At 64.2% G+C, this 56,644-nt stretch carries 53 protein-coding genes (1 of these 53 only partly in view); 15 read left to right on the top strand and 38 right to left on the bottom strand.

Annotated features, from left to right (window positions below):
• The 3 genes in view from A7W11_RS18390 to thrH are tightly spaced (at most 52 nt apart) and all read left to right on the top strand, a layout consistent with a single transcriptional unit that may run on beyond the window.
• Positions 1 to 303, top strand: partial view of a 2OG-Fe dioxygenase family protein gene (locus A7W11_RS18390; RefSeq protein ID WP_066416713.1) — the 3' portion only. The gene continues 483 nt to the left of window position 1, outside the view; the window shows 303 of its 786 coding nt (coding positions 484–786); its start codon lies beyond the left edge, outside the window; it ends in the stop codon at positions 301 to 303.
• Between the two features lie 52 nt (positions 304 to 355).
• Positions 356 to 973 (top strand): LysE family translocator, encoded by a 618-nt coding sequence (locus tag A7W11_RS18385; protein WP_066419195.1) that lies wholly within the window; start codon positions 356 to 358, stop codon positions 971 to 973.
• 6 nt (positions 974 to 979) lie between these two features.
• The gene (gene thrH / locus A7W11_RS18380) at positions 980 to 1,594 is read left to right on the top strand and encodes a bifunctional phosphoserine phosphatase/homoserine phosphotransferase ThrH (RefSeq protein ID WP_066416709.1); all 615 of its coding nucleotides are present in this window, start codon (positions 980 to 982) and stop codon (positions 1,592 to 1,594) included.
• Between the two features lie 28 nt (positions 1,595 to 1,622).
• On the opposite strand, the gene mobF is transcribed toward thrH, so the two are convergent.
• From mobF to A7W11_RS18285, 20 genes are all read right to left on the bottom strand, one after another.
• Positions 1,623 to 4,448, bottom strand: coding sequence for a MobF family relaxase (gene mobF, locus A7W11_RS18375; protein WP_066416704.1), 2,826 nt, complete (start codon positions 4,446 to 4,448; stop codon positions 1,623 to 1,625).
• A complete protein-coding gene (locus tag A7W11_RS18370) occupies positions 4,423 to 6,021 on the bottom strand; it encodes a type IV secretion system DNA-binding domain-containing protein (protein ID WP_066416697.1) in 1,599 nt (532 codons plus the stop codon). Before A7W11_RS18370 ends, mobF begins: the two co-directional genes overlap by 26 nt.
• A gap of 18 nt (positions 6,022 to 6,039) precedes the next feature.
• Positions 6,040 to 6,435: a hypothetical protein gene (locus A7W11_RS18365; RefSeq protein ID WP_066416694.1), complete on the bottom strand. Its 396-nt coding sequence runs from the start codon at positions 6,433 to 6,435 to the stop codon at positions 6,040 to 6,042.
• Between the two features lie 10 nt (positions 6,436 to 6,445).
• Entirely contained in the window at positions 6,446 to 7,153 is a 708-nt protein-coding gene (gene stbB, locus A7W11_RS18360; protein ID WP_066416687.1) for a StbB family protein, read from the bottom strand.
• Between the two features lie 3 nt (positions 7,154 to 7,156).
• Positions 7,157 to 7,573, bottom strand: a complete 417-nt coding sequence (locus A7W11_RS18355) for a hypothetical protein (protein ID WP_156523148.1) — start codon at positions 7,571 to 7,573, stop codon at positions 7,157 to 7,159.
• A gap of 417 nt (positions 7,574 to 7,990) precedes the next feature.
• Positions 7,991 to 8,770 (bottom strand): helix-turn-helix domain-containing protein, encoded by a 780-nt coding sequence (locus A7W11_RS28060; protein WP_156523147.1) that lies wholly within the window; start codon positions 8,768 to 8,770, stop codon positions 7,991 to 7,993.
• Positions 8,771 to 8,885: 115 nt separating this feature from the next.
• Positions 8,886 to 9,164: a hypothetical protein gene (locus A7W11_RS18350; protein ID WP_156523146.1), complete on the bottom strand. Its 279-nt coding sequence runs from the start codon at positions 9,162 to 9,164 to the stop codon at positions 8,886 to 8,888.
• A gap of 45 nt (positions 9,165 to 9,209) precedes the next feature.
• On the bottom strand, positions 9,210 to 10,232 hold the full coding sequence (virB11, locus tag A7W11_RS18345; protein ID WP_066416671.1) for a P-type DNA transfer ATPase VirB11: 1,023 nt from the start codon (positions 10,230 to 10,232) through the stop codon (positions 9,210 to 9,212).
• Between the two features lie 28 nt (positions 10,233 to 10,260).
• Positions 10,261 to 11,424 carry a type IV secretion system protein VirB10 gene (gene virB10, locus A7W11_RS27545; RefSeq protein WP_082887350.1) on the bottom strand — a complete coding sequence of 388 codons (1,164 nt, stop codon included), beginning with the start codon at positions 11,422 to 11,424 and terminating at the stop codon, positions 10,261 to 10,263.
• Positions 11,421 to 12,248: a TrbG/VirB9 family P-type conjugative transfer protein gene (locus A7W11_RS18335; protein WP_082887349.1), complete on the bottom strand. Its 828-nt coding sequence runs from the start codon at positions 12,246 to 12,248 to the stop codon at positions 11,421 to 11,423. Before A7W11_RS18335 ends, virB10 begins: the two co-directional genes overlap by 4 nt.
• A gap of 43 nt (positions 12,249 to 12,291) precedes the next feature.
• Positions 12,292 to 12,849, bottom strand: coding sequence for a KfrB domain-containing protein (locus A7W11_RS28055; RefSeq protein ID WP_156523145.1), 558 nt, complete (start codon positions 12,847 to 12,849; stop codon positions 12,292 to 12,294).
• A gap of 4 nt (positions 12,850 to 12,853) precedes the next feature.
• A complete protein-coding gene (locus A7W11_RS18325) occupies positions 12,854 to 13,591 on the bottom strand; it encodes a VirB8 family type IV secretion system protein (RefSeq protein WP_082887348.1) in 738 nt (245 codons plus the stop codon).
• Positions 13,592 to 13,828: 237 nt separating this feature from the next.
• Positions 13,829 to 14,770, bottom strand: coding sequence for a TrbL/VirB6 family protein (locus A7W11_RS18320; protein ID WP_066416655.1), 942 nt, complete (start codon positions 14,768 to 14,770; stop codon positions 13,829 to 13,831).
• Between the two features lie 4 nt (positions 14,771 to 14,774).
• Complete coding sequence (virB5, locus tag A7W11_RS18315; protein WP_066416653.1) at positions 14,775 to 15,497, bottom strand: P-type DNA transfer protein VirB5; 723 nt, start codon at positions 15,495 to 15,497, stop codon at positions 14,775 to 14,777.
• Entirely contained in the window at positions 15,494 to 17,935 is a 2,442-nt protein-coding gene (locus tag A7W11_RS18310) for a VirB4 family type IV secretion/conjugal transfer ATPase (protein ID WP_066416651.1), read from the bottom strand. Before A7W11_RS18310 ends, virB5 begins: the two co-directional genes overlap by 4 nt.
• Positions 17,932 to 18,297: a VirB3 family type IV secretion system protein gene (locus tag A7W11_RS18305; RefSeq protein WP_066416649.1), complete on the bottom strand. Its 366-nt coding sequence runs from the start codon at positions 18,295 to 18,297 to the stop codon at positions 17,932 to 17,934. Before A7W11_RS18305 ends, A7W11_RS18310 begins: the two co-directional genes overlap by 4 nt.
• A gap of 8 nt (positions 18,298 to 18,305) precedes the next feature.
• Positions 18,306 to 18,617: a TrbC/VirB2 family protein gene (locus tag A7W11_RS18300; protein ID WP_066416647.1), complete on the bottom strand. Its 312-nt coding sequence runs from the start codon at positions 18,615 to 18,617 to the stop codon at positions 18,306 to 18,308.
• Between the two features lie 88 nt (positions 18,618 to 18,705).
• Complete coding sequence (locus A7W11_RS18295; protein WP_066416644.1) at positions 18,706 to 19,380, bottom strand: lytic transglycosylase domain-containing protein; 675 nt, start codon at positions 19,378 to 19,380, stop codon at positions 18,706 to 18,708.
• 51 nt (positions 19,381 to 19,431) lie between these two features.
• Positions 19,432 to 20,013 carry a TrbM/KikA/MpfK family conjugal transfer protein gene (locus A7W11_RS18290; RefSeq protein ID WP_066416641.1) on the bottom strand — a complete coding sequence of 194 codons (582 nt, stop codon included), beginning with the start codon at positions 20,011 to 20,013 and terminating at the stop codon, positions 19,432 to 19,434.
• Between the two features lie 868 nt (positions 20,014 to 20,881).
• On the bottom strand, positions 20,882 to 21,127 hold the full coding sequence (locus A7W11_RS18285; RefSeq protein WP_066419184.1) for a hypothetical protein: 246 nt from the start codon (positions 21,125 to 21,127) through the stop codon (positions 20,882 to 20,884).
• Between the two features lie 209 nt (positions 21,128 to 21,336).
• Between A7W11_RS18285 and A7W11_RS18280 the strand changes: the two genes are divergently transcribed.
• The gene (locus tag A7W11_RS18280; protein ID WP_082887344.1) at positions 21,337 to 21,987 is read left to right on the top strand and encodes a DsbA family oxidoreductase; all 651 of its coding nucleotides are present in this window, start codon (positions 21,337 to 21,339) and stop codon (positions 21,985 to 21,987) included.
• Between the two features lie 146 nt (positions 21,988 to 22,133).
• On the opposite strand, the gene A7W11_RS18275 is transcribed toward A7W11_RS18280, so the two are convergent.
• Both A7W11_RS18275 and A7W11_RS18270 read right to left on the bottom strand, forming a co-directional pair.
• Positions 22,134 to 23,540 (bottom strand): GntP family permease, encoded by a 1,407-nt coding sequence (locus A7W11_RS18275; RefSeq protein WP_066416637.1) that lies wholly within the window; start codon positions 23,538 to 23,540, stop codon positions 22,134 to 22,136.
• A gap of 242 nt (positions 23,541 to 23,782) precedes the next feature.
• The gene (locus tag A7W11_RS18270) at positions 23,783 to 25,927 is read right to left on the bottom strand and encodes a gamma-glutamyltransferase (RefSeq protein ID WP_066416634.1); all 2,145 of its coding nucleotides are present in this window, start codon (positions 25,925 to 25,927) and stop codon (positions 23,783 to 23,785) included.
• 436 nt (positions 25,928 to 26,363) lie between these two features.
• On the opposite strand from A7W11_RS18270, the gene A7W11_RS18265 reads away from it, so the two are divergent.
• The 5 genes from A7W11_RS18265 to A7W11_RS18245 all read left to right on the top strand — a co-directional run bounded on the left by A7W11_RS18265 (position 26,364) and on the right by A7W11_RS18245 (position 31,924).
• Positions 26,364 to 27,005: a YitT family protein gene (locus A7W11_RS18265; protein ID WP_066416629.1), complete on the top strand. Its 642-nt coding sequence runs from the start codon at positions 26,364 to 26,366 to the stop codon at positions 27,003 to 27,005.
• Between the two features lie 116 nt (positions 27,006 to 27,121).
• Positions 27,122 to 28,012 carry a LysR family transcriptional regulator gene (locus A7W11_RS18260; protein ID WP_066416625.1) on the top strand — a complete coding sequence of 297 codons (891 nt, stop codon included), beginning with the start codon at positions 27,122 to 27,124 and terminating at the stop codon, positions 28,010 to 28,012.
• Between the two features lie 129 nt (positions 28,013 to 28,141).
• The gene (locus tag A7W11_RS18255; RefSeq protein ID WP_066416622.1) at positions 28,142 to 29,107 is read left to right on the top strand and encodes a Bug family tripartite tricarboxylate transporter substrate binding protein; all 966 of its coding nucleotides are present in this window, start codon (positions 28,142 to 28,144) and stop codon (positions 29,105 to 29,107) included.
• Positions 29,108 to 29,114: 7 nt separating this feature from the next.
• A complete protein-coding gene (locus A7W11_RS18250; RefSeq protein WP_235816914.1) occupies positions 29,115 to 30,419 on the top strand; it encodes a D-amino acid dehydrogenase in 1,305 nt (434 codons plus the stop codon).
• 41 nt (positions 30,420 to 30,460) lie between these two features.
• Positions 30,461 to 31,924 (top strand): N-acyl-D-amino-acid deacylase family protein, encoded by a 1,464-nt coding sequence (locus A7W11_RS18245; RefSeq protein WP_066419177.1) that lies wholly within the window; start codon positions 30,461 to 30,463, stop codon positions 31,922 to 31,924.
• Positions 31,925 to 32,034: 110 nt separating this feature from the next.
• Here A7W11_RS18245 and A7W11_RS18240 read toward each other — a convergent pair whose 3' ends face one another.
• The 5 genes from A7W11_RS18240 to A7W11_RS18220 form a co-directional block, all read right to left on the bottom strand.
• Entirely contained in the window at positions 32,035 to 32,364 is a 330-nt protein-coding gene (locus A7W11_RS18240) for a hypothetical protein (RefSeq protein ID WP_156523144.1), read from the bottom strand.
• A 159-nt stretch (positions 32,365 to 32,523) separates the two neighbouring features.
• Positions 32,524 to 34,524 carry an FUSC family protein gene (locus A7W11_RS18235; RefSeq protein ID WP_066416617.1) on the bottom strand — a complete coding sequence of 667 codons (2,001 nt, stop codon included), beginning with the start codon at positions 34,522 to 34,524 and terminating at the stop codon, positions 32,524 to 32,526.
• A gap of 8 nt (positions 34,525 to 34,532) precedes the next feature.
• The gene (locus A7W11_RS18230) at positions 34,533 to 35,021 is read right to left on the bottom strand and encodes a MarR family winged helix-turn-helix transcriptional regulator (protein WP_066416615.1); all 489 of its coding nucleotides are present in this window, start codon (positions 35,019 to 35,021) and stop codon (positions 34,533 to 34,535) included.
• A 67-nt stretch (positions 35,022 to 35,088) separates the two neighbouring features.
• Complete coding sequence (locus tag A7W11_RS18225; RefSeq protein WP_156523143.1) at positions 35,089 to 36,441, bottom strand: hypothetical protein; 1,353 nt, start codon at positions 36,439 to 36,441, stop codon at positions 35,089 to 35,091.
• Positions 36,442 to 36,626: 185 nt separating this feature from the next.
• Entirely contained in the window at positions 36,627 to 37,898 is a 1,272-nt protein-coding gene (locus A7W11_RS18220) for a substrate-binding domain-containing protein (protein WP_066416610.1), read from the bottom strand.
• A gap of 415 nt (positions 37,899 to 38,313) precedes the next feature.
• Between A7W11_RS18220 and A7W11_RS18215 the strand changes: the two genes are divergently transcribed.
• Complete coding sequence (locus A7W11_RS18215; RefSeq protein ID WP_066416608.1) at positions 38,314 to 39,600, top strand: PstS family phosphate ABC transporter substrate-binding protein; 1,287 nt, start codon at positions 38,314 to 38,316, stop codon at positions 39,598 to 39,600.
• 116 nt (positions 39,601 to 39,716) lie between these two features.
• Here A7W11_RS18215 and gspF read toward each other — a convergent pair whose 3' ends face one another.
• The 10 genes from gspF to A7W11_RS18165 form a co-directional block, all read right to left on the bottom strand.
• Positions 39,717 to 40,922, bottom strand: a complete 1,206-nt coding sequence (gspF, locus tag A7W11_RS18210) for a type II secretion system inner membrane protein GspF (RefSeq protein ID WP_066416606.1) — start codon at positions 40,920 to 40,922, stop codon at positions 39,717 to 39,719.
• 13 nt (positions 40,923 to 40,935) lie between these two features.
• Positions 40,936 to 42,402: a type II secretion system ATPase GspE gene (gene gspE / locus A7W11_RS18205; protein ID WP_066416603.1), complete on the bottom strand. Its 1,467-nt coding sequence runs from the start codon at positions 42,400 to 42,402 to the stop codon at positions 40,936 to 40,938.
• A complete protein-coding gene (gspD, locus tag A7W11_RS18200) occupies positions 42,399 to 45,305 on the bottom strand; it encodes a type II secretion system secretin GspD (protein ID WP_235816913.1) in 2,907 nt (968 codons plus the stop codon). The genes gspE and gspD overlap by 4 nt, the downstream gene beginning before the upstream one ends.
• Positions 45,302 to 46,021, bottom strand: coding sequence for a type II secretion system protein GspM (gspM, locus tag A7W11_RS18195; RefSeq protein WP_082887340.1), 720 nt, complete (start codon positions 46,019 to 46,021; stop codon positions 45,302 to 45,304). The genes gspD and gspM overlap by 4 nt, the downstream gene beginning before the upstream one ends.
• Positions 46,018 to 47,331, bottom strand: a complete 1,314-nt coding sequence (gene gspL / locus A7W11_RS18190; protein ID WP_082887339.1) for a type II secretion system protein GspL — start codon at positions 47,329 to 47,331, stop codon at positions 46,018 to 46,020. Before gspL ends, gspM begins: the two co-directional genes overlap by 4 nt.
• Positions 47,331 to 48,344 (bottom strand): type II secretion system minor pseudopilin GspK, encoded by a 1,014-nt coding sequence (gene gspK, locus A7W11_RS18185; RefSeq protein ID WP_156523142.1) that lies wholly within the window; start codon positions 48,342 to 48,344, stop codon positions 47,331 to 47,333. The genes gspL and gspK overlap by 1 nt, the downstream gene beginning before the upstream one ends.
• Before the next feature lie 23 nt (positions 48,345 to 48,367).
• The gene (gene gspG / locus A7W11_RS18180) at positions 48,368 to 48,829 is read right to left on the bottom strand and encodes a type II secretion system major pseudopilin GspG (RefSeq protein ID WP_066416594.1); all 462 of its coding nucleotides are present in this window, start codon (positions 48,827 to 48,829) and stop codon (positions 48,368 to 48,370) included.
• Between the two features lie 602 nt (positions 48,830 to 49,431).
• On the bottom strand, positions 49,432 to 50,064 hold the full coding sequence (locus tag A7W11_RS18175) for a PulJ/GspJ family protein (RefSeq protein WP_066416592.1): 633 nt from the start codon (positions 50,062 to 50,064) through the stop codon (positions 49,432 to 49,434).
• Between the two features lie 7 nt (positions 50,065 to 50,071).
• Positions 50,072 to 50,497 (bottom strand): type II secretion system minor pseudopilin GspI, encoded by a 426-nt coding sequence (gspI, locus tag A7W11_RS18170; protein ID WP_082887338.1) that lies wholly within the window; start codon positions 50,495 to 50,497, stop codon positions 50,072 to 50,074.
• 11 nt (positions 50,498 to 50,508) lie between these two features.
• Positions 50,509 to 51,012 (bottom strand): prepilin-type N-terminal cleavage/methylation domain-containing protein, encoded by a 504-nt coding sequence (locus tag A7W11_RS18165; RefSeq protein ID WP_066416590.1) that lies wholly within the window; start codon positions 51,010 to 51,012, stop codon positions 50,509 to 50,511.
• Positions 51,013 to 51,145: 133 nt separating this feature from the next.
• Here A7W11_RS18165 and A7W11_RS18160 point away from each other — a divergent pair, with 133 nt between their 5' ends.
• A complete protein-coding gene (locus A7W11_RS18160) occupies positions 51,146 to 51,598 on the top strand; it encodes a type II secretion system protein N (RefSeq protein ID WP_156523141.1) in 453 nt (150 codons plus the stop codon).
• A 10-nt stretch (positions 51,599 to 51,608) separates the two neighbouring features.
• On the opposite strand, the gene A7W11_RS18155 is transcribed toward A7W11_RS18160, so the two are convergent.
• Positions 51,609 to 52,589, bottom strand: a complete 981-nt coding sequence (locus A7W11_RS18155) for a LysR family transcriptional regulator (RefSeq protein WP_082887337.1) — start codon at positions 52,587 to 52,589, stop codon at positions 51,609 to 51,611.
• Between the two features lie 391 nt (positions 52,590 to 52,980).
• Between A7W11_RS18155 and A7W11_RS18150 the strand changes: the two genes are divergently transcribed.
• From A7W11_RS18150 to A7W11_RS18135, 4 genes are all read left to right on the top strand, one after another.
• Positions 52,981 to 53,754, top strand: a complete 774-nt coding sequence (locus A7W11_RS18150) for a transposase (RefSeq protein ID WP_066416572.1) — start codon at positions 52,981 to 52,983, stop codon at positions 53,752 to 53,754.
• A gap of 346 nt (positions 53,755 to 54,100) precedes the next feature.
• A complete protein-coding gene (locus A7W11_RS18145; protein WP_066416569.1) occupies positions 54,101 to 54,748 on the top strand; it encodes a TonB family protein in 648 nt (215 codons plus the stop codon).
• Between the two features lie 2 nt (positions 54,749 to 54,750).
• Positions 54,751 to 55,260 carry an RNA polymerase sigma factor gene (locus A7W11_RS18140; protein ID WP_066416567.1) on the top strand — a complete coding sequence of 170 codons (510 nt, stop codon included), beginning with the start codon at positions 54,751 to 54,753 and terminating at the stop codon, positions 55,258 to 55,260.
• A gap of 165 nt (positions 55,261 to 55,425) precedes the next feature.
• On the top strand, positions 55,426 to 56,424 hold the full coding sequence (locus A7W11_RS18135; protein WP_066416565.1) for a FecR family protein: 999 nt from the start codon (positions 55,426 to 55,428) through the stop codon (positions 56,422 to 56,424).
• The last annotated feature ends 220 nt before the right edge of the window (positions 56,425 to 56,644 follow it).

Raw genomic sequence — 56,644 nt, 5'->3', positions numbered from 1 at the left:
GTGCATCAGTTCCGCATCTATGCCCAACCCTCAGGCGGCTTGCCTACGCCTGAAGGTATTCATCGAGACGGCGTGAGTTTCGTCTTCATGATGTTGGTCAACCGTGTCAACGTGCTCAACGGCGAGACAGGAATCTACGATCGCCAAAAACGCCGTCTGGCCAACTACACCCTATCGACTCCGATGGAGGCAGCGCTGGTCAATGATGAGCGCACGATGCATGGCGTGAGCCCAATACTGGCCCTCGACCCGGACAAAGAAGGCTACCGTGATGTGCTTGTAGTGACTTTCAACAAATGCTGAGGCGACTTCGAATGAGTGTGTTGCTCGATCCCTTTGTGCTGCGGTGTGCAACATGAGTGAGTTGCTTGCCGTCGCGGCGGTCACGATATTGGCAGTCGTAAGCCCGGGTCCGGACTTTGCGATGGTCACCCGCAATAGCTATGCCTACGGTGCCCGTGCGGGCCTCATGACGGCTGTTGGAATTGCCTGCGGCGTTCAGGTTCATGTCCTGTACACACTCTTGGGGCTGGCTTTGCTGATCGTGAGTTCGCCCTCGATATTCTTCGTCATGAAGCTGCTGGGTGCGGGCTATCTTGTCTACCTGGGTCTAAAGTCGCTGCTGAACACGAAGAAGCTGGTGTTCGGTTCGGCCGAGTCGACCAAGCCTTCTTTGGTCGCCGCCTTCGGAATGGGCTTTCTCACGAACGCACTGAACCCGAAGACCATGCTATTTGTTGTCGCCACGTATTCGCAAGTGGTGCAGTCCGACAGCCCAGTCAGTCATAACGTCGCCTATGGTTTTTTCATGTCGATAGCGCATTGGGTTTGGTTCAGCATCGTCGCGTTGTTTTTCTCCAAGACCACTATGCGCCAGCGCATGCTGGCCTACCAAGGCATCGTGGACAAGTCCATTGGCCTTGCGCTGATCGGTCTTGGTGCATCGCTTGTCTTTGTCAACGTCGCACGGTGATCGACCATGAAAATCGCATGCATAGATCTGGAAGGTGTGCTCATCCCCGAGCTGTGGCCAATCATTGGGCAAAGTACGGGCGTACAGGATTTCGCGATGACCACACGCGATGAACCTGACTACCCCACACTGATGCGCCTGCGGATTACTGCCCTGCGCAAGAACGGCTTACGCTTGAAAGACGTCCAGGCGATTCTTCTGGCGGTACAGCCATTTTTGGATGCAAGGCATTTCTTGGAGGAGATTGGGCGTACTCACCAAGTCCAGATTGTCTCGGACTGCTTCCACGAGTTGGCCAGCCCATTGCTGAAGGCCCTGGGCGATCCTCAGGCCTACTGCCATTCGTTATGCACCGATTCCGACGGGTGGGTGGTCGACTGCTGTTACCTGCCGAGAAATGGGAAAGAGGATCACATCGCGCGGTTGCTGGCGCAAGGAATGGAAGTGCTTGCGCTGGGTGACGCATTCAACGATCTCAAGATGCTGCGGCTGGCACAGCAGGGATTTCTTGTGCGGCCTTCCCTGGCTACTCAGGCGGCAGCGCCCGATATTCCCGTCGTTCAGACGCTTCAGGACGTACTGGCCAAGTGTCAGCCCGAACTGGACAGCCAGTTTCGGTAGCGAAGCGGTTTGTATTCGCCAGTCGCCGCTATCCACTTACGCCGGCCTCGAGAGACGTATGTTTTTGCAGGGACGGCTCTGACGGCCGGCGCAACCCGATGTCCAGCGCGGCGGTTTTGTCTTCGCGTCGGTCGGCGGCGGCGGGAAGCTTGGATTTGCTGTCGGTGTATATATCTGCGGAATGGCGTGCCCTTGAGATGCCCACGTAATAGACGTCCGACTTGGTGGTCCTGCTGTAGCTCTCCGCGTTGATGAGTACGCGGTCAGCGGTCAGGCCCTGCGCACTATGCACTGTCGTCGCGTAGGCTCTGTCCAGATGAACCGGATGGTCCGCGGGCAGGGTGACCGTCCGAGCATTGTTTCGGATCGTGATCGTGTCGCGCGAGACGGCTACAACTTCAAAGCGGCCACCGTTGACCAAGTCGCGTGCGGCGTCGTTACGCGTGACTCGCACCCAGGATCCCACCGACAGTTCAGCGCGTACCGGCTGGTACACAGAGAGCTTGGTTGCCCGAAGCGGGTTGAAGGAGATCCTTTCCGCTGTCGACAGATTCTCCACCGTCAAGGTGTTGCGCATCGTGTCCCGAGCCATGATGCGATAGGCTTGGCCGGCTTGCAGCCCTGATGCGTAGCTGCGTTCTGGCTGGATGACATCACCATCCACGTAATAACGGGCGTAGCGGCGCTGTGCCTGCGTCGTATCGCGGCGCGTCAGAAGGTTGTGTTCATGGCCTTTTCCGTCCAGGCCAGATGCTTCGTGGACCGCCTGGTTGATCCGATTTCGCGAATCGTTCGTACCGGTCAGGATGAGCGTGTCGCCGCCAACCTGCACATAGTGGGCGGCAATTCTCCCGTACCGCTTGCCATCGTCAGCAATTTCATGGACGGATTGCAGGACGCCCAGCGAAGCCGACGCCTTGCCTTCTGCTGCCAGTTCGACGGCGCGTCGAAGCGTGGGATCATGCTGACGCACGATATCGGACATACGAGCCGTAGCCATCCCCGCATCTTGGAGTTGGTGAAAAGGCCTACCCGCCTCAACTGCTTTGGTCTGCTCGGTGTCGCCTAGCAGTACCGTGCGCGCGCCAGCCGACTCCACTCGCTGGAGCAGCTTTTCCATCAATCTGCTGGGAACAACCCCTGCCTCGTCGACAACCAGAATGGTGCGTTCGTCCAGCTCAAGCCGCGCAGCGTTGCGGGCTTCGAGCATAGACGCCACCGTGTTCGCCTCTATACCCAGTTCTCGCAGTGCTCGGACCTGTCCGCCATAAGAGGCCAGCGCGTGAAGCTTGTATCCATTGGCCTGGGCAAGCGCCTTGACCTGGGCGAGCATGTAGGATTTACCGGTGCCGGCAAGGCCCTGCACACCCACAATGCGGTGCGCGCTCCCCAATATCATCTCGGAAGCCGCACGTTGCCCTGGTTTCAGAGACAGCCCTGCGAGTTGCGTGGCGAGCCGTGTGGCGTCGATGATCGGCGTAACCTGACCTCGGCCTTCACGTTCAATCTGCAGGATTCTTTTCTCACGCGTGCGTGCAGCCTCCGTTGTGAAGTGCGGCTCCACGGCGACGAGCTGCCCGTGGGCGATAAGGGCACGTACCGATGCCGCCGCTTCCTTCGGTGTCAATCCAGACCGAATCAGCGTTTGGTTCCAGGCGGCCTTGTCGCGTACCGTGCCAAACTCCTGGGAGGCTTCTCGATAAAGCTGGGTGCCTAAGATCAGGCGCCCGACATTTGTCTGCCGCCGTATCTCGGTTTCGATGGTGTGCGCGTCAGTGCGGCCGGCAACATGCTCGAGCGCTGTTGAAAGCAGCGCGCTTGCACTCATGTTCGCTTCGCGTTCCGTGAGGTGGCGAATTGCCCAGTTCACGGCGTGTTCGGCAATACCGTGCCCACTGTTGGCCGGCAATCCCGAGGATGCTTCTTGTTCCAAGTCCCGACCGTGTGCGCGCGGCGGGCGCGTCAGCGCCAAACCGGCTTCCCGCGCTTGCTGTTCCCAGGTCGCCTGTAGTACCGCGCGGGGCAAGTTCGCCGCCTTCGCCTGGCGGGTGGCCAGGGTAATCGCCTGCTTCGTGCCGTGGCTTGCCGTTTCGCGCGTCAGGTGACGATGCTGAAGTTCAGCGTTGATCTGCGCAGTCCGCTTCGAAAAGACTTCGATCTGCTGACGTGAGATGTGCGCCAGTTCTATATGGCGTCCCTCCAACCGTATCGAGTAGCCTGATAGCTGTAGCTGTCGGGCCAGCTCGTTGGTGTAGATGGCGTCGAGCAGTTTGCGGGTGCGAAAGATTTCTTCGTTCGACATCGCCGCCCATTTGCCGTCAGCGCGCTGGGTCAGGTTCATCACGATCGCGTGCGTGTGCAACTGTGGGTCCGGCGGCGAACCCTTCGTCGGACGTGCTGTCTCGTGGCGCCAGGCGGCCACCACGATGTTGCCTGTACTCTCGATATGTACTCGGCCGTCCACGCGCTGTCGGGCATAGGCGTAATGACGTTCCATATGCGCCAACGCGGCTTCGACGGCCCGATCATGCGCGGCCACCACGGCTGGGTCCTTTCCAATCAGCGCCTGGATCGTCACCGACTTAGGGGCCGAGAAAGTCAGGTCCAGTCCTGCGCGTGCCCGAGCATCGGACCGAATGGATTTGGCCAAAGCGACGCCCTCACCGAAGTCGCCGCGTAGCGCGGCGCGGAACTGCTCGAGATCGACGGTGCCGGACAGGCCCAGGGCGGCGGCCCCGCGGCCGAGCCAGCGGGACGCATCGCCATCACGGCTGTAATAGTCGTCCTGCTGCTCCGCGTAGTAGTGCGTGGTTTTGGCGGCCGCGCTCCTATGCAGTACCTTGCGGGAGATCATTGGGTCCCTCTGCGGACGGAAGGGTTGACGAGATCCGATGCGATTCGATGAAAGCGGGCGTGCGCTCGACAAACTGCAACGGTTCAAGCACGAAACGGGAGATCGGCCGCGCACCGGAGAAAGCGAGATAGCCGTTTAGATCGGGCAGCGTCTGCACCTGCGCCGGCGTCACGACACGCTCGGTGCTCCTGACCATACGTTCGCCCGTTGTGCGGCTGCCGATTTGTCGGCTGTCGGTGTATTCCGGCCTGGCGACTTCGTGCTCGCCCAGGCTCTTGGACATTTCCTCGGCCGTTTCGGGATCGGTTTTCGACCCGCCGAGCACGACCAGCGAGCGGAAGGATGCACGAATCGTTTGCGCGACACGCTCGCCATAGATGCTGGCCAACTGCGATACGCTCTGCAGGCCAGCCACGATGCGCAGCCCATGCTTGCGGCCTTTTGTCAGCGCATCTTCCAACGTGGGAAGTTTTTCCAGCGAGGCCAGTTCATCGATCACCAGCCACCACCGACGGTAGTAGTTCTCCGGCATCGACAGGATGGAGGTGCAGAACACATCCACCCAGGCGGAGACCAACGGCTTCATGGCGGGGGCCATGTCCTGGCGCCAGGTGATGAACAGGTTGCCGCCTCGCTCATCCTCCATCCAGTCGCGGATGCTGAAGGTTCCGGGCGGCATGCTCATGTGCTCGCTCAGCTTGTTGGAGAGCACAAACCGGGCAGAGGTCAATGCCTTGCTGGCTTCGTTGGAACCGGCAAACAGCGATTCGGCCAGCGTCCCGGTCAAGAACGCACGCAGGTCCTGCGGGTCGGCGATGGTACACCATCGGAATAGCTGCTCGATGGAGGGGCAGCCAAGCGTGTATAGCTTTCGGGCCGCTTCGCGCAACAGTAGGCGACCGAACTCGTTCCACTCCTCCGCGTTGGCGTCCGCGCCCAACGGGACCACGGATTTAGCGAAGCGTTTCCAATCGTAGTCCGCCCGCACCTCGTTGAAGAAGCTCCATCCTTCGGTGCGGGAGTCGTAGGGATTGAGCACGATGTCACCGGGCCGCCAGAACTTGGAAAGCAAATCGCCATTGGGGTCAACCAGGACCATTCGATCGCCGCGCCGTAACGCCGAAAAGACAAGCCGCCGCAGCAGGATCGTCTTGCCGCTGCCGGTGGCGCCGTTGAGCAACAGATGCAGCGTCTCGATTCTTGTTGGCATTGGCACGCCCGCGACATCGATCTGGCTGCGGAACCACTCGCTGCATGTTTGTCGCAGAGATCGAAAAGGAACAACGCGCGTACCACGTATGAACTTCCGATACCCCGCGCCGTCGTACCCTTCCGTGTGGGACCTGTCGCGCAGCAGGGTGATGATGATGAGCAGCGCGAGGACCAGGCCCGCGCCAATGGCCCACATCAAGATCGGGTAGTGCGGTGTAGCGCGCACGGCTGCGGAGAGAGTTCGATAGTCAAGTTGCCGTATGCTGATCCCGCTGGTGTAGCTGATGCAGGCCAGCCAACTGGCAAGGGGGCAAAGCACTAGGGCCAGCACGGAAAGGCGCCGGCGTATGTCGGGTGCCATGATGATCACTTCCTCATGTCATGGAGCGGCGATCCAAAGACCGCCCAAGGCAATGCCAGCCAGCGCCCCGCCTATGAACCCAGCGACCAGGCCCAGCAATGCGGTTAGCCAGGCGTGCCGGAGCGCTGCCTGCTTGTAGGAGACTGTTGCGGCTTGGAGTGCGCGAGTAGCAAGATCCATGTCGCGAGCGCTGCGCGAGAATCTGCGCGCAGTTTCTTCGTCCGCAGATCTACCCGAGCTTGCTTCGGATCCCTTGATGCCGGCTTGTTCAGGTTGGACATGGCTACGTTGCATGAGCGCGTCAGCGGCCTTTATCGCTGTCTCGACCCGGTCCATCAGAGGTGCGATCTCGCCCAGTACATCGCGGTACAGCACGTCCAGCTTGCTGCGGGGAGGGGGAGCATGCTCGCTCATGGCGGCTGCTTTAGGAGAACAGCGCGGCAAAGACGCTGTCGAGCTGCTGATGAACGGGGCGCGCCAGCGCACGCAACGCAATGAGTTCGGTGCAGCGAGCAATCTCCTTCTCGTCAGTAGGCTTGGCCTCGCGCAGCAATTGCCGATAGTCGGTGGTGTCGGCCAGGACTTCGGAGATCGTGATGCGGCGGTTGGCCAACAGGTCGAACACGTCGTTACGGTAGATGGCGGCCAGCGGATTTGGCTGGAAGGTTTGATTGACGCGGGCGTAGCCGAAGATGGGAGCAAATTCTTCCCGAACGTCTATCTCGACGCGATTGAAGATCACGCGGATTCGAGGCGCCTGGACCCCCAGTGCTACCAGCGCTTCGATGGTTTTCAGCGTTTCTCTTTGCGCTTTGCCCGATGGAATGACGGGAAGCACGAAATAGTCGATCTCGTCATGCGATTGGTCGTATCGGATCATGTGTGCCAGAAAATCTTCGACGTTGGTGGCTCCGACATCAACAATGGCCGCTTCGCAGGTCAGCAGCCGGCGAAACAAGAGTCCGAACTGCTCACCGCGTATCTGTTCAACGGTCAGTCCCAGATCCGCGCCGGTCTCGTTTGTCGATTCGACAGCGATGATGTCAGCGCCGGGGATTCTCGGGGCAAGCACGTGGCTGGCGACGACGGTCTTGCCGACCGAGCCGCTGTAGTTCAAAACAACGATGTTCATGGGCTAACTCCCTTCTTGCTTGGCGATGCGGGCCAGTTCGGCCAAATCGGGCGCAGAGGTGCGCCGTAGCCGCACCAAATCGCCCTTGTTGCTGACGGCGGCGGGCGAGGCCTGCGCGCTGGGGCTCAGCGGCACGTGCGCATCGGGAGGCGACCGCTGCCCTGGCGAGTGGGACGTAACGAGGCTCTGGCGCTTTCGCCAACGACGCAACGCGGACTTCAGCCCAGCCAGGGTGATGGGCAGGTCGCGTGCAACAAGTTGGTCGACGATGTCTTGGCGTGCAACGCCAGCAGCCACCAGTTCGGCGATGGTCGGCATGAGAAGGCGCAAGCGGGCGCGGCGTGAGCCGCTGGCCAGGCTCGCCAATTCACTTTTTAAAGGGTCAATATGCACGCGGATCTCCAGCGCAAGACGATGCATTTGCATCTCTTGCGTGCCGTGGTTGTTGATGGGTGTGTTGAGAGCACGAGCACGCTTCCGGTCGCGTGCTGTTCGGTCGTTGACGTGATGCCGGCCGGCTACTTTTCCAGATCGCTGAAACCGTTGTGCTGACCAGATGCTTCCATGAGATGCAGGCCAGAGCTTGCTGACTTCTCGGCTGCATGGACAACGCCGACTTGCCCAAGAGCGGCGTTGCGCGCGCGACTCTCTCTGTACCTGCTTGAACCTATAACTACCTATATATTTGATGGTTCCGTTTGTGGGCTTATTCAGGGGCCCGAAATCGGTACGATTCACCGTCCCGTATCCGGGATGGTTTGGCAGTCGAATCGGGACCATCCTGTTTTTGGAATGGTTCCTATAACGGCATGGTTTCGCCCAGGTTATCCACAGCCGCTATTCATCTCCCGCCGAGCGGCGTTCCAGTTCGATATGCGCGCGGGCGAGGTAGGCTTCCGTGGACTCACCGGGCGCAGCCTCGATACCGGCAGCGCGCGCTTGTGCCAGAAGCCATGCCTGTCGGCTCTGTGCTGTCTGCAAGGGCCTTGCGCCCCTGGATGATTCGTCGGTGCGATCGGGGGCTTCGCGCAGTACCCACAGCCGCCAGCTTGCGGACCAGTCTGCGCTGTAGCCGGCCGCGCCTGGTTTGGAGCGCCAGTAGGCGTGGAATGTCGCCGCCATTGCTTCAATGCGGCTCGTGCTCCATCTGGGTCGCATGCGCCTGGCCCATTCCCGCCAGTCACTGGGTAGCGTCCATTTATCCGGCAAGCGAGTGCCGGCGTCGTGGGCGGGGTTGCGGTGAGGCTTGTAGGCTGATGCCGCAGGCGCGGGCGCAGGGCGAGAGACAATCCTGGCCGGCGTATGTTCCTGGCTCGAAGAGTTGGTCCCGCAGGTGTGCTGCGGCGCGGGTTGGCCGTTCAGGCGCCATACCGTTATGCGGCGGGTGGCGCCAGCGCGTAGCCCGGAGTCTTCGATAATTCCGATCACGCAGAGGCGTTTCAGGGCATCCAGAATGGTCTTGCGGTCCAGATGCGTTGCAACTGCAAGATCGTCCACACTGGCATAGGCCGTCCAGTCCTCGGCGTTGTATCGCACTCCCCAAGCAAGGACCAGCAGGACCAGCTTGGACGAGGGACGCTCGGCATCGACCTGTAAGGCCCAGTTGACGGCAGCCACACTCATATCAGTCCCCCGTGCAGCGGTAGAAGATTACCGGGTAAGTTCGACGATGCCGGGTCGGCGGACCCAGCAGGTGATGCATTGGCTCAGGTTCGTGACCGATGATGCTGGGTCAGGGTTCTTCGCTTTGCGCAATGCCCTTGACGGCACGAAGACCGGGCAGGCCGTGTCGTTCGTAGAACTGCCGCCGCGCGATGAGCCAGGCTTTGTACGGCCATTTCGAAGGCTGGCGGTTTCCCCAGGGATATGCTGCGGTGATGGCCCGGTGGATGTCTTGCGGCGTGTGGCCAGCGGCCCGGCCGGCCTCGAGCGCCTGCTGCATGATGGCGTAGGCAATGGCGGTTCGAGATCGGTGCGGCGGTTGCGCTGGCTTTGATCTGGAGCGCGGCATGGCTGATCCTTAGAGTTCCCCAAACAGGGTTGGTCATACGAAGGTCTACTGGCCATCGAGTCGTGTCGCGGCCATCGGGTCATAGTGCAGTTCGACTACGCGCCTATCGGCCATGTAGATGACCAAGTCCAGAGTGCGGTGCAGGTATGCAAGAATGGCCGCCAATGCCATTTGCTGCCCGGCCACAGATTGTTTGACGAGCCAGGCAATGCGGTCGTAAGTGCCGCGAGCGTCGTTGGCATGGGTAGTCGTGATGCCACCCGGGTGGCCAGTGTTCAACGCGCTCAAATACTCCCATGCTTCGGCACCGCGAAGCTCGGCGAGAAACACCCTGTCGGGAGAGCTACGCATGCACGCCGCAAGGCAATCAGTCGCCGATACTCTGCCGGCGTCCGGTCCGTAGAGCATGTGGACGCGATTTGGGTGATGGGGCAGAAGCAGCTCGTGAACATCCTCGATGGTGATAAGACGCTCATCGACCGGTACCAATTCCATCAGCGAGCGCGCAAAGGTGGTCTTGCCGGACCCCGTGCGCCCCGCGATGACGATATTGCATCGCAGCTGCACCGCGCGGGTGAGAAAATCAATCACGCGGCCGTCGCGTTTCAGCGATAGCAATTCGGCTTCGCGCGTGGAGAGCAGCGCCGCTTCGGACGATGGCATTGGGCTGACATCGCGCCAATTCTCAAACGCGCCTTCGGCATCCAGGTCAGAGAGTGACTTGACCACCAGGCCATGCTTGCGGATGTTCAGCGATAGCGTACCGTCGATGACCGCCGGTGCTTGGGCGACTTGCCCGCGTTCGCCGTTGGGCAGCGTCAAGGACAGGATGGGTGCGGGCGCCAGCCCGTTGTAGACCGTGATGGCATCCGCCAGTGCGGCAAGATAGTCGTAGGTCAGCATCGCAACGGCATGCTGCCGCCAGCCTGATCGGCCGCGCACGAATAGCACACCGGGCCGCGGAATGGCGATTTCGGTCACGTCCGGTTCATCCAACCAGCTTTGTAGTGGACGAAGCAACTGACGCACCGCCAGCGCCCGCCCATCCTGGTCTGTGCGATCTTGCATGGGTCAGTCTCTCTGGGAACGGGTGCTGTCAGCGGCTCGTTGGCACCAGCTGATAGACGCTGCTGAAGTCCAGGTCGCGCGCAACGAAGATGCCGATCCGTTCGCCCATGTTCTTGTAGAGCGTGGGAGGGATGTTGATGGAGTTCTCCAACACCTTCTCCACAGCGCCGGCGGCGGCATCGCCTGTGCTGTCAAAGCGGATCGAGTCGCCGCCACGATTCTGCTCGGATACCCAGTTGCCGAAATCGTCGATCAAGCTGATCATGACGGCACCTCCAAATCGCTCCCAGAAATGGCTGTCTATCGCGCCATCCAGCCCGGCCTCGCCTAATGGTCCAGTGCCGGGAGAATCCAGCTCGATGGCTACGCCGTTGGGCGTTTCCAAGCGCGACCACACAACGCCGATTCGGCGCTGACCCTGCGACAACGAGCCCCGCTGGTAGCCGACGAATAGCGTGCCGGCATCGATCAGCACGACTCTGCCGTTGGCAGACCGCACTTCGCGGGGGGTGTGGCACGTCACCATGCCCGCCTGGGCGCTGACCAGGCGAGTCTGCATGACGCAATCGATCATGGCACCCTGGGTGAGCAGGTAGTTACGGTCTGGCAGCAGTCTGGCTGACGACCCGGACAATCGAAGTGGTTGCAGCCCGTCGGCCATCGGCCCGGAGTCACCTGTCGGCGGTGGGGTCGAGTTCGACGGCTCGGTGCCGTTTTGTTGCCTTCCTTCTCGTTCTCCAGCCAGCGGACTGCTTAGCCTTCGTTGCTGCACCATGTCGGGCAAGGATGCGGTGACCTCGGGTACTGGCCAGAAAGGGCGTGGAGGCGGATCGGTTGCCCTCGAAGGCTGTGATTCGGCGATAGGCGGCGCGGGTTCAGACGGCGGTGCCGTCGGTGCTGGGGTCGATGGTTGCAACTTCAGCCGGGGAAGGACGTTCTCGACGCGCGATGCGACATCGGCGGACTTCTTCTTGCCTTCGGCCGTGTGCAGCGCCCGCCAGGTCAGCCCCCCCAGCGCGCCGACGATGACCACCATCATCAGCAGCATGAACGCCTTGGCGCCGCGCGGAGGCGTGCGGCGTGGCGTGTCGTTAAAGCCGGGACCGCGGGCGCCAATGTCGTTCGCCGCGCTGCGCTCCAGCTCATCCACAGCATCGATGGTTGTAGACCGACGTAGACGAGGCCATTTCATTGTGATGGCTCCTCACGGATGACGCGCTTTACATCAGGGCTGACCGTACCGGTTGGAAGCGGTTGTGTACGGCCGTGATGTGCTGCCTCGTTGTGTATGGCAAGCACCTGCTGACCCAGCCTCAGCCGCCATAGTGCCGTTACGCGGTCCACCACTACCGTGCGAGGGTTCGCCATGTGTCGGTTGGCGATGACTTCCTGGCCGTCGGCGTCGACTCGGTAGATCTGCGGTAACTCTTGCCCTGGAGAAAACTCAAACCAAGTGCTGGCACCGTCATCCCATGCATGAATGGGCGCAATGGATCGATGGCCGCTCATCGTGTAGGCCTGCCAGTTCCGCGCCGCCTGAGCAGAGTCCAACGCCTGCGCCACCTGTTGGCGCTGCGCGTTGTGGCGCGCGGCCTCCCGTTCGGTGTCAGGATGGCGGATCGTCAATTTGTAAAGGGCCGATGTATGGCGGTCATGAGAGTATGAGAGCCGGAAGGCGTAATTGCGGCGGTCTGTCAGGACGATGAGATTCGTATCGGCCTGCTCTGCCCGTGGCTTGAGCAGAACGCGGTCTCCCCGTTCTGCGAAGTCGTAGGCGGCGCTGTCGCCAAACGCATGGCTGACGTATTTTTCGCCAGGTTCCAGCTCGATGAGCGTTGCGGTGCCCAGTACCGTATCGACCTGGATGACATCCAGTGGGTTGTAGGCGACAAGACGCACACGGTGGTCATAGTCTGTGGCCACTGGCCGGTCCAGGGCCCAGGAGGGGGCGGATAGCAGGTATGCGGCGGCAACGGCCAGCCGTGCTGCCTGCCGCAGCAAGCGTAGGGATGTCATTGGCATGGTTCTCCGAGCAGGCCCTGGCCGGGCCACAGCCACTTCAGCGGGCGTGTTCCATCGCCGTTTCGTGGGGCTTTTGCAGGCGCATAACTGTGCGGTCGTGTTCGGCAGCGGGTTCGATCTTTTGCACCAGACCGACGCCGCGCGGGGAAAACGGATATCGGATCGAAACGTCCTCTCGGCCCAGCTCTTCCGTCGCGCCAGTCAGCCCGCGACGTCCGTGAAGGACGTAGTCGCCATTTTCGGCACGCTGCACGGCATAGTCCGGCGTGAAACCGACGATCGGCCCTCGGTACTCTCGACCGGATTCAGGTCGTCCGACTTCCGTATCGCGCTCGCTGTAGAGTGCTATGGGCGCGCGTTCCTGGTCGGCCCTGCCTTCGAAGCGCTTATGCACGACTTCTGCTACTGCCAGCACCTGGGGCATGCGCAGATCTGCATCCTTGGGTACATGATCTCGCCACAACTGGGTGGCGCCATAAAGATCGTGACGAGCAGCCCGCTCGATGTCTCTTAGCAAGGCGACGCGCTCGCTGTTCGACAGGTTGTCAACGCCTTCAAGACGCCGGGCCAGTTGGTTCAGTTCCGTCTGATTCATGAGGTCAGCTCCCTGTTTCGTCATCCACCGCATAACTGACAACCTGAAAGCCGAGCGGATTGGCTCGCGCAACGGCCTCCGTCAGCGGTTCGTCGACATAGCGGTAAGCAAGCGTTGCGATACGATGCCGTGGGGGCGGGTTGGTGCCGCCGTTGATGTGTTCTTGGCTGGAGAAGCGCACGACGGCGGTCTGGTTCGGCCCGAGCGTGATAGACCGTATGTCCACGTCGATGCGCGCCCGGTCACCCAATCGCTTGTCTAGGGCGTTGGCCCCTTCGAAGCGCCGGTAATAGGCCCTCTGCACATCGGGGGTGCTGAACAGCGCGCAGGTGTCGTACTGAAGTTGGATGGTGTTCCATTCATACGCTTCGCAAGCACGCACGTACTGGGTGACGAAGTACCGGCCGATGCGCTCGCCGAAGTCTTCTTGCGCATCTCGGAGTCGGGTCAGGTGCGCAACCGCGCCGGTCACCCTATCGACGCCGACCACCCGCAGCTCGGGTGCTTCTTTGAGCGGCGTGAGCCCCGCAACCGCTGCGATTGCCAGCCCGGCCAAAGTGAATGCGGCATAGGCGACCCGCCACGCGCGCCTACGTGAGGCGAGTAGTTCTTGCAACCAGTCCCGTTCTTGGCCCCGCACACGCTCAAGCTCGAAGGCCAACTGGTCGCGGCTGACGGGCGTGTCAAAATCCACGACGGGTGATTGGGTATCGGTGTCCTCAGTGTGTTCGGGCGACGTCATGGACGGGTCTCCATCACGGGCGAGTCGGGTGGGCTCGCATTCACCGGCACTCGCGGACCCTCGGGAGGCAATGGCGGTTTGGGCGGCGAGAAGCCGCAGGCGGCCAAGCCGGCCGCAGCGACCAGGGCGACAACAAGATTGCGCATAGGGAACTCCGTACCGCACGGCGTGCGCCGTCGGCGTAGAGGAAAGGGTGAGGTCGGCCAGGGCTGGCCTGTGCCGCGGGAGGAGGCGCCGCTACGGGCGAGCGCGCGGGATGATGGGTTTGTTGTGGGAACCGGATGCGGAACGCGCGGTATTGACCGAACGTTCGATGGCGCGAGCGACTTCCAGACTGGCGCCACTGGCCAAAGATGAGGCGATAGCTGGGACTTGCCAGAGGATCAGGCCGGAGGCCACCGCCACCAGTCCGACGCCGACGAGAATGCCGAAGATGTTGCGAGCGTTGGCGTTCTGTGCGTCGTTAATGATCGCTGCCAGTAGCTGGTCGTAGACCCCCATGAGGATTCCAAACACCAGGCTGAACAGCGCCATGATCAGCGCGTACTGCAGGATCTGGCCGACCCACTTTTCAAATATTCCTCGGGTGAAGCTGAAAAGCACGCCGAAGATGACCAGTGGTCCGATGCACGCCAGCAATGCTGTCGCGACTTTCGTGGTCACCAGCAGCGCGGTGCCGATGGCAGTGAGAACCACCGTTGCAAGCCCTACCGCGACAGCCACGAGGCTAAATGCCAGTGCGCGACTGATCGACAGACCGTCAGTTGCGCCGTTGAGCAGATGCGTGGACGCTTCGGCACCCTTTGCCGCGCTTTCCCCCAAGCGGCTTTCGACCGACTGACCCGAAGCGGTAAAAACATCGGCCAGGTCGGAAGGCAGCGCGATGATCAACTTCACGATCTCGGTCTGATACAGCCCGCCCATCGTGGCGATGCTGACCACCACGCCTATCACAAAGCAGCGATGGACGAAGTCCATAACCGGCATTTGGATGGCCCCGCGCATGATGGCCCAGCCATAGAGCAGCATCGTCAACGACAGGGCAACGGTAACGATGGGCAGAATGGCCGTTGTGGCATCAGTGACGGCTGCTGCCACTGTGCTCTCGAGAAGAGGGTCGATAGTGTCGCTGAGCCACTGTACCGCCTGGCTCAGCACGAACTGAGGAGCGGCCGCCATCTGTCTACTCCAGTGCGGCCCGGCCGCGCAACGCGCCGGTATCGAACCAGCCTTGCTGCGCCAGTGCATTCTCCTGCTGGCTGATGAGCAGCCGTTCTGCGTCGGCCTGCTGGCGCATGAGCGCCAACCGCTGCGCGTCCACTTCGATGCTGTGTCCTTCGATCGCTACACGTGCTTGCAGCTCGGAGATGGCTTTTGGGTCTTGTGTCCGGCTGATCTGCCGTTGCAGCTCATCGACCTGCTCTTGACGCATGTCCAGGCCTTCATAGGCTCGTTCGCCCAGGGCTTTTGTCGTCTCGGCGAACTGCTCAATACGCTGTAGCAGCCCCTGGCGATCGAGGCTGTAGCGGCCGGACAGCCGTTCTTCTCCCCGGATGCGCTCGATCGAACGCGATAGCCCGTCGCCGCTCATTTCGGCATGGCGCCAGATTCGTTGCATGTCCTCGGGCAGAGACCGGCGTATGGCCGGGTTGCTCATGAGATCGCCGAAGCCTCGTATCCCGGTAATCGAGTCGTACTGGCGGCGGGCGGCGTCCAACTGCTCCCTGGCCACGGCGATTTGCTCGACGAACTTGGCAACTTCTTCGAGGTGGTGGGTGATGCCCTGTTTGATCGCCGTTCCGTCCACCACAGGTATGCCGGCAGCGCGCGCAGGGTGACACGCGGTAGCGCCGATAACCGCTGCGAGCGCAGCCATAAGGATAGGCTTCGAGGTATTGAGCGTCATGATGTGCTCCTTTGCGCCTGACGGGCGCGTTCGAGGTATATCGGTAGCCAGTCGACAGGGTTGTCCCCCACTTCGGCCATCGCTTGTTCGGCGAGGGCGGACATGTCCGCTGACCCGGAGAACACCAGTAGGGCATCGTCGCAACCACGTAGATCCAGTTCCGCCGTGACGGTGCCAGTGCCTTGTTTGATGACGAACTGCCGGCTGAACTCGCCGAGCGCGCGGACCATCTCGAACTCCGAGGATGTCAGCTTGAAGCCGTCGATGTAGTCCGCCGCGGTTGCCTTCGTGTTGGCGAGGTAGACGACCGTGGCGCTTTGCTGGACGAGGGATTTGCCGACCGGGTTGGTCAAAATGGCGTCAGGTTCTTGCGTGGCGAACAACAGAATTCCGTTCTGCTTGCGAATGGTTCTGCTCTTGTTTTGCACCAGATCCTGAAAGTACGGCACACGCAACGGGTGCTGAACCTCGTCAAAGAAGTAGGCGAACTTCCTGCCGTCCAGCATCTGCTCGGTGCGGTACAACAGGTAGGTGGTGGCAGCCGACTGGATGATCTCGTCGTCGAACAGTTCTGTGAGATCGAAGCCGTACAGGCTGTGTTGGGACAGATCCAGCTTGTCCTTCGGGTTGTCCAACAGCCAGGCATATTCGCCGCCGGCGCACCAGCGCAGTAGCCTCGTGTGGACCGAGGGGCGCGCCTGCTCGCCTGAGCGCTCTCGCGCGGAGATCGGGTGCGGCAGGAACTGGAGCAGGGTGCTTAGACGCCGATCCGGGGGGTCGATGTAGGCCATCAGTTGATCCACCGCGCGGGCGATCTCTCGATAATCATGTGTCGTTACCGTGTCACCACCAGAGCGGGCCAGCAACACGACCAAGCGGCGCAGAAAGGCAAGATTGCCGGGCGAGGCGACCAACTGAAACGGGTTCCAGCCGGTTGGTACGCCCATTTCGAGAGGGAAGTATTGGCCTTGCAGCGCTTTGATTGCTACGTGCAGCCCTCGGTCCTTGTCAAACACCACGACTGTCGGCGCAAACTTCTGCATCTGCGTGAGCAGGTGTCCCAAGATGACGGTCTTTCCCACGCCGGATTGCCCGATGAGCATCGTATTGCCGAGTCTCCTCTTTCCGGTTTCATCAACCTCGTCAAGCGATTGATGGCATGAGAAGTAGAAGGGCGTGTTGCTGGTGGTGGGCAGAACGGTGAGCGCGGGTCCCCACGGGTTGCCGGTCGGCTTGCCGCTCACGTAGTTGTGCAGCGACGCGCAGCACAGCCAATTCAGCGAGGTAACTGGAACTGGCCTGGGGCGCCAGGACCAGTTACCTGGCAACTGCGCCCACCAAGCTGCCTCCAGGGCCAGGTCTACGGGCTTGCCTATGATCCCGCTGTCGACCAGTCGGGCAACCACTGCAGCGCTGCGATCGCGTACTGTATCTGCCGTCTCCCCCCACACAGTGAGCGTCGCGTGGTGTTCGCCCATGAGCATGCGTCGGGATGCGAGATCGTCTATCGCCGTTTCCAACTGCAGTACCTGACTGGCAGCACCATCGCCCGAGTCGGTCAATAGTCGACGGTGCTGTTTGAGGAAAGACAATCCCACCGGCACGGACAGCGGGCTGAAGGATTGGCTCAGCACGAATTCGAAGGGAAGCCTCAACAACTCGTTCAACTGGCCCGGTAGCGTCTCGTCGTCGGGGTAGTCCCGAATCTCGACCATCCCAAACCGCCTGGACCAGTTCGGCCCGCGCAGTTCGCCCACTTCGCCCCAGCGAGGGAAGATGGGCCTGCAGGTAGCCATGTAGTCGGCGAGGTGGCTGCGCAAGGTTGGCACAATGCTCGGCGTGCCGTTGACCAGACGAGCAAGGAATTCAGCCGGCGCCGAGTACATCCGGCCTCGCCGCTCGACGGTGCTCAGCAAGTCCCCGTTGTAGGGGCGAAGCGCGTTGTTGAGCGTCCTGTTCGCGTCGTCCAAGCGGCGGATTGCCTCGGCTTGCCAGCGCGCGGTATCGGCGCCAGAGCGTTTCTCGAATCTCGCGAGCATGGCCAATGTGGGGTCGATAACTGGCCGGGCCAAGACGGTCAGGTATAGCTCGTTGAGCATGGGTTCGCGTTCGCCGAAGGTCTGCGCATAGCGATGCGCATAGTCTTGGGCGAACGGCTGCGGGTAGGGGCTGTCGGGATACTCGGTGACCCGACGCCGCACAATGTGCGTCCAGTAGCCGAATCCCGCTCCGAGGCCCCGCACGACGTTGTTCAGCTCCCGAATCCAGGCTCGCTGCTCCGCCAACGGAGTGCCTTCGAAGGATCGTCCGCCAAGCTGCCAGATCGACAGGTATTCGAGACTTCGTGTGGCGAGGATCGTGGGGGTGACGTGATGCGTATATGGGAGAAACTCGGAGACTGGCGTTTGTCGTGGCGCTACGGCCAGTGCCTCTTTCATCGTTCGATCCCTTGGGCTTTGGTCCACGGCCGGCGCGGATAGGCCAGCAGCGTGTAGGAGGACCCGTTCCAGAAACGTTGATGCCGGTTTGTTGCCCGTGTGCGCAGCCACAGCTCGATGATTCGAAACGCACGATCGTCTTCGCGCGCAACGATGGCCATCAATGGGTACAGGGCAGGAATCAGAGCCCAGGCATAGAGCGAGAGCATCCCCAGCCCAGCGCCGACCATGACAAGCGCGATGAAGGGGCGGGTCGGCACGCCGCCGGCAATCGTTGGCACGCGCGTCGCACCTTTGAATAAAGGGAATATGTCGCCTGACTTGGTCGGCGCGGTGTTCCGCTGGTCCGTGATTGCAGTCATGTGGCCCCCTAGATGAACATCATCGCGACGAACTCTGCCGCCGAACCGGCGATTACGATGCCGACGAACCAGTGAAACAGGGTGTCTTTTCGGATCATGTCAGCGGCGTAGAGGATGCCCAGCAGCGCCAGCGCGATGATCGCGATGATCGGGATCAGGATCTCAACGTTGTCCTCGATCATTTGCAGGAACGATCGAGCGCGGGTCAGGCCTTGGGCATGACCCTGCATGGATACGAGCAAGGCAAATAACGTCAGGGAGGTACGAGCGAAGACGCGAGCGCGCGAGGGCGCCCGCCGATGTAGGTCGGCAGGTTGCACGATGAACTCCTGGGGAGAGCGCGCCGGTCTTGGCGCATGGCTGTGGAACCGCTGCTGTCGAGCGGCACTGCTGGGGTCCGGTCGCGACCTATTGCGGGTCGCGATCCGCAGCGTGGGGGGTAGAGGGGAGAGTGTGCGGCGTCATCATCGCGTCAGGCACTGGGTCGGCAAATACGTCTTGCGCCTGCGCCTCGATGTCGGCGGGTTGCTTGGCTGTGTGATCCCTGCCGGTCTCGTCGCTGGCCACGGCACTGGCCGCCTTTGAGCCCTTTACCAGCCCTCCGATGGCCGGAACCTTCACTGGCTTGGGAGCATCGGTGCCGGCCAGCAGTTTGCGCACGTACCCATTGCTCACGCCGCGCGTAAAGGTGCCGGTGTTGTAGCAACTGAGCGCTGCGACCAGAGCAGGGTCCCCTGGCGCGTACTTTTTGGCGGCGCGTTGGTAGCAATCAGCCAGTACGGTCTGAACGGCTTGTAGGTTTGCGCAAGGGTCAAAGACCGTCTCGATGTCCAGGTCCAGCCAAGACCAGTTGCGCACGTTGATCGATCCTAAGCCGGCATCGAAGTCCACGCCGTCGTTCTGCAGCGCCTGGGCGGTCGCGACGGCCTCTTCATATGAGGCAGGGTAGATCGAGCGTGGCTTCGAGCCGTTGACGCCGATTGCGTAAGGGTGTGCGCTCGATTCATGGTTGACGACGGCAGTCAGCGTATTGAGATCCACATGCGGCGCGCAGGCGAGTGCGAGGGCAGCAAGGTCAATCATGTTGGGGTCCCCTTGTTTGAGGAATTGATGGAGGATGGCAGGGATACCGATCTAGGAGCCGCCGTTGCCCGAGCCCATCTCCTGTTTTCTGCGTTCCAACTGTTCCTGGTACTTGCGAAGTTCGCTTTCGTAGTCAGTACGCTCTACCCAATAGCCGCCTTCCTGCGGTGTCCCGATGTACACCGGAGCCGAAGCCGCCAGATCCGCGGTGTAAGGGGTGCTGTACATCGTTCGGCAGTAACCGGGCATCTGGTCCGTGACGTACCTGTGGCCGGTGTCGGCCGTGTAGCCCAGCGCGGCATTGAGCGAGACCGCATCGCAGCGGCCGGCGCCGTTGACGAGCGCTCGGGCAAGAGACGACATTTCGGGATCGTCTCGAACGGTCGGGCATTGCGCCAGGAATGCGCGGCGGGCGTCGAGGGTGTCCGAGAACTTCCGATGTTTGATGCCGAAGAAATGGCTCAATGAAGGGGAACACTCGGAAGGACGAGTTCCTGATGACAAGCACAACAGGGCTTCGCAAGCCAGCCGGGTTGTGCCGGTCAACGTCGGAATGTCTTGCGGGATTGCCTGGAAATGGGCGAACGTGGTCGCAAGAGCGGCAATCGCCGCTCCCGTGTACGAGATGCGCATGGGAAACCTCCGGGGAGAGCTTGGGAGGAAAGAGGTCCTGCTTGCTAGGTGGCAGGCGGTGACACGCCGAGGACGCAAGTAGGTGCGTTTAGCGTGTCATCCAACATCGGGCTGACAGGGCGCGCGGGCGTCTTCTAAGAGGAATGAGAAGCGGGGGTCCAAGGACGCAGCCCCGACCGTTCAATCTCTGCATGTACGCCCCGTAACTGGGACGGGGCCACCAGCGACCGAAGCAGTAAAAGGGCCTCCAGGTTCACAGCTGCTGGGCCGCTGTCGAAGACAGGTGGGGTGTGTTGCAGGGACTCGCCGTCCAGAACGGCAAGCCTGAGCTGAGCAATCTCGTCCGCGATACGATCAGCGCTCTCCAAGCGTCGACGCAGGAGTTCCGATAGGGGCGTTCCTGCTGCCACCGCTTCGGCTTCATACCGCCGGTATTGATCTTCGGGGACACGGAAGTGAACCGCTCGGCTCATTGTGGGATAGTGGCCCATAGGGAGTACCTCCAGGCTAAGCGAATGGGCTTATGCTCGTGCCAATAGGGCCTGATCGGAGCAAACAGGGATCCGAACCGCCGATTCGTATACAATACCGGGAGCCATATTGGCCGCGCGGCGGCCTACGGTTGTCGGCAATGACGAACGTTCGTGGACGATCCGATTTGTAGGCATCGCCGTAGGTATCTTGAGGGTGACCCCTTGGAAAGCCGCGCCAAACCTAGCGGTGCGGCACCCCCTCTGTCCGCCAAGAATTCAAAAGCCCGCGTAACGCCAGTTATGCGGGCTTTTTGCTTGGTACAGCTGCTGAAGCTGCTGAAAGCCGAATTTTTTGACGGGATTACGAGCTCAGGGATGGAGCGCGTAGCGCGCGCTCATGCAAAGAGCTTGATGGCGCCGCCGATTGCCGCAAAGATGCCGCTGACGATCAGCAGCGGATACCAGACGGTTTCTTTGGTGATTTTTCCTGCCTCCGCACTGATTCGGCCGGCCTCCGCAGCGATCTTGCTCGTTTCCGCAGCGATCTTGCCAGTTTCCGCGATCAGCCTGGCGATCTCCGCGTCCATTTTCTTGTGGAGCGCCTCACGTGCCCCGGCAATTTCCGTCGTGTTGTCATCCATGATTGGCTGCATCTTTCGAACTCCAGATCTGTCACATCAGCAGTCTAGAGATTTGTCAGGCCAGTGGGAGACTTGAGCGCCAATTCGGACACTCTTACCTCCGTTGCGCATCGCGGATGCCCAAGCAATGTCCCCCTGCCGCGCCCAGGGACTTTGCACTGCCGCGCTTCACTTTGATCTACGCTACCCGCCTGTCTCCGGAGATTGCCATGTCCAAGATCACCATCGATTTCGTGTCTGACGTTGCCTGTCCCTGGTGCGCGGTAGGCCTGGGCGGCCTGCTGGCCGCCATCGACCGGGTGAAGGACGAGGCTGACGTCGAGTTGCGCTTCCAACCCTTCGAACTGAACCCCGACATGCCCAAGGGCGGTCAGAACACCATCGAGCGGCTGATGGCCAAGTACGGCTACACCCGTGAACAGGTGCAGGCCAATCGCCAGGTCATCACCGAGCGCGCGGCGGCGGTCGGCATGAAGATGCGCATGGCCGACGACAACCGCTCGTTCAATACCTTCGACGCGCACCGTCTGCTGCACTGGGCCGGTCTGCAGGACCCGGCCAGCCAGACGGCCCTGAAGAAGCGCCTGCTGGAGGTCTATCACTACGAGAACCACGACACCAGCGACATCGACGTGCTGGCCCGTGCCGCCGCCGATGCGGGCCTGGACGAAGCGCAGGCGCGTGAAGTGCTGGCCTCGGATCGCTACGTCGATGAGGTGCGCAAGGACGAGGCTCTGTGGCGCGACCGCGGCATCACGTCCGTGCCGTCGGTGATCCTGAATGGCAAGTATCTGGTGTCGGGCGGCCAGCCGCCCGAGGCGTTCGAGCAGGCCTTGCGGCAGGTGGCGCAAGAAGGCTGAAGGCCCACCGCTCAAGTCATCGGTCCAGCCGGCCCAAGACCCCTGGAATCGTTGACGTCTTTCTCGCGATAGCCGTCCACGAAAAAACCCCGCAGGCGCTGCACAGGCCTGCGGGGTTTCTCATTCACGGCCGGGAACACATCCGCTTAGAAACTGCCGAACACCGTCCCCAGCGTAATCACCAGCGCCAGCGCCGGCAGCGGCACCAGGATGGTCACGGTCGCGATGTCCCGGTACGACTGCCGGTGATTCAGCTTGCAGATCGCCAGCAGCGTGATGATCGCGCCGCAATGCGGCAGGGTATCCATGCCGCCCGCCGCCATCACGGCGACCCGGTGCAGCAGTTCAGGGCTGATGCCCGCCGCCTGCGCCATGCTCAGGTAATCAGCGCCCAGGGTCTGCAACGCGATGCTCAACCCGCCGGATGACGACCCGGTGATGCCGGACAGCACGTTCATCGCGATGGCCTCCGAGATCAGCGGATTGCCCGGCGATACGTTCAGCACGGCATCGCGGATGATGGCAAAACCCGCCAGGCTGGCGATGACCGCACCGTAGCCGACCTCCGATGCCGTGTTGAACAGCGGCAGCATGAAGCCGAAGATGCCTTTGTTGACCGATTCCTTCAGGTTCGTCCAGCGGCCCAGCCGCATGACGACCAGGGTGAAGCAGGCCAGCGCCAGGGCGATGATCAGCGACCACAGGCCCACGGCCTTCTGGGGATCCACGCCGGCGAAACGTTCTTTCAGGAACGAGAAGTCGGTCTGCGGGAAGACGACGTACGTGAACAGCGCGTTGATGCCGACCACCAGCAGCAGCGGCAGCACGGCCATCGGCACGGGCATGACGGACCAGCGGCCTTGTTGCGCGGGTTGGCCTGCCTGGCCCTGCTCATCGTTGTCCTCGTGTTGACCGAAACCTTCGCCGGCTGCCTTCGCCTGCGCGGCGCGGTGCTGCAGCCACCACAGGCCCACGGCGAACATGAAGCACGCGCCGATCAGGCCCAGGCCGGGCGCGGCGAACACGTTGGTGCCGAAGTAGGGAATGGGAATCGCGTTCTGGATGGCCGGCGTGCCGGGCAAGGCCGTCATCGTGAAGGTGAATGCGCCCAGGGCGATGGTGGCGGGGATCAGCCGCTTGGGTACGTCGGCGGCCTTGAACAGGCTGACCGCCACGGGATACAGCGCGAAGGCCACCACGAACAGCGAGACGCCGCCGTAGGTCAGCAGCCCGCATGCGAGCACGACCGAAATGATGGCGCGGCGCTGGCCCAGGCTTTGCACGATCCAGCGGGCCAGGGTGTTGGCGGCGCCGGAGTCGGCCATCAGTTGGCCGAACAGCGACCCCAACAGGAAAATGGGCAGGAACTGCAGCACGTAACCGCTGAGCGCGGTCATGAACGTGGACGTGTAGATAGGCAGCAGGAAGCCGCTGTCGCCCGAGAGCACCACCGCCAGCGCGCCCATCGCTGGCGCGAGCAGCAGCACCGTGACGCCCCGGTAGGCGAAATACATCAATAGCGCCAATGAAATGACGATGGCCAACATACCCATCCTGCGTTCCTCCGTGTTAGATGTAGAGGCCGGATGATCGCAGGAAGAGGCGGGGGCGCGCCACCGTAAAGGGCTACGGATCGTGTCTGATCGCGCCAATGCCCTGTATGTCAGGGCAATCGCGACTTCGGATAGCCATTCTTGCGCCAGTATTTCAGCGCGAAGTCTTCGTCATCCGGCGGATGGCCCGTTCCAGCCTGCGGATTGGGCAGGTCCGAAACGGGACGGACGATCCAGACTCGTCAATAACCGTTGGCCCCGCCGTTGCGACGGTAGTCCGCCGCGCCGCGATACACGGGCATTCCGTCGGCGTCGTAGTCGACGGAAATTCCGCTCAGCCCGCTGGTCAACCCGGTGGGCTGGGCGTTCCCGGCGGTATTGCCATACTTGGAGATCAGGTTGGCGATTTCACCGGCGATGGGTTTGCCTGCCTCGACCTGCGCCGTGCCGTTCTGCCCGGTGAAGTTGTCGGCGTTCATGGCTGCCTGCAGATCCATGCCGTAGAGTTCGTGCCCGACGAAGGTCTTGACGATGTAGTCGGGAATCGGCCCGCCGCCGGCCGAGCCCCACACCAGCCTGACCCGGCCCTGGTCATCGAACGCGACGGCAGGGGCGATAGACGAACGCGGCCGCTTGTAGGCCTCGTATCCATTGACGTCCGCACCGACCGCGCCCGCGGAAAAGTTCGACATGGCATTGTTGATCATGATGCCCGCGGCTTCGATGTGCGCGCCCCAATGCGTGTTGATCGTGGTCGTCATGGAGAGCGCGTTGCCGTAGCCGTCGACGATGGCGAAGTTGCTCGTGGTATTCCAGTCTTCATCGTGGGACGCGCCTTGCGCGCCGGCCAGCATGGTTGCGCGGCCGGAGAGTGCCATGGGGTCGAAGGCGGCGGGGGCCGTCGCCGCGAAGGCTGGAATGCCCTCCGCCGTGGCGCCTTCGGGCACCGCTGCCAGCGCGGTGTCGGTGATGAGGGCGGCCCGAGTGTCGAGATAGGGGGACGACAGCAAGGTGGCGACTCGTTCGTTCACGTTGGAATAGGCGGGATCGCCGACGACGTTGCGGCGATCGGCATTGGCCAGCCGGCTGCCTTCGGTGATCAGATGCAGATAGTCAGTGCCATTGAACGTGGTGTCGGCCAGATGCTTGCGTTCCATCAGCCCCAGGTTGTACAGCGTGACCACGCCGCCGAACGATGGCGCAGGCTGCGTATAAATGGTCATGCCGAAGTGCTTGCCAACCAGAGGCTTGCGTTCGATGGCCCGGTACGCACCGAAATCCTGGGCTGTCATCAGGCTGGGGATGCGGGCGATGGTGGATGCCACGGCAGGGGCGTCGGGCGTGCCAGGCGACGGCAACAGCGACCGGCAAGGCAACTGGTCGGTCGTCAGCCGGGCGATGATGGCAGGCGCGATCTGTCCGGCCGGATCGTAGAAAGCCCGGGCGCCGCCGTCGCGTACCGCTTCCATGGAAGCGGCCAATTCCGGATTCGTGATCGTCGTGCCGACGGCGAGGGGTTTCTGCCGGGTCGCGTCGGACGGCTCGCAATAGCGTGCGTTGATGTCTGGGTAGCTGCAGCGCGGCGCGCCTTTGACCGTGCCCGCCGAGTTGACCCAGGCCGAGACGGCGCTGCCTGCCGACACCGGATTGCCATCGTCGTCGTACTCGCCCGTGTCGGAATACAGCGTCGAATACATGTACTGCGACATCGGATAGCCGTTCCTGGCCAGGTCGATGGCATCGTCCCACAGGGCGTTCCAGGGCGTCTTGCCGTAGGCCTGGTGCACCATGTCCAGTACCGCCAGCGTGCCGGGCACGCCTGCAGCCCGTCCGGAAATATTGGTGTTGCCCTGCTGGGAAGAAATGCTTTCCCCTTCATCCAGCCCGGACTTGCACACGTTGAAGGGTGCCGTCGTCGAGACATCCTGCGCCGTGGCCTTGTAGATGGTATCCACGCCGCCGACTTCCGCAGGCGCGGTGGACAGGCCGTCGAAGACGCGCACCTTGCCTGATGCGGCATCGTAATAGGTGATGACCGAGCCGCCGCCTATGCCCGAGCCGAACGGTTCGGTCACGCCCAGCACCGCCTGTACGGCGATCGCGGCGTCGATCGCGGAGCCGCCCTGGGCCAGCACCTTGCATCCCGCGGCCGATGCATCCACGTCCGCTGAAGCGACCATCATGTTGTTGCCTTGCAACGCAACCGTTTGCCCGTAGGGTGTGCCGGCCTGCTGCACGCAACGCGACGGGTCGAACTCGACCTGGCGCGGCGGATTGGGCTCGGGCGGCGCCGGCTCGCTGGGCGCGGGATCGTCGGAGGACCCGCCGCAGGCGGAAACCAGGAAAATGGCGCTCACCCCGATGAGCTTGTTCAGATGGCTTGGCATCGTCTTGCTTCCCCTCATTTTTAGAGGGCGTAGTCTATGCCTCCGTCATGGCCGTTCCACTTGAGGATTTCCCTATGGCACTGACACGACGGTTCCGTCCGTTCGAATTCCCCATCGTTCTTCGTTGACTTCGACCGCGCTGCAGTGGGCGGGCAGCAGGTGCTTGATGTCGGAGATTGCGACAGACCTGTCTTAAAATGCTGCCGCATCAAAAGCAGTATTGCTTTCCGTCGCGAGGCGTTGGGCCACAAGCCCGTTTGCCGCGCAGTGTTTGTTCCCAGATTACCCAGAAGGGAAAGTATGGTTTTCTCCACCCGCCGCCGTTCGCCTGCGCACCTGGGCGCGCGCGCCGAATCCGCCGCCGCTCGTCCCGCCGTCCTGCCGCAGGGCCGCCTTGCTCCCGCCAGCGCGCATGTTCTCCTAAAAGGGGCCTGCCATGTCGCGTGACGGAACCCTCCTATCCTCCACCGCCGTCAGCGCCGACCGGGCCACGCCGCACAACGCGCTGGACGATGTCTACGGCCTGTTCATCGGCGTGCTGTTCGCCGCGATGGGCATCAGCCTGCTGGCCAAGGGCGGATTGATTTCCGGCGGCATCGCGGGCATGGCGCTGCTGGCGTCGCTCGTCACCGGATGGGCGCCCGCGCCGCTGGTGCCGCTGATCAATATCCCGTTCATCCTGTTCGCCTTCTACGCCATGGGGCGATTCTTCGGCTTCAAGAGCCTGCTGGTCAGCGTGGCCATCGGGGCAGGGGTCGGCCTGATCTCGGCCTCGCTGGACGTCGCGCGCGTCCACAGCGGGTTCGCGGCCATCGCGGGCGGCACCTTCCTGGGCATGGGCATCCTGTGCCTGGCGCGGCACAACGCGTCGATGGGCGGCACGGGGGCGCTGTCCCTGTGGATCCAGCGGCGCTACACCTTCAATGCCGGCATCAGCCAGATGATCTTCGACCTGGCGCTGTTCGCCGTGGCCGTGGCGTTCCTGCCTTTGTCCAGGATCCTGTGGTCGGTGTTGGGCACGGTGGCCATGAACGCCATGCTGATCGCCTGGCACAAGCCGGGGCGGTATCGGGGATAGGGACGACTGCCCGGGCACGCCTTGGCATCGCCGGGGCCGGGCCGTTCCGCAGCACGCGGGCCCTCGTCCGCCCCACGGATATACTGGCGCGACGTGTCCACCTCCCCGTTCCGCCCATGCGCCTGCGCCATCTGGAGATCTTTCACGCGGTGATGCGCACCGGTTCGGTCAGCGGCGCCGCCGCCTTGCTGAACCTGTCGCAGTCCGCGGCCAGCAAGGCGCTGGCCCAGGCCGAGCATGCCCTGGGCCTGACCTTGTTCCAGCGCGTGCAGGGCCGTCTGGTGCATACCCGCGAGGCCGAACAGTTGTATGGCCAGACGACCCTGCTGTTCGCCCAGGCCGACAACGTGCAGCGGCTGGCGCGCAATCTGAAGCGCAATCCCGAGGGGCATCTGCGCATCGGCTGCATTCCCAGCTTCGGCCTGAGCGCCATTCCCGGCGCCGTCCAGGCGTTCCGGCAGGAATATGCCAGCATGCCCATGGAAGTGCTGACGGGCAATGGCGACGAAATGGTCGACGCCTTGCTGGCGCGCGAGCTGGACGTGGTCATCTGCTTCGACATGCCCTTGCGGCCGGCCCTGGCGCGTCTGCCGCTGGGAGAGATCCGCGTGATGCACGTCTCGCCCGATACCGGACAGCAAGAGCAGGAAACCGCCGCGGTCGACCTGGAAACCCTGGACGCCTCGCAATGGATCGGCCTGGGCGGCAGCGATCCGGTGGCGCAGCAGATCCGGGATACGTGGGAGCGCCTGCAATCGCCGGATGCCGCGCCGATGCTGGAGACCCGCACGTATTACGTGGCCGCCGCGCTGGCGCGGCAGGGGCTGGGCTTCGCGCTGGTCGACGAACTGACCGCGCGGGCCATGGGACACGGCCTGCGGATGCGGCCGCTGGACCCTCCGGTCACGGTCGAGGCCGTGGCCTTCCACGTGGCGTCGGACGTGCGCTCCATCGCGTTGGATGCGTTCATCGACATCCTGCGCAGGCAGTTCGCCCGCGTGGGCTGATCCCCGGCGGGAGGTAGTCGAAAACGACTACCCCCCCGTGCCTTTTTCCCTTGGCGCAGGCCGTGCCGGCTTCGATACTGTGCCCAGGCGCCATCTTTCACGAGCGCCGCGACATATCAAGGGAAACCCATGCGTACTTCGACGGTGCTTCGCTGTCTCTTCACTTTTGGCCTGGCATTCGCCGGCGCCGCCCACGCGCAATGGCCCGAACGGCCCGTCCGCATCATCGTGCCATCGGCCGCGGGCGGCAGCCCCGACATCATGTCGCGCCTGATCGGCAAGGCGCTGGGCGACCGCATCGGCCAGGCCGTGGTGATCGAGAACCGTCCCGGCGCCGGCGGCAACATCGGCATGCAGACGGTGATGAACGCCGCGCCCGATGGTTACACCATCGGCTATGGCAACAACGCCACGCTGGCCACCAACGAGTTCCTGTTCAACACGCTGCCCTACGATCCGAACAAGCTGGCGCCCGTGATCAAGCTGGCCACCACGGCCAGCCTGGTGGTGGTCAACGACAGTTCGCCCATCAAGAGCGTGCCGGACCTGATCGCCTACGCGAAGAAGAAGCCGGACGGCGTGGTGTTCGGCTCGGGCGGCACCGGCACGACCAGCCATCTGGGCGCGGAACTGTTCAAGACGATGACGGGCATCAAGGGCATGCACGTGCCGTACAAGGGCGCGCCGCAGGCCATCAACGACCTGCTGGGCAGCCGTTTCGATTTCATGTTCGACAATATCGCGTCGGTCGGACCCAATGTGGAAGGCGGCCGCCTGCGCGCCATCGCGGTCACGTCGATCACGCGTTCGCCCCTGTTCCCCAACGTGCCCACGCTGGACGAGTCGGGTGTGAAGGGCTTCCAGATGGAAGCCTGGGGCGCGGTGGTGGCGCCGCCGGGTACGCCCGATGCCATCGTCACGCGCCTGAACGCCGAACTCAATGCGGTATTGAAGGACGAGCAGGTGCGCAAGCAACTGGCGCAGTTGGCATTCATTCCCACGGGCGGCACGCCGGCCGACCTGCGCACGCTGATGGCGTCCGAGCGCGAGAAGTGGGGCAAGGTGGTGCGCGAGAGCGGCGCAAAGGTGGATTGACGCAGCGATGACCGAGATGTCCCATGCAGGCGGCGCCGCGCCGGATCGCGACGCCTATTGGCAAGCCCGGCGCGCAGGCGATGCACGGGGCGGTTCGCGCCACGTCACCATCATCGGCGCGGGCATCGTGGGCCTGGCCTCGGCCGCCGCGCTGGCACGGGCGGGGCGTTCCGTGACGGTGCTGGATGCGGCTGCCGCGCCGGGCTTGGAAACCAGCCTGGGCAATGGCTGCCAGCTGTCGTATGGCTACGTGGCGCCGCTGGCGCAGCCCGGCGTGCTGGCCGAGCTGCCCAAGCTGCTGTTCGCCAAGGGGGCGCCACTGAAGCTGGTGCCGCGCTGGGACCCCGCGCAATGGCGCTGGCTGATGTCCTTTCTGGGGGCCTGCCGCGCGGACCGCGCCAGGGAAGGCTCGCTGGCCTTGCTGATGCTGGGCCGGCTGAGCCACCAGGAAACCGACCTGTGGATGCAGGGCGCGGATGCGCAGGCGCTGAGCTTCGCGCGCAGCGGCAAGCTGGTGGTGCTGCCCTCCGAAGCCGCAATGGCCAAGGCCGAGGGACAACTGAAACTGCAGGCCTCGGTCGGCCCGCTGCAGCAGGCCCTGAGCGCCGAGGAGTGCCTGCGCCGTGAGCCCGCGCTGGCGCGTTTCCGCACGCGCATGGCGGGCGCCATCTACACCCCCAGCGAATGCGCCGTCGACAGCGCGGCGCTGTGTGTCGACCTGAGAACCCGCCTGGAGCAACGCGGCGTGTGTTTCGAATTCGGCGTTCGCGTGCGGGGCTTCCAGCGGCATCGGGATGGCGGGGTCACGCATCTGGTCACCGACCAGGGCACGCGCCAAGCCGAGGACATCGTGCTGGCCACCGGGCCGCACAGCGCGGCCATGGCGCGCATGCTGGGTTTCTCCGTGCCGGTGTATCCCCTCAAGGGCTACAGCATCACCGTGCCGATTCTTGATCCGCATGCCGTGCCGCGCGCCAGCGTGACGGATGCCGCGCGCAAAGTGGTCTACGCCCGCATCGGCCAACGCCTGCGCGTGGCGGGCGTGGTCGAGATCCGCGGCTACGACCGGCGGCTGGACATGTCGCGCATCGACGAACTGGTGGCGCACACGCGCGAGGCCTTCGGCGACGCGGTGGACCTGAAGTCGGTCACGCCCTGGATGGGGCTGCGGCCCGCCACGCCGACCTCGGTGCCCATCATCGGCAAGTCGCCTGTGGATAACGTGTTTCTCAATATCGGGCAGGGCGCGCTGGGGTTGACCCTGGCGTTCGGATCCGCCAGCCGCCTGGCCGACGCGATGGCCGCGGCATAACGGCGACGCGCTTGAAGACCCTTACAACATCGGGGATGGACATGAGCACCTCGCAGAAGTACGACCTGCTGATCGTCGGCGGCACCGTCATCGACGGCACGCGGCAGCCGCGTTTCGACGCCGACGTGGGGGTGAAGGATGGCCGCATCGTGGCGGTGGGGGACCTGTCCGGCCATGACGCGGACACCATCCTGCCAGCGCACGGCAAGATCGTGGCGCCGGGCTTCATCGACTCGCACACGCACGATGACCAGGCCTTGCTGACCCAGCCCGACATGCCGTTCAAGGTGTCGCAGGGCGTCACCACGGTGGTCACCGGCAACTGCGGCATCAGCCTGGCGCCCCTGCGCACCGATGCCGAGCTGCCTTCGCCACTGAACCTGCTGGATGCCGATGGCGGCGAACGCTTCCCCACCTTCCGCGCATACGTCGATGCGCTGCGCGCACGCCCGGCAGCAGTGAACGTGGTGCCCATGGTGGGCCACACCACCTTGCGCGTGATGGCCATGCAGGACCTGGGCCGCGCGGCCACCGAGCCGGAGGTGCGGGCCATGCAGGCGCTGCTGCAAGAGGCGCTCGATGCCGGCGCGGTGGGCATGTCCACCGGCACCTACTATCCGCCCGCCGCCGCGGCCACGACGCAGGAAGTGGTCGAGGTGTCGCGCCCGCTGGCCGCGAAGCAGGCGCTGTACGTCACGCACATGCGCAACGAGGCCGACCGCTGCATGGAGTCGCTGGAAGAGACCTTCTCCATCGGCCAGGAAGTGGACACGCCGGTGCTGGTGTCGCATCACAAGCTGATGCGCGCGGCCAACTTCGGCAAGTCGGTGCAGACCTTGCAGCGCATCGAGAAGGCCATGCGCTGCCAGTGCGTCAGCCTGGACTGTTATCCATACACCGCCAGCTCGACCATGCTGCACATGGACGAGGAACGCCTGCAAGGCAAGGTGGTGATCGCGTCCAGCGGCGCGTTTCCCGGCATGCAGGGACGCGATCTGCAGGACATCGCCGACGAGTGGGGCGTGTCGCGCGTCGAGGCCTCGCGCCGCCTGCAGCCCGCCAGCGCGATCTACTACAGCATGGACGAGCAGGACGTGCAGCGCATCCTGGCGTTCGAGCCCACGATGATCGGTTCCGACGGCATCCCGTCGGGCGACCGGCCGCATCCGCGGCTGTGGGGCACGTTCCCGCGCGTGCTGGGGCGCTATAGCCGCGACATCGGGCTGTTTCCGCTGGAGACGGCGGTGTGGAAGATGACGGGATTGACGGCCGGGGTATTCGGTCTGGAAGGGCGCGGCGTGATTGCCGAAGGGCATCATGCGGACATCACCATCTTCGATGCCGAGACGGTGCTCGACACGGCGGACTACGACAATCCCATGCAGCCGGCGCGCGGCATCGAGGCGGTGGTGGTGAATGGGGCGGTGGCGTATCGCAACGGTGAACACCTGCATACGCGCACGGGGGCGGTGCTGGCGCGCACGCAGGCACGTACGCAAGGCTAGGCCGGCCCTGGCATTCCCGGGGTTCCCCACGGGATGCGGTACTGGCCGTGCGTGTGTGCAAGCCGCGGCGCGCGGGCGTTCGAAAGCGATTCAGCGAGGGCCTCGCGCCCTCAAGGTCCCTGCACGTGCCGGATCCACATCGGTGCAAGCCAACCCAGCAGACCGCCGATCAAGGCTGCCATCGCGGCGGTCGATAGCGAACTGAACAGCCAGCCGCCCACCAGAAATCCCGCAATGGCGCCACACGAGGTCTGATAGAGCGCCGCGTGGCGAAACGCCTTGGGCTCGAACTCGGGGGCGGCGATCAGGCCAAGCAGCAGGCCCGGTACGGCGGCCATGACGCCCAGCGCCATCTTGCCGCCGCCGGTCAACAGGCCGATCAAACCAAACAACGCCGCGCCGCCCAGGGCGCAGTACAACGAGATCTTCAGGGCTTTCATGTCCATCCAATGCGATCGGCGGGAGGGCAACCTTATCACTGCCGGCGTGGCAGGTGGAAATTCCCTGGCCTGATGCAATCGGAGATGCGGCGGCAGGCTGGGCGGCGTCATGGATTCCAGATGCCTGACCGCGCCTGGCGCCGTGCACACGGCAAGGAATCAGGCGGCCTGGTGCCTGAACAGGCTCATCCGCAACCCCACCAGGCTGTGCAGATAGTCGTCATTCCGTCGCGTCTCGGCGTCCTTGCTCTCGCGCGCGATGGCGGTGTCCAGGCGCTGGCGCAAGGCCTCGCTGCCAGCCTCGGGCGTGCCCGCCGCGCTTTGCCGGCGATAGTGCGCGGCTACGTCCGCCAGGATCTCATCCAGGCCCGCGAGCACTGCGGGCTGCAAGCGCGGCCGCACGCGGCGCAGCTGCAGCAGGTTCAATCCCACCCGCGTATCGGCCAGCATGTCGATGCCCTCGATGCCATTGCCGCGCGAGGCCCGCGCGATGCGCGGCGCCAGCACGCCCAGCAGATCCAGTATCCGCGCGATCAACTGCTGCTTGTCCGCGGGGCCGCCGCTGCCCGCGGCTACTTCCGCCAGCATGCCCCATGCGCGCCGCGCCAGCCGCCGTGCGGACCACTCCACGCTGACGGAACGGAACACCTTGGTGAAGACCACGGCGAAGCCGATGCCGATGACCATCGCCACGGCATTGTTCACGAAGCTGACGATGTCGTACTCGCGCGAGTTCTGCACGCTCAGCAGCGCGGCCAGGTTCACCGTCAGAGGCAAGCCGATCTGCATGGTGCGAGGCCCGTACATCATCACGCCCAGCGGCAGGAAGATCAGCGCCAGGCAGGCGACCAGCGTGCCGAATTCGTGGATGGCCGGGAACACGCCGAACAGGCAGACCGCGCCGATGACGGCCGCCACCGCCAGCCACAGGCCGAAGCCGAAGATGGCCGGTGCGGGATCGTCCTGCGAAGCGAAGAAAGCCGAAGCAATGGCCGCCATCATCGCGCCGTTGCCGCCAGCCTCCCAGCCCACGGCGATCCACACCAGGCAGTACGCGAACAGCGAGGCGCCGGTGCTGAGCGCCGCCATGGCCGCCATGCCGTGATCCACGTGGCGTTCCTGGCCCAGCCGCAGCGATGGAAAGCGCGAATGCCGGCGCGGCACCGCGCCTGGCGCATGGATGGCCACTTCGCGCAGACTGGCGCAATCCAGCCACAGTCCGATCAATTCATCCAGGCGCAGCAGCAGGCTGGCAAGCAGCAGATCGTGCTCGGAGGTGCCCGCGGGCCGCAAGGCCGCCACGCGCGCCCGCAGCGCCGATGCTGCCGCTTCGTCCGCGCCCTCGTGCTGTTGCAGCCATGCGCCGATGTCGTCCAGCAGACAGCCCAGCGCGGCGGGCAGGGAGCCATCGGCCTGCAGCCGCACCAGACGATCCGATAGGGACGACAACACCGGCAGCAGCAACAGCATGCGCTCGCGCAGCTTCTCCAGCGCACCAGCGATCCCGGTATGCCGATGGCCTTCGTGCCGCATCATCGCGATCAGCGACTCGAGCTGCACCAGGTCGGCCGACAGCTTGGACAGCGGCACTTGCTGCGGCTGTCCGTGCCGGATCCCGTGATACCAGCGCGCCGCATCCTGCATCCAGCTGCCGATGCGTCCGTTCAGTGTGGGCCTTACCGAGGCGGGCAGCAGAATGGCGGCGAAGGCGATGGCCATGCCGGCGCCCAGCATGATCTCTTCGCTGCGCGCCACCACACTGTCGAAAATGGTCTGTGGCGACTCGACCGCGGGAAATCCCAGCAGCGCGGCGGTGTAGCCGGCCAGCATGAACATGTAGCCGTTGGGGCCGCGATGCAGCAGAGCGATATATAGCGCCAGGCTCAGCCACAGCGCCATCGCCGCGCTGAGCAATACGGGCGCGTGCACCAGGTTGGGCAGCATGATCAGCGTGGCCACCCCACCGATGAAAGTGCCCAGGATGCGGTACAGCCCCTTGGCCCGCGTGGGGCCCACCAGGGGCTGGGAGACGATATATACCGTCATCATGGCCCAGTAGGGCCGCTCCTGCCCGCTGGCCATGGCCACGTACAGGGCCGCGGCGGCGGCCAGGAAGGTCTTCAGCGAGTACAGCCAGGCTTGTCTGTCCAGAAACGGCATTGCGAGGACTACTTCGGTACGGCGGCGGTGCGGCGGGGGCGTATGTCGGCTGGCTCGGCCAGGTAGGCGTCCAGATTGGTTTGGAGATGATCCAGCACCTTCAACGTACGGCGCACGTCTTCCTCGGTGGCGCCCTTGAACAGGCGGGCGCGCATCGCGCTCAGCTCGGGTTCGATGGCGTCGTTCAGGCGTTGGCCCTGGCGGGTCAGGCGAACAAGCCTTGCACGCCGATCGCTTTCATCGGCCAGGCGTTCGACCAGGCCCGCTTCCATCAACTGATCCAGCACACGCACCAGCGTCGGGCCCTCGATGGCCAGCAACTCGGCCAGCCGGGCCTGACCCACGGGCTGCCCGGCCTGCGCCAGGTAGCGCAACGGAAACGCCGTGGCGTCGGTCAAGCCATGGGGTTTGAAGATGCTGTCCATCTCACGGCGGTAAAGCCGTGCCAGCAGCACCAGCCGGCCACCTAGTTGGGCAAGCAAAGCATCACGGTTCATATTTAATAGCTAAGCTAATTAATAGCCTGGCTAATTTACTATGCCATGGCGCCCAGCGCAAAGAGGCTCATTTGGCGGCGGTGCTGGCCGCGCCCATGTACGCGACGACCGCGACTTTCAACTTCGTGGCGCGCGCCACGTTTTCGGCGGGTTGCGATGCCAGTTGGCACGTCACCCATTCGGTCAGCCGCTGCGTGACCTTGTGCGCCGTGTCGATACCGTCCAGCTTCTGCTCGGCGGCCCAGCCGCAAATGCCGCAGCGGTGGGTCACGCTGCTGTAGTGCAACAGCACGGACTTGCCCTCCAGCGGAATGTCTCGGATGGCCCGGCTGCGTCGCCATTTCGTGGTGATGTCTTCCGAGCCGCACAAAGCGCACCGGTCCACCGAGGGTGTGCCACGCAGATAGATATGGTGTCCATCCGCGTCGGGCAGATAGCGCGTGACGACGGTAGCTGGCAGTGGACGCCAATCCGCCATGGGCACCGTCTTGGGAGTGAAGGTCCATTGCAGACCGCCCAGTCCGATCAGGATGCGGCGCACACTGCCCACGGGGATGCCGATGCCCGCGGCGATGTCCTTGTCCTCCCGTAACCCTGCCTGTTTCTGGATCCATGAGATCAGGCGCTCGGTCAGGCGTGGATGCCGCGGCAGGGCTGCCACACCGGGTAGCGGTTCGATGAACGCCCGCCTGCAATCGTGGCAGCGAAAGGCGCGGTACGGCGTGATCACGAGCGCGACGTGCTTGCCATTCAGTGGCTTGTCGTGCACATGGGCGGCGTGTGTAGCGGTACGTTGCACATGAAGGGATCCGCACTCCGGACAAGGAGGACGCGATAGCTTCGTATGAAGATAGACATCGTACCGGTGCGGACCACTGACGTGATGCGTCGCCTGCAAATCGGGCAGGTTGAAGGCTTCGGGCGCGCCGGGCCGCGAGCCGTGGCGCTTCTCGGCGGTGGCTTGCAGTATGTCGCGTACTGCCGACAAGCGTGCTCCGCATTGGCGCGTCACGTCCTCGATGGTTCGCGTGTGCTGCGTGGCAATCCAGTCCGCCAGCCGGTGCGTGATATGCCGCCGCGGGTCGACGCCGGGTAGCGGGCTTTCCAGCATGGTGCGGCAGAACCGGCAGCGGTGCGAATGCCGGCGGACATGCAGGGCGACTGCCATGCCATGTAGGGGGACATCGTGGATGGCGATTTCAGCTCGTGGCATGGGCAGCGGGGCGTCGGCGCCGCAGTTGGGGCATTGCGCGGGGACCTCCTCGGCATGGGCGTGCAGGGCATAGCCCGCGGCCGTGCGTCGGATATCTACGCCGGTGTAACCCAGCGACTGCCAGTGAGACTGCAACTGCACGAGGGAGGGGGCGCCGGCTTCGCTGACGCAGGAGTGGTGGACATCGGGGTGTGCGCCGGCCTGCATCGCGATGGACCTTTGATAGAACTGCCCGGAGAGAGACGCGGCGCTGCGCAGGTGGGCAGAGATAGGATGGCTGGGTGATGTGAAGGGCGGGACCGGACGTAAGGACGCCGCCCCAGGCATTGCTGCTTGGGGCGGCGCGACTGTCTAACTACCTAGCTGCGATGCTTCGCAACCGTCGTGTCCGATTAACGGCCAGCGACGCTGCTGCAGTAGGCGGTGGCGGCGCCGATCAGCAGTTGGCCGCCGTTCGTGTTGCCCACCGTGAAGGCGCCGCGGATGGCGGACACCAGGGTCGAGGGCAGCGGAACGAAGGCGTGATCGCGGATGCGGGTCGCGTTGGCGAAGTGGTTGTCCAGGTACGCACGCAGGGCCGATTCCGTGGCAGTCGGTTGACCCGGGGTGCGGGCGTCCGAGTAGCACTGGCTCAGCAGCAGGTTCGTCGTGCCCACGATCGGGTAGCCGGCCGAGGGGTTCGACACCAGCTTGACCCAGTTCAGCGGGTTGCCGGGGTTGTCGGTGGCGGAGTAGCCAGCGGCGGCGGGATCGGTCACCAGGGTGCCGGTCGGGGGGATCAGCGAGGCGGCCAAGGCGGTGTTGATGTTGGCTTCGGCGGGCGCGTACGACACGCCGTCGTTCGCGTTACGCAGACGCAGGGCGTAGGTGCCGGCGCCGGGCGTGTAGTCGGGATCCGGGCTCAGGTAGGCGATGGCTTCCGGCGTCGAGTTCAGGGCGCTTTGCACGCCGCCGCTGCCTTCCACTTGGACGAAGTTGGCGGGCAGGGTGTTGCCCGGGAAGTTGTTGCGGAACGTGCCGTTGCCGGAGAACGTGACCACGGTGTTGTCGGCGCGGGTCGTTTCAGCGGCCGTGCAGACGGCGGCCAAGTGTTGCGTCAGCAGCGTGGTCGTGCCGCTCGATTCCTGGCGGACGATGACGGTGATCGGCGTGCTGGGCAGCGTCGAGCTGATCTGGTTCCACTGGGTCAGGCGGCCCGACATGACGCCGCACAGCTGCGACTTGGCCAGCGTGGCCAGGTTCGTGGAGGTCACCGAAGCCGACTTCGCGTAGACCAGAACCGGGGTCGCGACCATCGGGATCTGGATCATGCGGCCGTTGCCGGCCGACGAGCCCAGGTTGCCCAGGCCGGCCGACGAGATGTAGTTGTTGTATTCCGTGGAGGTCATCGCGGCATCGCTCGCGCCGAACTGCACGGTCTGGCCAGCGGTGCCCTGAACGGAAACGGCGTTGTTGGTCAGGAAGCCGGTACGGCCGCCGCCGCTACCGACGCCGCCGTAGTGCCAGGTGTGGGTGCTGTTGACCGGGTCGAGGTACTCGGCTTCGTACAGCGGCTGGGGCAGCGTGGCGCCGCCAACGGTGAAGGTGACAGCCGAAGCGGTCGAAGCCAGGCCGGCGAACAGGATCGCCGAAACCACGGCCTTGATCTTGAATTGCTTGTCCATGAAAAAAACCTCTCGCATGAGTTCAGGCACTTCTATGGAAGGGGGACAGCAAGACGGACACTTCCACATGCCGCCTTGCTTCGTGTCGTTCTGTGTGACGACGGAGTGAATTCTGAGCTTGCAAGGCTTCGGCAAAATTGCCGAATGTCGGGATATTGATGCTTGCTGGAACGGGAGGAATGTCCGGATATCCGGAGGTTCTTTCAGCAATTGCCTGTACGCGGAAGTGCGTGCTCCACTCGCACCGCACTTGGTGAATAGCGCTCCCGGTCATCGCGACATTCTGAAATCTTGCCGAAGCCCGGCACGTCCACGCTGGTATCCGCTCGTCGATGGTGGCGAGTAGAAAAAGGCGGCTCGTGGAAGTGCCCGCCTTGTTTCCATCGAAAAGTCTTTACTCATGCGAGGAAGAATCATGGATAAGCATTGCACTATCGGAGCGGTCGCCGCGGTGGCGGCCTGCATCGGCATGTCGATTGCCGGCGGCGTCGCTTCCGCCGCCACATTCAATGTCGGAGGCGCGACATTGCCCCAACGGCTTTATGAGGAAGAGTTCGCGACGCCGCCGAACGATCAGCACACGTGGAACTATGGCGAGGTTGGCAGCCGACATGGTCGCGCGGCCTTCCTTTTGAACGATTCGACGCGGTTGAGTTTGCCGCTGGGCGGCAAGGTTCATTTCGGGACGAGCGAGACACCTATGACAGCCACCGAGTACAGCTCATATACGTCTGTCTTCGGCCTGGGGAATCTTGGCGCATCGACCGGGCATGGTCGCTTGATCCAGATCCCGTTGGCGGTGACGCCTGTCATGATCTATGCCAAGTCGCTGTCCCAGGCAGTTACTCAGTCTTCCTTTGCGTCGCTGACGAAATCGCAGCTGTGTGGCGTATTCTCTGGCGCCATCAACCGTTGGTCGCAGCTCAACCCCGCGTTTCCCAACAGGCCATTCAAGGTGATCGTGCGCCTTGAACCCAGCGGCCCGACCAGTCTGCTGACGCGGCATCTCCAGGCCGTATGCACCAGCGGCGAAACGGGCGGCATGACCTTCAACGGCAACGAGCAGTTCCGGATGAATTTTCCGAATGGAGAGCTGCCTCCAAACTTCGTCGAGGTGCTGAAGGACCAAGGCGTCAGTGATGCCCTGAACATGGGAATTCCGCCGGATGCGTTGCCCGAAGCGATGACCTACCTGAGTCCGGACCCCGCCTATGTGCCGATCGGCTCGGCCTATGCGCTCAGGCTGCGCAACCGTAACAACTCCATGGACTACGATGGCTGGTCGACCACCGCCGTGATGTTGGGCATCGGTTCCGCGTTGTCCGCACCTTCTGGGCCGCTCGTGACGGATCCCACCGTTGCTGGATACACCAGTGCCACCAATCCCGGGTATCCCCCGAATTGGGTGAAAGAGATTTCCGACCCCGTCCAGGGTTATCCGATTGTCGGTACGACGAACTTGATTCTCAGCCAGTGCTATGCCGATGCACGCTTGCCGGGACAGCTGACCCTTACGGAGACCGCATTGCGCATGTTCGTGAATGATCATTACGCCAACACGATGCGTATCCTGTCCCACGCGATGGTTCCCTTGCCCTCGGCATACATGGATGCCATCCGGCAGACGTTCTTCACGGGCGTGCGTTGGAACGGCCAGTTGGCTATGGGGGGAGCCTACTGCGCCAGCGTGGTCGGCCGGTAGAAGAGCGAGCATTGGGCATGCGCCCGGCAAGGCATTTGGAATGCGTGCCACGCCGCCTCGGGATATCGGCGCCCGCTGGATCGAGCGGAATATTCGGATGTCCGGAGTGCTTTCCCCTACTGCACCAGCTGATTCATGCTCATGATGGGCATCATCACCGCCAGCACGATGGTCAGCACCACGCCGCCCATGGTCAGAATCATCAGAGGCTCCAGCATGGCGGTCATGCGCATCGCGCGCCGTTCCAGGTCGCGCGACAGATTTTGCGCCGAGCGTTCAAGCATCGGCGGCAAGGAGCCGGTCTTTTCGCCGCTGGCGGTCAGGTGGATCAGGTTGGCCGGAAACACCTTCTGGGCCCGCAGCGATCCCGCCAGCGGATGGCCCTCTTTCACGCGTGCCGTCACGTCCAACACGCATTGGCGCAGCCGGTCGTTGCCCATTGTCTGGCGCGCGGCCTCCAGGGAACGCAGCAGCGGTACGCCCGCGTCCATCAGGATCGCCAGCGTCGAGGCGAAGCGCGCCGTGTTCACGCCCAGCGCGAAACGTCCCAGTACGGGCAGCCGCAATACCCGGCTGTGCCATGCCAGCCGCGCTGCGGGCTTGCGCAGGTGCAGGCGCCACAGCGCCAGCGCGCTACCCAGCACCAGCGCGGTCAATCCGCCCCAGCTGCGTACGTATTCGCTGACGGCCAGCATGATCTGCGTGATGGCCGGCAATGTCTGGCGGGCCTGCGAGAACGCGCTGACCACCTGCGGCACGACATAGCTCAGCATGAAAATGACGATGCATACAGACACGCAGCCCACGATGGCGGGATAGATGAAAGCGGTCAGCACCTTGCTGCGCAGCGCATCGCGGTTTTCCATGTAGTCCGCCAGACGCTCCATGACGCGCGCCAGATCGCCGGAGTCTTCGCCTGCGCTGATCAGCGCCCGATAGATCTCCGGGAAGTCGCGCGGGCGCCTGGCCAGCGCGTCGGCCAGGCGCATGCCGCCCCGCACGTCCTCGCATACCGCCGTGAACACCTCGGCGACGTATTTCTTCTCGGCCTGTTCGATGGTCGCGGTCAGGGCGGACTCGAGCGGCAGCCGCGCGCCGAGCAGGCTGGCCAACTCACGCGTGGCCCAGGAGAGATCGGCGGCGCCGAGTTTCGGACCGAGCAGGGCTGCCGAGGCGGCGGCCTGGGCGATCTCGACGATGTCCAGCGGCGTCAGGCCGCGGCCACGCAATTGAGCGCGCGCGGCGCGAGGACTGTCGGCCTGCAACTGGCCCCGCAGCATTTTTCCCGTGCCATCGGCGGCGGAATAGCGGAAGTTCGGCATGATGGGTTCTCCGTCAGGTGTCGCCCGTGACGCGCACCAGTTCTTCCTGCGAGGTCATGCCGCTGTCGACCCAGCGCTGGCCGTCCTGGTACATGGTGCGCAGGCCTGCCTGTATGGCGGCCTCGCGCAGGGTTTGTTCGGGAGCCTGTTCGTGGATCAGACGCTGCATGTCGGGATCCACGACAAACAGTTCATGCACCCCGGTGCGCTTGCGGTATCCCTGGTGGTTGCATTGCGGGCAGCCTACGGGTTCGTATCGTGTGCGGCCGTCGGGAAGGACGACGGCCTTGCGGCAGTCCTGGCACAGGCAGCGCACCAGCCGCTGGCCCAGGACCCCCAGCAGTGTCGACGCCAGCAGGAAAGGCGCGACCCCCATGTCGACCAGGCGGGTCACGGCCGAGACCGAATCGTTGGTATGCAGCGTGGCCAGCACCAGGTGGCCGGTCAGCGAAGCCTGCACCGCGATCTGCGCGGTCTCCAGGTCCCGGATTTCACCGATCATGATGACGTCCGGATCCTGGCGCAGGATGGCGCGCAGCGCCATCGCGAAAGTCAGCCCGATTTCGCTGTTGACGTGGATCTGGCTGATGCCGGCCAGGTCGTATTCCACCGGGTCTTCCACCGTCATGATCTTGGTGGTGGTAGCGTCGAGCTGGCCCAGCCCGGCGTACAGCGTGGTGGTCTTGCCGCTGCCGGTCGGCCCGGTGACCAGTACGATGCCGTGGGGCTCATTGATCAGCCCGTCCAGCCGCGTCAGCAGCCGGCTGTCCATGCCCAGCCGCTCCAGTTTCAGCCGGCCGGCCTCTTTGTCCAGCAGGCGCAGCACCGCGCATTCTCCGTGGCCGGTGGGAACGGTGGATACACGGATGTCGATCGGCCGTCCACCCACCCGCAAGGCGATGCGGCCGTCCTGCGGCAAACGCTTCTCGGCGATGTCCAGGTGCGCCATGATCTTGATGCGCGAGATCAGCGCGGCATGCAGCGCCTTGCGCGGGCGCACCACCTCGCGCAGCGTGCCGTCCACGCGATAGCGCACCACCGAGTGCGTCTCGTAGGGTTCGATGTGGATGTCGCTGGCGCCCTCGCGCGCGGCCTGCGTGAACAGCGCATTCATCATGCGGATCACCGGCGCGTCGTCCTGGGCGTCCAGCAGGTCGGTCACTTCGGGCACGTCCTGCATCAACCGATCAAGATCGACTTCGTTCTCGGCCGCGCCGACCACCGACGCGGCGTCGCCCGCATCGGCCGAAGCCTGCGAGAGCAGCGCGTCCATCTCGGCATCGGACACCTGGCGCAGCGCCACGGCGCCATAGTGCCGCCGCACTTCCGCGATGGCGATCGAGGGGGTCGCCGGGCAGACCAGTATCTCGGCCTGATCCCCTGTTTCGCGCATCAGCGTGCGATTGGCGCGTGACCAGGCGTAGGGTAGCGGGGCGCGCTGCCGGCCCGCACGCACGCCGTCATCCAGCGCGGCGCTCATTGCCCGACCACCAGTTCGGGTTGGTAACCCAGCTCCCGCAGGACCTGTATGGTGGCATCGACGGCGCGCGGATCGCGCGGCACGTCCACGCGCAATACGTAGCCGCTGCCGCCAGGCCCCGTCATCGCATAGCTCTTCAGGCCACTGATGCGGGTGCGCTGTACGATCAGATCGGCCTGCTGGCTGTCGCGGGCGTCGGCGAACTGCAACGTGTTGATGTTGCCCGTGTCGGGACGGCCATAGAGCGCCGAGGGATCCGCGGCCACCGTGACGCCTGCGGGCAGGCGGGTGCGCACCGGGGGGGGCGTGTCTGCCTGGTGGCCCGCAGACGGCGCCTGCCGGACGTCGGTTGTCGAGACGGTCGTGGGCGGAGACTGCTTGAGCGTCTGGTCTACGCCCTCAGGCCGCAGATCGTAGATCCGGCCGTCGCGCGTGGAGGGCACGCCCAGCGGAGGCAGTGCCGGGGCGCCCATGTCGGGCAGGGCCCAGTTCTGGGCGGGCTGCAGCGCGCCTTGCGCCCGCCGCATGTAATCGTAGCGGCTGGCCGTCAAGCCCCGACCCTGGGCCGCGTCGCGCACCACGTAGGGCCGCAGGAACACCATCAGGTTCGTCTTGACGCGCTGGCGCGTGTCGTAGCGGAACAGCGCGCCCAGCACTGGAATGTTGCCAAGCAAGGGCACCGCATCGCGCCCGGTGGTCACGCTGTCCTGCAGCAGGCCGCCCAGCACCATGATCTGGCCGTCATCCAGCATCACGCTGGTGTCCAGCGCACGCTTGTTGGTCACGATGCCGCCCAGCGTGGCCGAGGCCTGGTTATCGATGTTCGACACCTCCTGGTAGATGTCGAGCTTGACCGTGCCGCCTTCGGAAATCTGCGGGCGGATGTTCAGCTTCAGTCCGATGTCTTCGCGCTCGACCGTCTGGAAGGGGTTGTCGCTGCCGCCGCCGCCCGTGGTGACGTACTGTCCCGATACGAACGGTACGGTCTGACCCACCATGATGGTGGCGGGTTCGTTGTCCAGCGTCAGCAGATTGGGCGTCGAGAGGATGTTTGCGCCGTCACGCGACTGCAGGGCACGGGCCAGGAGCTGCAGGTTCAGCACTTCACCGATGCCAGGCAGATTGATCGAGCCGCGCATCACGCCGATGTTCAGCCCGGAGGGAAGCGCGTCGATGCCGGTGGTGGCGTTGGTGTTGATGCTTGTGCCGCCGAAGTTCGCTCCGCCGAAGACGCGGCCGTTGCCTGCCATCCACTGGATACCCAGTTGCGCGGCGTCGGTTTCGGTGACTTCGACGATCAGGCTTTCCACCAGCACCTGTGCGCGCCGCTGGTCCAGCATGTCGATCACTTTGCGCAGGCTGCGATACATGGGCTCGGGCCCATTGATGATCAGCGTATTGGTGGTCGAGTCGGCCTGGATGGTGACGCCTCCCGCCGAGAAGGCCTGCTGGCCGTTGCCGGTCTGGTTCGTGCCGCTGCCGCTTGACGAACCTCCGGCATAGGCGCCGTTGGCATTGCGCAGGCTGCTGCCGGACGAGCCCAGGCCGCCCGTGGTGCTGGATGCCGTGTTGCCGGAAGAGGAGGTGCGGGTCGTGCCGCTGGAGGCACTGCCGCCGTTGCTTCCCGCCTGGCCGCCGCCGCTGAGCATGCCGCCCGCGCCCAGCGCGGCACGCACGGCGGCGTCCGCGCCGCCCGCCTGTCCCGACGTGCCGCTGTCTCCGGTCAGCACGCCTCGCAGGACCTCGGCCAGATGGGTGGCCTGGGCATTGCGCAGGTAGACGACGTGCAGATTGTCGGGATCGGCCTGGGCGTCGTCCAGCTGCTGGATCAGGTCGCGCGCGAACTTGGCGCGCGCGGGACTGCTGGCGCGGATGACCACGTTGTTGGCGCGTGGATCGGCCACCACGACGATGCGCTGCGTCGCGTCGGGGCCTTGTTGCTGGGCGTCCAGCAACTGGCTGGCCACGTCTGCGATGTCCATCGCGATGCCCTGGCGGATCTTCACGACGGCGGTGCTCAACGAGGAAGGGGTGTCGATGCTGGCGATGATCCGCGCGATCCGGTCCAGGTTGTCGGCGTAGTCGGTAATCACCAGGCTGTTGCTGCCAGCGGAGGCGGTGATGGGATTGTTCGTGGCGATCATCGGCCGCAGTACGGGGACCAGCGATGCCGCGTTCTCGTAGCTCAGGCGGAAGGTCCGGGTCACGATCGACCCCGCCGAAGGCGAAGGGTTCGGGCCCGCGCCGCTGGTCACCACGGGACTGCTCTGCAGTTTTGCGTCGGCCTCCGGCACCACCCGCGTTCCGCCCGCCACGTCCACCGCGGCGAAGCCGGCCATGCGCAGCGAGGCCAGCAGCATGCCGTATGCGGCGTCAGGCGAAACTGGGCGCTCGGATACCAGGTTCAAGTTGCCCTTGACGCGAGGATCCACCAGAAAATTGCGGCCGGTGAAACGGGCCATGACGCGCAGCACCGAGGGAATATCGGTGTCCACGAAGTTGAGCATCACATCGTTCTTGCCGCCGCTCGAGGGGCGATCGGGCGAGTTGGCGGACGTGGGCGCCGGAGTTGGGGGGGCCGCGTGCGAGGATCTGGGCGCGGGCAGCGGTTCGGGCTCGCTGAACGACGGCGTGAAGGTACGCCGAGGCCGAGGAGATGCCGGCGGCGGGGCCACACCGGTCATGGGCCGGTCGCCGGCCTGCGAAGGCTGCACCGTGACGCGGGTGGCCGGCACGTCGGCGGCATCCGCGATCGCGGGCAGCAGGGGACCGCCCTCGGCGCCGTCTTGCGGCGCGGCGCAACCCGACAGCGCGGTGGCCGCCGCCAACACGCTGGCAAACAATGCAGTGGGCGCCGGCAAACGGCTGCCGCTGCCGGTTTTGTTCTTCTGCTTCAACGTCACGACTTGTCCTTGTCCTCTTGGGAAGGGGGGGCCAGGATCACCTGGCCTGACATTCGGCCGGCCGAGGGCCGGCTCCGCGCGGCAGGAGACGCGGCCGGTTGCGGCGCATTGGCGGGAGGGACCCACGTCATCCCCGCGGGAACCACGGGAGCGGCATCGGGGCGTTCCAGGGCGACGGAGTCGACTGACAGGCCCAGTTCGGCGGGCGACTGCAGCATCCAGGGCACCACGGCGCGTACCGGTGCATCCTTGAACTGCACCTGCCAGCGCGCCACGCCGCCCGCCGCTGGCTCCAGGGTGTAGGTGTTTTTCAACGCCGCGGAATCCAGGCTGTCCGCGAGCGCCCGCCGGACAGATTCGGTATCGGATGGCGCAGCCTTGAGGGACGGACCCGCGCGGCGACTCGCCAGGGCCTGCTGAACCACGGTTTCGATTTCCGTGCTTTGGGTTCGTAGCCGGGGCAGTTCGGTCTGCAGGCGCTGTATGCGGTTCAGGGCGGGCTCCACGCCGACCAGCCAGCCGGCGGCCAACAGCATCACCGCGGAGCAGCCCGCCAGCAGAATGCGTTCTCGTGCGCTGCGCTGACCCCACAATGTGCTGATCTGCTGACGGGTGTCTCGCCATTGGCGTTGGACACTGTCGGGCAGCCTTCCGGTAACCCCGGACCGATGGCGCGCGTTGCCCGCGGGCGCAAGGTGGGACGGGCGTCGTGTCATGGCATGCTCCGGGCAAGCGCGGCGGCGGAGGAGGGCGGCATCCGTTCCGTCGCGGTATCCGGCGCCGCGCGCCGCAGCCGCCAGCCCGTGGGGATCGCTTCCGCTTGCACGCCAGCCTGCTGCAAGGGGGCAAGCCACTCTGGCGTCGCGGCCTGGTCCGTTCGAGGAGGGTTCGAGGATGCGGCGTGTCTGCGGCCATCCGTGGCTGGAGGCGTGGCGGCGCCCCGGCCCAGATCCAGCTCGAGGGCGCCATCCGTGTAGCGGACCGCCCGGATCTGCCCCTCGGCGAAGGTCATCGTCTCGCGGGCCACGTTCAGCAGAAAGGCCAGTTCGGCTTCCGCGCTCACGTTCGTGGCATGCTGCGTATCGCGCTGCTGGCGAGCCTGGCGCAGCGGATCGATCACTGTGCGCAGTCCCGGAAAGGCCTCGCGCACCCGCTCGACGTTGCGGGCTTGCAGCGCCTGGGCCGAATGCTCCAGCCGCCAGGCATACAGGTTCAATCCCGCCATCCACGTCAGGGCGGCCACGCCGCACCAGGCGGCCGCGCGTCCCCAGCCGCTGCCTCGAACGGCCGCGCCCAGGCCGAACTCACTCGTTCCGATTGCCCAGGGCGCACGTGGAGCCGCCCAGCATGCGTCGGGCGGGAAGGTCGTTGCCGGCGTATCGCCGAGCGCGGGCCACCAGGCGGGTATGGCGTCCAGCCAGGCAACCTGGCGTGGCGCCATCAGGCTGATCTGGCCGCGTAGCCTCTCGATACCCAGGCCTGTCGACTCGGAAAGCGCGTCATCCGCATCGAGCGGCATCACGAAGCCGTTGTCCGCGTCCGTCCGGACTACCACGTATCCATGGGCCCATTGCGCCGTCCAGCCGTCTTCAGGCAAGGGCAGCAGAAATGGCGCGGGCCACAGCGCGCGCAGCGACAGGCCGGCGGCGGCAAGGATATCGCGGGCCGATCCTGCCGCGTCGCGATCCGTCCAGGTGATCGCGATGCGGCCGGCGGCCGTGCGCTTGCCGTGCCCCACCGCCAGATTGGCCAGGTCGCCCAACAGATAGGGCTCGACCATACCCACCACCGCGGTGCGCATCTGGCCGGCAGGCAAAGGCGGCAGGCTGGCCGTCATCATGGAGGCGTCCGCCGGGTGCAGGATCGCTTCCATCACTGAACCTTTCCACCGCTGTCCCAGTGCGTGTAGCGGACGTGACCCGGTTTCGATGGGCGGCTGACCCTCGCGTTTGTATGCCGCGTAGTCGAGAACGCTGTTCGCGCTCAGATCGGACAGCCGGGGCAGGCGTACGCGCAATCGCGCCATCACGCACCCTCCCGCGACCAGATGGTGTGCACCTCCGCGCCGCCGCGCAGCAGCAGGGCGTGCAGCAACATGATGGATTGGTCCAGCCGTGCAGCGCCGACGAACTGGAACCAGTTGCTCTGGACCACGATGCGCACGCTGTTGGTGGCCAGCTCGGGCATGTTCAGGCGGTTCAGGAAGTCGGTCTGGTCGATGAACCATTGGCCGCCGTCGCGCTGGGCGACCAGCGTTCTGGCACGGTCCAGCGCAAGTCCGGGAACGATGGCGGCGATGACTTCGGGACTGGCGGTGTTGACGTTCACCAATGTTGCATTGGGCAGCAGGGTGAGGTGGGGGCGAAGTCGTTCGATGGCGGCGGGATCCAGCCCAGGTACGCTGCGCAGATCGTCCAGTCCACGGGGGATGGGGGCCGCGGCCAATACGCCTTCACGCTTGCGCGCACCCTCGTCTTCCGTCACGCCGTTGGCTTCCGGCTGCGATACCAGGATGCGCTGTGCGATGAGATCCGCGACGCTGGGCTCCAGTCCGACCAGGCCGCACAGTTTGCGGACCTGCTCCAGCAGCGCCATGTCCAGCCTGCCTTGGAACGCCAGGCTGCGCAGATTGAGTTTGCCCTGCTCGTCCTGCAGCTGCGCGGTGATGATCGGCCCGGGACGATCGTCCTGCCGGACGTCCGCCAGGCGCGTATCGACGATGGGCTGGGCCCACAGGCCGCCGCGATGCGTGCGTGCATCGCGCTCGGCGTCGCTGCGTAATTGCCGTTCGGCGCTCAGCAGCCCGCCGTGCAAGGCTGCCTGCAGCTGCGCGCGCACCAGGGCGGTCTGTACGGCTTGTACGTAAGCGCCCTGGCGCTGCATCAACATCGCTGCGATCGTGGTCACCGCGGCCACGACGATGAGCGCAGCGATGACCGCCATGCCGCGTTGGCCGTACATTGCGAGAGGCGCCCGCCGGGCCGTGGCGCGCGGAGACGACGAGGCTTGCCGCGCGTGCGGCTCATGGGGCAAGGACATGTCGGTCGGCTCGTGTCGTCGGTCTACAGTTGCCAGGATCCGATGTCGGCGTCGGCGCCCTCGCCGCCGGGCTGGCCGTCCGCGCCGAAGGAAAACACGTCGATCTCGCTATGCGAGCCTGGATTCAGGTACTGATACGGCTTTCCCCAGGGATCGTTTGGGAGGCGGTCCAGGTAGGTGTGCCAATTGTTCGCGCCCGTGGCCGGTTTTTCGGCCAATGCTTTCAGCCCCTGGGATTCGCTCGGGTAGCGGCCCTGATCCAGCCGGTACAGCTTGAGCGCCTGCATCAACGCGCTGACGTCCTGCCGGGCAGCTACCGCTCTGGCCTGATCGGGGCGATCCAGCACGCGAGGCACGACCAGCGCGGCCAGGATGCCCATGATGACCACGACCACCATGATCTCGATGAGCGTAAAACCCTGCTGCGCGCGTGGCGCAAGACCCGCGGCACGCACCGCATCGGCAGGAAAGCAGCGACCACGCATGACAAGCGCTCCCGTGTTGCATCGAAAGACCTCATGGTCACAGGCGCGCGTGTCAATTGCATGGAGCAATATCCGGAGGTTTCCGGCGGTGATACGTTGGTCTGGGCAATAGAAATTTCGGCCGTGCGCGACGAGCGTGCACGGAGGATATGGGGCCGGTGGCGACAGGGCTTTCGGCCTGCGGCAGCGTTCCCGGACAGTCCGGCCCTACCAGAGAAAGGCAGGGCTTCCGACGATCAACGTGCGGATAACGGGTGGCGAGGCGACTCTCGGTCTTTTTGTCACGCAAGAGAAATAAATCTCCGCGTAGAATCAAAAATGGTGGACTCTACGATTGGAGAGTGGCCGATGGTGATTCGCCTTTGGCGCGTTATCTGAAGCAGGCACTTCCACGCACTCGCATGCACGATCCTGTCGTCAGAGCCACCCCTTTTTCTGCTCGCCACGAGACATGGTTACGCATGGTCTGGCTGGAGGCGGGCAGATATGGCTTATGGTGCCGCCGGGATGACAAGCGTGGCAATGTTAAGCCATCTTTCATATCGCCAATTTGACAGAACCTCAGGTGATTGCGCCGGCTGCCCAAGGCCGTGATTGGAGAATCAGTCGAGCGCCAGCACGCGGCGATAGCGTATCGGTTGCGAGGGAGAGCCCTGCGTGATGGTGATCTCCAGCGCAACGATCTTCGACGCATCGACGGATCCTGGCAGCGCCACCCACCCACGTCCCGTCTGCAGGCCGCGCACGTCGAAGCCGGCCACTTCCTGCATGGCGGCGACAGGGGTGGACGCGGCTGCCACGGGCAGGGGGTACGCAGAGGCAGCAACGCCTGCGGAACGATACAGCGTCGAACCCGAACGCCACCACTGCACACGTTGCCAGTGGCCTGGTGCAGTCGAGGCGCGGATGATGTCGATGCGCGATGCGCCTTGCGAACCTCGTTGAATCGAGATGGAAGGGGTGATCGACAGGGCGGAGTTGGAGGCGCCGGCCCTGGCCAGATCTGGCGGCACTTCGATGGTCGTTCGCCACGCGACGTCGCGTTCGATCTGGTCGAAGGTATGGACCAGCGCGAGCGTCTGTTCGGTAGCGCGGTTCAGGTGGTCGCCCGCTCGCGTGGTGCTGTCCAGCGCACGCCATGACAGCAAGGAAATGATGCCCATGATCAGCATGGCCACCATGACTTCGATGAGCGTGAATCCGCGTTCGCGTCTTCTGATCTTGAATGATGCCATCGCCAGTTCATCCCGGGGGTTCGATGACGCTGCGCAGCGAGGCCAGCGTGCGTTGCGGCTCGTCCGTTCGATAGACTTCTATCGTCACCACGCGTGATCCGCCTTGCGCCATGCTGACCCGGGTTTCGCAGGTAAGCGAAAGCGGGCCCTGAGGACAGGGCGTGCGTGCCGTGCCGCTGGGCGGCGCGGCCGTGTCCACCTGTAGTTCGGTCATGCGGTTCTTCGCGGAGATCAGCGCCAGGGAGCGATCGCGCAACGAGCCGTTGGTGCCGGCAAGCATGCCCGTCGCCCTCGCCGCGGCCGCCAGGGCGAAGCCCACGATGGCCAGTGCGACCAGCACTTCGATCAACGAGAAGCCGGCCTGCGCCCGTGCCACGTCGCCGCGGCGCTTCGAACGCGGTGCTACCGTGCGTGGATAACGGCCGATGTTCATGTGCGCAACACCTATTCGACCTGGAACTGGCCGGTTGGCCCGCGGCGCAGCACCACGCGGCTTTGGCCCTCCACCAAAGTCAGTTCCCAGGGGGCCTGGAACCATTCGTCGTTCAGCACCACCGGCCCCGCTGGCAGTACCCGCACGTTGCCCGATTGCCATTGGCGAGGACGCAGCGCGTCGTTGCGCGAGAAGTCGTCCAGTCCGGCCAAGGTCGAAACCTGGGGCACCGTCGCGCCATCGACCCAGACACCGCGGACGAAGCGGTAGCCGGATTCATCGGCTTGCCACGCAATCACTCTGCCGTCGATATGGACTTCATTCTGTGCGATCATGAACAGGTTCGCCAGACGGCGGGCATCCTGGCGCAAGCCGCGCGACGGATCGGCCCCGATACTCAGGCCTACTGTTGTCGTGGCAATGCCGACGATCACCAGTACCACGAGCACTTCGATCAACGTGAACCCGAGTTGGATGGGCCGGCGCTTACCTGGGGCTGGCGCAAACGAGGTCATCGAACCGGCCTTTTCCGAACAATGGGAATTTATCGTAGGGCGGCTGGGTGATCGTTGTGTGAATGAAAGACGGGTGTTTTCCTTCAAGCATGCCGCGGTGGCGTAGCCCTGCATACGACTTATGGATATTCCCATGAATGCTCGCCTTGGAACTGGTATGTCGATGTCCGTGCCGTCGTTGGCCAGCGCGTTGGGCATCGCACTGACCATCGGCGCCCTGGGTCTCTGGGGCTACAGGCTGGCCGCTCCGCTGCCCCAGCCCGCGCCGGCCGTAGCCGTGGTGAAGCCGGCGGACGACGGGCAGGTGGATGGTATTGCGCAATGGCTGGCGCCCGGTCCGCAGAAGGTCGACGTCAAGGTGGTCGGCGCCCTCATTGCTGGCGCGAACAGCGGTGCGGTGTTGTCCGTCAATGGCAGTCCCCCCAGGGCCTATGCCGTCGGCGAGAGCCTGGCGCAATCGGTCGTGCTCGATCGCATCGATGTCGATGCCGTGGTGCTGGACCAGGAGGGCAAGGCGGTGCGCTTGCCCATGCCCGTGCTTCCCGTACTTCCTGAGCGCGGCATCGTGCCGGCAACCGCCGACTGATCCCCGAGCGTCAGCCGGCCGCCAGCGGCGCGGCTTGCCTGGCTGGGGCCGCGCCGCGCCAGCTTTGGGCAAGCAGATCGGCAACTTGTGCGTACAGGGTGTCATGGGCATGCATGGCGATGGACAGTTGCATGCGAGGCAGGGCGGGCAAGCCCTGTCCGTCCAGCACCTGGCAGCCCGGCGGTATTTCGCTTTGCGCCAGCGCGGCCACGCCCAGTCCGGCGAGCACGGCGGCGCGGACGTTACCCAGCTCGCCGGCCATGCACGACAAGCGCCATTTCCGGCCGGCATGCACGAGTGCGTCGATGGCCGTTTCCCGATGGGCGCAGCCTTCATAGAAGGTGACCAGAGGTACAGGGTCGGAAGCCTTTGGCCGCCACTCGTGCGATGCCACCCAGTGCATCGGTTCCACACTCAGGCGTCTGCAGGGGACCGGGGGCGAGGCGCTCTCGGGGGACTTGAACAACACGACGTCTAGCCGATGCGCTTCGAACTCGCGCAGCAGATGATTGGACACGCCCGCCGTGACCGGCACTTCCAGGGAGTGATAAGGGCCTGTGAGCGCGACGGCCAGCGCGGATGCCACCTTGGCGATGGTGTCGGCGGGCGCGCCGACACGGACTTGTCCATGCAGCTTCGATTCACGTAGCGCCTCGACGGCAAGGTCCACTTGCTGGAGACTTTCGCGAATGGCCATCAGGAAGCGCACGCCGCTTTCCGTGATGTTCATCACGCGGCCCTTGCGCCGCGACACCAGCGTCGTGCCCAGGACCTGCTCGAGCTGTTTCAGCTTGTGCGTGATGGCTGGCTGCGAGCGATGCAGCGATTGTGCCGCCAGATGAAAATTCCCGGAATCGGCGATGGCGACGAAAGCCCGCAGTTGATCCAGCGTGATCCGCGGATCGCCGTATATCCGCGGTGACGAAGCGGGTGCTCCGTTCAAATCATTCGTACCTTCTCGCCGGTCACTCTGGGCAGGACCATCTTGCATGGGGGGTGACAACCTATCTGAACTGCGTGTGTTCGTAACAGAATATGGGAAGGCAGATTGCACTACGTGAATTTTTTGTTGCGCGAATTTCGGTTGTGCTCGACCGCTACAGAGTGGACGTGCGCCAAAGGACACCGAAGTCTTGTCGTCAAACTTATTGAGATGACGAAAAAACGAATTTGCAGAGTTACGTTGCGCTGAATAGAGTGATACGTACGGGTGGCGACGAGTTCGGACAGTATTCGTTCGTACCTCGTTCGCGATGCACCCGCGGTCCAGGCATGATCTTCGGCGCCACTGATGAAACGCCGGTCAGCAGTAAAAGCCTGGGCCGCCTGCCGCTTATACCGCGAGGGAAAAAATGAAAGAGGCAGACAGAGATAGCGTCAGCTTGGTCGAACTGGACCGCGCTACCGCACGGAATGTGGCGCGGGCCAGGGACAAGCCCTTGCTGGTCACCAACCGGCATGCGCCGTGGATCTGGATCGTCTCCCATGATGTCTGGATTCGGGATCGGCAATGCCTGGATTACATCCCGGATTCGCATCCCCTGGTGTCGTTGCGCGATCTGGCGGATCGGCATCTATCCCAACATGCCGAAGCGCTTTGCCAGGCCGCGGTAAGCCTGAACCTCGGGATCGGTCCACAATTGTTGTGCCGTGCACTGGTGTTGCAGGTGCTGTACGCGATCCCCGAACCCCGCGTGCTATACGACAATATTGGCTACAACATGGTCTTTCGCAGGTTCGTCGGCGTGGATGCATGCGCGCCCTTGTGGCCTTATGCCGAATTCGAACGTGATATGAAGGCCATGATGTCGATGCCCGCCATGCTGGCACTGGTCGAGACAACGGTCGGCCTGCACGAGCGCGTTTCGCACGTGGAAACGAAATTCTTCGTCGATAATGCGCTGCTGGATGCCTGGAAGGCGCGGGCCGCAGAGGCCATCGCGGCCCGGGCGGACACGGCAGCGGTGGCCGCTGTCATCGTCGCGCCGGCTTCCGCACTTGGCGCCGGGTCCGAGGATCCGGGTTCCGCCGCGGCCGATGATCCGATGCCCCGCCGTCCGATGCACGCATCGCGCGCAAGCGTGCCTTCCGCGATGTCCGTGAACGGCGCCGCTTATGCCCAGGGCAGGCGCCGCACACGGCTGCGGTATTACTGAAGTTTCAATAATTGAGATGCCATTTTCCACTTGCTTGGGGCTGTTTTTGCAGGAAAGCGAGCGCGGCATTTCAATTTGGATTGGCGGCGGGCGATCTCCGTAAAGTATCGGCAATATGAACCAAGTGACAGTAACCATATTGTCATATTGAGGTGCGACGATGCGCGCTTTCCGTCCGGGAGTTTGCCGTCTTGCTGCCGCGCCGCGTTCTCCTTGATGCCGCTAAATACCCCGGCTATATATTCGAACGAACACTCGGCGGATATCGGCTTATGCTTCGCGCATGCCTCGCGGCCATTTTCTCAGGATGAGCTGTTGCAGAGCCGTATTCTCGGCTCTGTGCGGCATGGCGGCCCCGTTGACGCAGGCCGCGCCGGACGGCTTTGCCAGTGGCCGGGATGCGGCCAGCCTTCGCTACGATTTCGACATACCAGCTCTGCCACTGGTGCAGGCACTAGACCGCTACGCCATGCTCACCAATCGGCCAGCCTTGTTCAGCAGCGACATGGTGGCGGGGCGTATCTCATCGCAGGTGCGCGGCCGTTACAGCCCCGAGGCCGGCCTGATGCTGTTGCTCGAAGGGACGGGCCTGAGAGCGGACATCTCCAGCACGGGGCCGACCGACGCATTCGTGTTGGCGCCGGTCGATAGCCATCGTGCCAAGCCAGCCGGGGCCTCGGCGTTCGCCAGCTACGTCGGTCTGCTGCAATCGTATCTTTGGGGCGCATTGTGCGGCGATCGCCTCGCTCGCCCCGGCAACTACCGCGTGTTGCTGCGTTTCGAGGTGGACCGATCTGGATCGGTGCGCCGCGTGCGGCTGCTGGGCTCCACCGGCGATATGGATCGCGATCGGGCGGTTCGCGTCGCCGCCGAGCGCGTCAGCCTGAGCGAACCGCCGCCCCAGGGTATGCCGCAACCCGTGACGATGCTGATCCTGCCCGATGAGAGCACATCGGATGGGGTCTCCACGCGTTGTGCTTCCAGGGAGCCCTGAGCATGTCCGACGCTTCGGCCTTGCTTCTCGACTACCTTACCCGACGCTATGGCGACCTGAAGCTGCGCCTTGGTAGACTGCTGCGCAATTCGGATCTGGCGGGCGATGCCCTGCAAGATACGTGGTTGCGCCTGAAGACGCAGGACAAGTCGGCGACGGTCATCCAAAGCCCGGGCGCGTACCTGGTGCGCATGGCCGCTCACGCTGCGGTGGACATCCAGCGCCGCCAGGGTCAAGCGCTGTCGCTGGAGGAAGTGAACGAACTGTTCGACTTGGCGGATACCGCGCCGGGGCCGGCACAGTTGGCGTCGGACCGGTCTGACTTGGCGGAACTCACGGGCTGGCTGAATCGTCTGCCCGAGCGGCAACGTGAAGTCATTGTTCTGGTGCGATGGGAGGGCTTGCCGCAGAAAGAGGTGGCCAAGCGCCTGGGCGTATCACTGCGTACCGTCGAGCTGGATCTGCAGCGTGCCCACGAGTATCTGGACAAGCGGATGGGGATCCATGGCTGACCGGTATCGGTGCGCGCAACCGCCCGACATTGCGTTTTTTTGCGATTCGCAAAAAATAATTTGCGGGACTGAGGGGGGTAAATCCGTCTTAGTACCATCGGCGCACCACGTCAGGCCTGGGCATGAAGCCCAGGGCCGCCGCGGCACGCAACGACTGATATCGACATGAACCAACCTTTTGCCTCCGGCCCTGGCGCCCAACCGTCCGCCGCGCTTCAGAAAGAAGCACGGGTCTGGTTGCGCACCTTATCGCTGGGCGACGTGTCGCCGTGGCACGCCGAGGCGTTCAAGCGTTGGTTGCATACCAGCCCCGAGCACCAAGCCGCGTTTCGCGCCGTCAAGCAGCGTTGGGACGCCCTGGCGCCTGGCGTGGCCGAGATGCTGCGCACCAACCCCGAGGCAGCCAGCTTTCACATGCAGACGCTGCGTGGGGTTCGTCCCCAGCGCAGATTGCTGCTGGTCGCCGCGACCGGCGCCGTGGCCGCCACCGCCGTGGCGATGGTCCGTCCGCCTGCGGGATTGTGGCCATCGATGCGGGAGTGGGATGCCGACTTTCGAACCGCGACCGGCGAGCAGCGCACGCTTTCGCTATCGGCGGATGTCCGTGTCGTGCTCAATACGCGCACCAGTATTCGAAACCAGTCCGGCAATTCGGCGGTGGCCGGCATCGAGCTGATTTCCGGCGAGGCGGCCATCGACCTGCCGCCATCCGGCGCGGCGTTCCGTGTGCAGGCCGGTGTGGCTCGAAGCGAGACCGATTCAGGGCGCTTCGAAGTCCGCTACCTAAATGGTAAAGCATGCGTGACCTGCCTCGATGGGCGAGTGATGGTTCGCCATCCTGCGGGAACGCGTTTGCTGCAGGCGGGACAGCAGATGATCTACGACGATCGTGCCATGAGCGGCGTGGCGTCGGTCGATGCCGAGGAGGCCTCGGCCTGGCGTCATGGTGAACTGGTATTTCGCCAGACGCGGCTGTCCAGTGTGATCGACGAGATCAATCGCTACCGTTCCGGGCAGGTTTTGCTGCTCGACGAGGCGGCGGGCCGCATGCCGGTCAGCGGCCGCTTCGCCATCGCATCGCTGGACTCTGCCCTGGTTCAGCTGGAGCGTACGTTTCATCTCGAGGCCCGGCGTTTGCCGGGCGGCCTCCTGGTGCTCAGCTGAGCCTGTCTGTGCGGCCCGAAGGGGCGTCTTAGCTGTCATCGTGCGGCGGCCCCTCCGTGTAACAAGAAACATAATCTTCATAAAAAACGTTTGCGGATTTGGGGCGTTCCAATCCGTCATAGCCGCATCGGAAGCACTTAGCGTCGCGGCCTGGGCCTGCGACGCACTTTCGTTTGGGGACGGACGCTCGAAGCGAGGCGGGTCATCCGTTCGGCACGAC

The organism is Bordetella ansorpii, assembly GCF_900078315.1.
Taxonomy (GTDB): domain Bacteria; phylum Pseudomonadota; class Gammaproteobacteria; order Burkholderiales; family Burkholderiaceae_B; genus Bordetella; species Bordetella ansorpii.
The sequence above is the reverse complement of the archived record's forward strand: the minus strand, read 5'-3'. Positions and strand labels throughout refer to the sequence as shown.

Coding starts and splice junctions, on each gene's coding strand:
- A7W11_RS18385 (WP_066419195.1), top strand. CDS start 356: ATGAGTGAGTTGCTTGCCGTCGCGGCGGTCACGATATTGGCAGTCGTA.
- thrH (WP_066416709.1), top strand. CDS start 980: ATGAAAATCGCATGCATAGATCTGGAAGGTGTGCTCATCCCCGAGCTG.
- mobF (WP_066416704.1), bottom strand. CDS start 4,448: ATGATCTCCCGCAAGGTACTGCATAGGAGCGCGGCCGCCAAAACCACG.
- A7W11_RS18370 (WP_066416697.1), bottom strand. CDS start 6,021: ATGGCACCCGACATACGCCGGCGCCTTTCCGTGCTGGCCCTAGTGCTT.
- A7W11_RS18365 (WP_066416694.1), bottom strand. CDS start 6,435: ATGAGCGAGCATGCTCCCCCTCCCCGCAGCAAGCTGGACGTGCTGTAC.
- stbB (WP_066416687.1), bottom strand. CDS start 7,153: ATGAACATCGTTGTTTTGAACTACAGCGGCTCGGTCGGCAAGACCGTC.
- A7W11_RS18355 (WP_156523148.1), bottom strand. CDS start 7,573: ATGCATCGTCTTGCGCTGGAGATCCGCGTGCATATTGACCCTTTAAAA.
- A7W11_RS18350 (WP_156523146.1), bottom strand. CDS start 9,164: ATGCCGCGCTCCAGATCAAAGCCAGCGCAACCGCCGCACCGATCTCGA.
- virB11 (WP_066416671.1), bottom strand. CDS start 10,232: ATGCAAGATCGCACAGACCAGGATGGGCGGGCGCTGGCGGTGCGTCAG.
- virB10 (WP_082887350.1), bottom strand. CDS start 11,424: ATGAAATGGCCTCGTCTACGTCGGTCTACAACCATCGATGCTGTGGAT.
- A7W11_RS18335 (WP_082887349.1), bottom strand. CDS start 12,248: ATGACATCCCTACGCTTGCTGCGGCAGGCAGCACGGCTGGCCGTTGCC.
- A7W11_RS28055 (WP_156523145.1), bottom strand. CDS start 12,849: ATGAATCAGACGGAACTGAACCAACTGGCCCGGCGTCTTGAAGGCGTT.
- A7W11_RS18325 (WP_082887348.1), bottom strand. CDS start 13,591: ATGACGTCGCCCGAACACACTGAGGACACCGATACCCAATCACCCGTC.
- A7W11_RS18320 (WP_066416655.1), bottom strand. CDS start 14,770: ATGGCGGCCGCTCCTCAGTTCGTGCTGAGCCAGGCGGTACAGTGGCTC.
- virB5 (WP_066416653.1), bottom strand. CDS start 15,497: ATGACGCTCAATACCTCGAAGCCTATCCTTATGGCTGCGCTCGCAGCG.
- A7W11_RS18310 (WP_066416651.1), bottom strand. CDS start 17,935: ATGAAAGAGGCACTGGCCGTAGCGCCACGACAAACGCCAGTCTCCGAG.
- A7W11_RS18305 (WP_066416649.1), bottom strand. CDS start 18,297: ATGACTGCAATCACGGACCAGCGGAACACCGCGCCGACCAAGTCAGGC.
- A7W11_RS18295 (WP_066416644.1), bottom strand. CDS start 19,380: ATGATTGACCTTGCTGCCCTCGCACTCGCCTGCGCGCCGCATGTGGAT.
- A7W11_RS18290 (WP_066416641.1), bottom strand. CDS start 20,013: ATGCGCATCTCGTACACGGGAGCGGCGATTGCCGCTCTTGCGACCACG.
- A7W11_RS18285 (WP_066419184.1), bottom strand. CDS start 21,127: ATGGATGACAACACGACGGAAATTGCCGGGGCACGTGAGGCGCTCCAC.
- A7W11_RS18280 (WP_082887344.1), top strand. CDS start 21,337: ATGTCCAAGATCACCATCGATTTCGTGTCTGACGTTGCCTGTCCCTGG.
- A7W11_RS18275 (WP_066416637.1), bottom strand. CDS start 23,540: ATGGGTATGTTGGCCATCGTCATTTCATTGGCGCTATTGATGTATTTC.
- A7W11_RS18270 (WP_066416634.1), bottom strand. CDS start 25,927: ATGCCAAGCCATCTGAACAAGCTCATCGGGGTGAGCGCCATTTTCCTG.
- A7W11_RS18265 (WP_066416629.1), top strand. CDS start 26,364: ATGTCGCGTGACGGAACCCTCCTATCCTCCACCGCCGTCAGCGCCGAC.
- A7W11_RS18260 (WP_066416625.1), top strand. CDS start 27,122: ATGCGCCTGCGCCATCTGGAGATCTTTCACGCGGTGATGCGCACCGGT.
- A7W11_RS18255 (WP_066416622.1), top strand. CDS start 28,142: ATGCGTACTTCGACGGTGCTTCGCTGTCTCTTCACTTTTGGCCTGGCA.
- A7W11_RS18250 (WP_235816914.1), top strand. CDS start 29,115: ATGACCGAGATGTCCCATGCAGGCGGCGCCGCGCCGGATCGCGACGCC.
- A7W11_RS18245 (WP_066419177.1), top strand. CDS start 30,461: ATGAGCACCTCGCAGAAGTACGACCTGCTGATCGTCGGCGGCACCGTC.
- A7W11_RS18240 (WP_156523144.1), bottom strand. CDS start 32,364: ATGAAAGCCCTGAAGATCTCGTTGTACTGCGCCCTGGGCGGCGCGGCG.
- A7W11_RS18235 (WP_066416617.1), bottom strand. CDS start 34,524: ATGCCGTTTCTGGACAGACAAGCCTGGCTGTACTCGCTGAAGACCTTC.
- A7W11_RS18230 (WP_066416615.1), bottom strand. CDS start 35,021: ATGAACCGTGATGCTTTGCTTGCCCAACTAGGTGGCCGGCTGGTGCTG.
- A7W11_RS18225 (WP_156523143.1), bottom strand. CDS start 36,441: ATGCAGGCCGGCGCACACCCCGATGTCCACCACTCCTGCGTCAGCGAA.
- A7W11_RS18220 (WP_066416610.1), bottom strand. CDS start 37,898: ATGGACAAGCAATTCAAGATCAAGGCCGTGGTTTCGGCGATCCTGTTC.
- A7W11_RS18215 (WP_066416608.1), top strand. CDS start 38,314: ATGGATAAGCATTGCACTATCGGAGCGGTCGCCGCGGTGGCGGCCTGC.
- gspF (WP_066416606.1), bottom strand. CDS start 40,922: ATGCCGAACTTCCGCTATTCCGCCGCCGATGGCACGGGAAAAATGCTG.
- gspE (WP_066416603.1), bottom strand. CDS start 42,402: ATGAGCGCCGCGCTGGATGACGGCGTGCGTGCGGGCCGGCAGCGCGCC.
- gspM (WP_082887340.1), bottom strand. CDS start 46,021: ATGACACGACGCCCGTCCCACCTTGCGCCCGCGGGCAACGCGCGCCAT.
- gspL (WP_082887339.1), bottom strand. CDS start 47,331: ATGGCGCGATTGCGCGTACGCCTGCCCCGGCTGTCCGATCTGAGCGCG.
- gspK (WP_156523142.1), bottom strand. CDS start 48,344: ATGTCCTTGCCCCATGAGCCGCACGCGCGGCAAGCCTCGTCGTCTCCG.
- gspG (WP_066416594.1), bottom strand. CDS start 48,829: ATGCGTGGTCGCTGCTTTCCTGCCGATGCGGTGCGTGCCGCGGGTCTT.
- A7W11_RS18175 (WP_066416592.1), bottom strand. CDS start 50,064: ATGGCATCATTCAAGATCAGAAGACGCGAACGCGGATTCACGCTCATC.
- gspI (WP_082887338.1), bottom strand. CDS start 50,497: ATGAACATCGGCCGTTATCCACGCACGGTAGCACCGCGTTCGAAGCGC.
- A7W11_RS18165 (WP_066416590.1), bottom strand. CDS start 51,012: ATGACCTCGTTTGCGCCAGCCCCAGGTAAGCGCCGGCCCATCCAACTC.
- A7W11_RS18160 (WP_156523141.1), top strand. CDS start 51,146: ATGAATGCTCGCCTTGGAACTGGTATGTCGATGTCCGTGCCGTCGTTG.
- A7W11_RS18155 (WP_082887337.1), bottom strand. CDS start 52,589: ATGCAAGATGGTCCTGCCCAGAGTGACCGGCGAGAAGGTACGAATGAT.
- A7W11_RS18145 (WP_066416569.1), top strand. CDS start 54,101: ATGGCGGCCCCGTTGACGCAGGCCGCGCCGGACGGCTTTGCCAGTGGC.
- A7W11_RS18140 (WP_066416567.1), top strand. CDS start 54,751: ATGTCCGACGCTTCGGCCTTGCTTCTCGACTACCTTACCCGACGCTAT.
- A7W11_RS18135 (WP_066416565.1), top strand. CDS start 55,426: ATGAACCAACCTTTTGCCTCCGGCCCTGGCGCCCAACCGTCCGCCGCG.